The following is a 53,057-nucleotide window of genomic DNA, read 5'->3' as shown; positions in this document are numbered from 1 at the left end:
CAGTATTATGGTCAACAGCGGATCGCCAAAAATGATATTCAGCAAGCCGCGCCCTAACGTGTATGCAGCCATCCCCCATAAGGATGAAGGCCAACCGGCGTTGATCGATGCGCACAAAGCCCTCCTCATTATGCATATTTAGCCGAACCGCTGATCAATCACGCGCCGCACAGCGTCTATGTCCGGAGGCAACTCAATCGGCGGATTGGTATACTGCCCAACTACATCACGCAACGTTCCTTCATGGTATTCGACTTTGAATCGGCTGAATTTCAAACCGTGCGCAGTTGAAATGACAACGACCCGATCACTGCGTTTGATCTCGCCGCGTTGCGCCAGCTTAATCAGCGCAGCCAGCGCCACGCCAGTGTGCGGACAGGCATACGCGCCGGTGCGGTCGGCGCGGGCCGCCGCATCGGCCAGCTCCTGCTCGGTGGCCTGCTCAACAATCCCGTTGAAGCGACGCAATATGCTGATCGCGCGGTTAATGCTCACCGGATCGCCGATCTGAATGGCGCTGGCCGCCGTCGGCTGCGCTTTGATTGGCTGATACTCGCGAAAACCGGTCAGGTATGAGCGGTAAAGCGGATTGGCATTGGCCGCCTGAGCGGTGACAATCCGGGGTAGACGATCGATTAGGCCGAGTTCATGCATCATCAACAAACCCTTGCCTAACGCAAAAGTGTTGCCCAGGTTCCCGCCGGGGATAATGATCCAGTCCGGCACTTCCCAATCAAATTGTTGCACAATCTCGATGCCAACCGTCTTCTGCCCCTCAATGCGCAACGAATTGAGCGAATTGGCCAGGTAAATGCCATTATCAGGATTAGCAGTAATCTCGCGCACGATCCGCATACAGCCATCAAAATCGGTATCGAGCGCCAGCACGAGGGCGCCATGCGCTACCGGTTGCACCAACTGCGCGATGCTCACTTTCCCCTTGGGCAGGAACACAATGGTTGGAATGCCGGCTGCCGCGCCATAGGCTGCGAGCGCCGCCGAAGTATCGCCGGTAGAGGCGCAGGCAATTGCCCGGATCGGTTTGCCCTCACTGATCATCTGTTTGACGACGCTGACCAACACCGTCATCCCAAGGTCTTTAAACGAACCGGTGTGTGAATTGCCGCACATCTTGATCCAGAGGTCATCAAGCCCGATCTCGCGCCCAAACCGCTCGGCCCAGAAGAGGTTTGTGCCACCTTCAAACATGCTGACAACGTTATCATCAGACACGATCGGGCACACCCACTCTTTTTTTCCCCACACACCGCTGCCATACGGCCACGTTGTGCGCATCCAGCGCTCATCGAAGAGGCGTTTCCACTCTTCAGCGCTACGCCGGGCCAGCGCGGCCATATCGTGCTGCACTTCAAGCAATCCACCCGACCGACTGTAGTAAACGACTTCGGTCAATGGGTATCGCTCGTTGGGATCATCTTGCGCGGCAAACCATGCGTGATACATCGTCACTCGCTCCTGCCAACAATGCCCGCTCACCCTGCGCGCGGGAATGAAAGAGGTTTTTAAGCGGTAAAACCATGCCCACCCTTGGACAGCTCGTATTGTACCGCACCCGCGCCACCTTGTCATCGATGCGCAGATTGTGCCGCTTGTCTTCGGTTCCAGATAACACCGCTGCCGGCCCGATCATCTCAAATGTGGTAGTGGCATGCCTGCGCTCTCGCGCGGCGTTGCCCATATCAGTGTACAATGGCAATTGACAGACGCCAACCGTCTGACTACGACAATTCACATTGCGCCGTTCGGCGTGAGGGAGGTTTGCACAATGCGGCATGTCCGCGCACTCTTGCTTGGTCTCTCACTCATTGCGCTGGTCATATCGTGCGCCGGCTACGTTTTGCTGAGTGAATTGCGCGCCACACCCGCCACCGCTGGCGATCCGGTTGAGTTTATCGTTGCTCCCGGCGAGACTGCTGACGCTATTGCTACCCGCCTGGGCGAAGCCGGCCTGATCCGCCAGCCAGCCCTGTTTCGAGCGCTGGTGCGGTGGCGCGGGCTTGATCAACAAATCCAGGCTGGACGCTATGTGCTGAGTCCGACTATGACGATGAGCGACATCTTGATCGTTTTGCAGAGCGGTCGAGTGGTCAACGATGTGCAGGTCACGATTCCCGAAGGTCTTCGCCTTGAAGAGATTGCCACGATCATTGCCGCTGCCGGTCTCGTCAGCGAAGAGGAGTTTCTCGCCGTAGCTCGCGATGGTGAACGTTTCCGCGCCGACTATTTCCTGCTTAGCAGCCTGCCACCCGGCTCCACCCTGGAAGGCTATCTCTTCCCTGATACCTACCGCTTTGCTCCCTCGGCCAACGCCGAAACTATCGTTCGCAAGTTGCTCGATCGCTTTGTCGAGCAGTACAGTACCATCGAACGCTCAGTGCGCGTGCCCGGAGTAACCGTGCATCAGATCGTTACGATGGCTTCGATCATTCAGCGCGAGGCGGCTCTGCTCAGCGAAATGCCGCAGATTAGCGCCGTGTTCTGGAATCGGCTCAAACCCCAATACGCACCCATTTTTGGTGGCGGTCTGCTCGGCGCCGATGCTACGGTGCAGTACGCGCTGGGTTTTGATGCCAGCGAAGGCACCTGGTGGCAACGCGAACTAACCCTCGATGAACTTGCCATTCAAAGCCCTTACAACACGCGAGTGACACCCGGTCTACCACCCGGCCCAATCGCCGCTCCCGGCCTGGCGGCGCTCACTGCGGCGGCCCAGCCCGATGAGTCGGTGCCATATCTCTTCTTTGTTGCCAGTTGCGCGCTCGATGGCTCGCACAAATTTGCAACCACAATCGAGGAATTCCGCGTCTACGAAGCAGAGTGGCTGGCATGCCAATCGAATCAACCATGACACCAGAGATTATCTTGATCGGCGATCCGGTCTCTCATTCTCGCTCGCCGGCGATGCACAATGCTGCCCTGGCAGCGCTCGGCATTGCAGCTCACTACCGCGCCGTGCAGACAACCGCCGCTGAATTGCCAGACCGCATCACCGCGCTACGTCAACCGACATTTCTGGGCGCAAATGTGACTTTGCCTCATAAAGAAGCCGTCATCCCACTCCTCGATGAACTAGAACCGACGGCGGCCCGCATTGGCGCCGTCAATACGATAGTGCGCCAGCCCGATGGTCGGCTGATAGGCGCCAATACCGACGCGCCAGGACTGCTGGCCGACCTTGCTGCCGCTGGCTGGACGGCAACCAGGCAGGAAGTCGTTATTCTCGGCGCATCGGGCGCTGCGCGAGCTGCTGCTTTCGCCCTGGTCGATGCCGGTGTCACCAGTCTCTGGATCGTTAACCGAAACCTGATGCGGGCAGTTGATCTGGTGGCTGCAGTGGCTGCTAACCAGCCAGCGCTGCAAGCGCGGGCACTGGCCCTCTCCGATCCGGTAGTGGCAGAGGTTGTCGCAAACTGCACGCTGCTGATCAATGCGACTGCTCTCGGCTGGCGCGATGGCGAGATACCGCTGCCCGATCCACCGGTCGGCCCGCACTGTCTGGTCTACGATATGGTCTACCGCGAAACCGCTTTGCTCCGTGCTGCTGCTGCTCGCGGCGCGCGCGCGCGCGATGGGCGCGGGATGCTGGTGGAACAGGGGGCGCTGGCTTTTGAACGCTGGACGGGTCGTTCAGCGCCGCGAGCGATAATGTGGCAGGCTGCATTTGGCGAGGAACCAAAACCATGATCGATGTGGTCATAGTCATAGCCGGTCTGGCGCTGGGTAGTCTGCTCAATGTGCTCATCATCCGACTACCCCGCGAAGAGCGCTTGCTAGGCTGGCCGCGCTGCATTCGCACTGGCCAGCCATTGCGATGGTGGCAGATGCTGCCGGTAGTGGGCTGGTTACTGCAACGTGGCCGGGCTGCCAATGGTCAACCCTTGCCCTTGATCTACCCGTTGGTCGAAATTGCCAGCGCACTCTGGCTCTGGCGACTGTTCCATCTTTACGGCCTTAGCCCGCTCTTCGCCTATCTCGCCTTTGTTGGCGCCATCTTGATCGTTACCGGCGTCATCGACTGGCTTCACCGCTGGATCTATACCTTTGTCATTCTGGGTAGCGCCTTGATCGCCTTCGGCTGGGGATCGCTGGTGGGCGCCGGATGGCGCGATCTGCTCCTGGGCGGTCTTGTCGGCGGGGTCGGCTTCTTCTTCCTTTACCTGCTCGCCCTGGTCCTCTTTCCAGGCAAATCGGCTCCCTTTGGGTTGGGCGATGTCTACCTCGCCATCTTCATCGGCGCAGCGCTTGGGTTGCGTCACCTCGGCCCGGCCCTGATCTTCGGCGTCTTCATGGCCGGCTTTGTTGCCGCTGGTATCCTGATTGCCCGCCGGCTGGGTCGCCAAACCCCAGAATATTTGCCTTACGGCGCTTACCTGTGTCTGGGAGTATTGCTCTACGTTGCGCTCGGCGCCTATCAATTGTAAGCCCATCTGTCGCCTGACCTGGTTTTGGATAACGACTCCAGGGGCTTCATACGCCTTACTAGACTGAGCAAGCGCGCTCGCTGTCAGATCGACACGGCGTTAACGTCGATGGCACAACACCCATTCCCGTTCTACACACTGCCTGCTACTAACGCAGTGATACGCTCTATAATGCGCCCGTTTTATCTGGCTCCAGCGCCGGCAACAATTGCTCAGCGGCAACCGCAAGATCGGCCCTCTCGCGCAATACTATCGTCGAGTGCTTGCCATAACCGGTACAATGAAACCAGCCTCCTCACACCGACAAAAGAATGATCGGCTCAATATCCAGCGTCAGTGAGATACGCCTATGATCGGTCTTATCCCTGCTGGCGGAATGGCAACCCGTCTTGGCCCATTACCATGCAGCAAAGAGCTGTTACCTGTGGGCGCTTTTATCGACCCGAACGGCTTGCGGCCAAGGCCCGTTATCACATACCTGCTGGCCCAATGGCAACGCGCCGGTATCGAACGTGCTCTGATCGTCGTGCGGCCAGGGAAATGGGACATCATCAACTATCTGGGCGACGGTCAGGCATTTGGGCCACAGCTTGCCTACCTGACCGTTCACGAACCACACGGCGCTGCGTATACGCTGGCCGCCGCATTGCCGTTCCTGCGCGATCAGACAGTAGCGCTGGGATTGCCCGACGTGATTCTGACACCCGATGAGGTCTTTGCAACCCTAAAGGCGCACCACACCAGCAGCCAGCCCGATCTGACCCTTGGCCTCTTCCCGTGTGAACGACCACACACCGCCGACATGGTAGCCCTGACCACAGACAACCAGGTCACAGCCATCGACATCAAACCATCGCACACTACCCTGCGCTGGACGTGGATGGCTGCGATCTGGTCACCGGCAGTAACTGACATCCTGGCTGAAGTAGTTCAGCGCGACCGCACCGCTCGCCTGCATGATCCAAACCGCGCCGAGTTGCACATCGGCGCGGTCTTTCAAGCGGCAATCAGGCGCGGCTTGCGGGTTGAAGGCGTCACCTTCCCCGCCGGAAGCGCCCTTGACATCGGCACACCAGCGGGGTGGGCAGCAGCCAACGCCATTAAAACACATCCGCAACCATAATTGCCTGATCACGCTCTGGCCCAACCGAAACAATCCCCAACCGGGCGCCCACAAGCTGACAGATCCGGGCAACATACGCCTGCGCCGCTTCTGGCAGATCGGCAAACCGCCGCGCATGGCGCGTTGGCACTGACCAGCCAGGCATCTCTTCGTAGATCGGCTCTACCTGAGCCAGAATAGCCGTCGTCATCGGCGGATATTCCAGCACAGCATCGTTTAGTTTATAGCCAGTACAAATTTTCAGCGTCTCGATCCCATCCAGCACATCGAGCTTGGTAATCGCCAGAGTATCAATCCCGTTTACCTGCGCCGCGTAGCGTGTCATCACTGCATCAAACCACCCCACCCGGCGCAACCGCCCGGTTGTGGTGCCTACCTCGGCCCACGGCGTCCCGATCTGGCGCAACGTATCGGCAATCGGCCCGTCAACCTCTGTTGGAAATGGGCCTTCACCCACGCGAGTCGTATACGCTTTGACCACGCCGATCACCGAATTGAGCCGGGTTGGGCCAATACCACTACCCTGGCAAGCGCCAGCAGCGCCGGGCGGTGATGAAGTCACAAACGGGTAGGTACCGTGGTCAATATCGAGAAGTGCGCCTTGAGCGCCCTCTAGAAGCACCGGCAGATCCTTTTCCAGCGCTCGATGAATGATAGGATGCACATCAGAAATGTGATTGGCCAACCGCCGGCCATACTCTAAATAGGTCATGTAGGTATCGTGCAACGAGAGGGCAGGCGCGCCGTAGAGCCGGGTCAACACGCGATTCTTCTCTTCCAGCACAATCCGCAATCGGTTGAGCAATGTCTCTTCGTGCAGCAGATCTCCCATACGAATGCCGGAACGGCTCATCTTATCAGCGTATGCCGGCCCAATGCCGCGACCGGTGGTGCCGATCCGCGCCTCGCCGCGCGATTGTTCTTGCAACTGATCAAGCTGAATGTGGTAAGGCATGATCACGTGCGCGCGATCGCTGACAAACAATTTGGCCGTCGAAACTCCGCGCGATTCGAGTTCCTCAATCTCTTTGATCAAGGCCTCGGGATTAATCACAACACCGGGGCCAATCACGTTGACGATACCCGGATCAAAAATGCCAGAAGGCACGAGATGTAACTTGAACGTGCCGAGGTAGTTCACAACGGTATGGCCGGCATTATTGCCACCACCGTAGCGAATGACCAGACGGGCGCGGGCCGCCAGTAGATCAACCAGATGGCCTTTGCCTTCATCGCCCCATTGCGCGCCAATTAATGCAACAACCGGCATTGTCTCTCTCCCTGTAGATGGCGCCCATTGCTCGAACTACGGTTGAACGCCTTTGCTTTGCGCAACCGCAGTCTGCATAGTGACGCTTCTGACAACCCGAAAAGCTCTTTCCCTCCAACCGCTGCCCTGCGAGTGTAGCATGCGCCACGACGAATCAAGAGCGGTGACTGAACTCTCTGCTTAGTCACAGGAGACGGTGCCCATGTACTGACGCATTGATACAAGTATCCCGGCAATTCGCCCCGATGGGATGGCTGGCCAGCAAACCGCTTCCCAATGTTCAGACCGATAGCCTGCTGCAATCATTTGCGTCGGCTATCAACCTGATCGCCACACCGCTTTCATGCTCGCAAGACCGCCCGCAGACTGGCCAGTGCCTCATCGACGTGGCGCGGTTCGATAATCAACGGCGGCAAGAGACGCAGCACATCTTCACCCGCAGTAGCAACCAGCAATCCGTGGTGATGGGCCGCTTCACGCGCGGCGCTTGCCGAGCCGGCAATGCGCAGGCCACGCATCAGACCACGTCCGCGCAATTCAAGCACAGTATTGGGCAATTCGGCAGCCAGATCGTGTAACGACTCATCAAGATAATTGCTTACCTGCTGCACATGGGTCAGGAAGGCCGGATCGCTAATCTTGCGAAACACTACTGCGCCCACTGCTGTCGCCAGAGGATTGCCCCCGAAAGTCGTGCCGTGATCGCCAGGCTGGATCGCGTCGGCCACATGTTGACCCATCAAAACGGCACCAATCGGCAATCCACCGGCCAGCGGCTTGGCAACTGTCATGATGTCAGGCTGTACCCCAAGCTGCTCGTGCGCCCAGAGTGTACCGGTGCGGCCAACCCCACATTGAATCTCATCAAAGATTAGCAATGCGTTGTAGCGCTGGCAAAGTTCGTGCGCGCCTTGCGCAAAAGCGGGATCGGCAGCGCGCAAGCCGCCTTCACCCTGCACCGGTTCAAGCACAACTGCGCACACATCGTCACCCATTGCCGCCTCGAGCGAAGCTAGATCGTTGTAGCGGGCAAAGCGCACACCTGGCATGACCGGCATGAATGGTTCACGGTATTTGTCGCGGGCAGTGATCGCGACAGCGCCCATCGTGCGCCCGTGAAAGCTGCCATCAAAGGCAACAAATGTGGTCTTGCCTTCGCCAAAATGAGCGCGGGCGTAGCGACGGGCAAATTTAATCGCCCCCTCGATAGCTTCGGCGCCGCTATTGCAAAAGAACGCTTTCTCGAAAGCGGGGCTGCTCTGCACCAGTAATGCTGCCAGCTCGATTGCCGGACGGGTATGGTAAAGATTCGACACGTGAATCAAGCGAGCTGCCTGCTCATTGATGGCATTCAACACATCTCGATCACCGTAGCCGAGCGCATTGACGGCAATACCGGCGACAAAATCAAGGTAACGCCGCCCCTCGCTGTCGTAGAGATACACCCCTTCACCGCGCTCAATCACAAAATCGGCGCGCACATAACTCTGCAACAGATAATCGTGATCGGCCTGAATCAGGTCTGCGGCGCGCTCGCCGGTCATAGCATATCCTTTCCCTCGCGATTGCCAACCTTACTTACGCGCAATTATACCATCGGCGCGGTCATACCGTAGAGCCGCACTGTGACGCAGTTCCGGGCAGTTGTGTGGTATAACGGAAATGTAGCCAGATTGCTCTTTCATCCGAGTGTCACGCTATGACGAGATAAGCTGCAAACGTGAACATCGCACTGAAATTCTATCAACGTCTCATCCGCTGGTTGTTTCATCGCCTCTACCACGAACTGGCCTGGAGTTACGATTTGATCGCCTGGCTGGTCTCTGCCGGACATTGGCAACGTTGGGTTGAGGCTGCTGTGCCGTCATTGCACGGAAGAGTGCTGGAGCTGGGATGCGGTCCCGGTTATTTGCAACGCGCTCTGGCCGAACGCCCTGATGTGGTCGGGATTGACTCATCGCCGGCAATGCTACGTCGCGCAGCGCGCTTTACCAGGCGACTTGTTCAGGCTGACGCTCGTCAATTGCCATTTGCCGATGCCAGTTTCGATACAGTCTGCGCCACCTTCCCGGCAGAGTATATTCTCGATCCGGCGACTCACGCCGAAATCCGCCGTGTGCTGGCCCCTAACGGCCAACTGGTAATCGTTGATGGCGGGCGGATTGAGGGGGGTTATGGCCGTCTGATTGACGCCGTCTATCGGCTGATCTGGTTGGGACGCAATGCGCGCGATCTTCCTCCAGAGTTCAAGATCGGCGTATTTCACCTGCGCGTCCAGCGCGTTTTTGTCGGTGACAGCAGTGTGTTGGTGATGGTCGGGAGACCGCATGAAACCAGATCTGAGCTTTGAATACGCGCTTCGCGCCCGTGGATACCAGACGCTGGCCGGGATTGACGAAGCCGGACGCGGTTGCTGGGCCGGGCCGGTGGTGGCCGCAGCCGTCGTGTTAGCGCCGATAGTGTACGAACAGCCAGATTTGCTGGCAATGGTCAACGATTCGAAACAGTTGAGCGCCGCCGCTCGCGAGCATGTATACACCATCATACAGACCTGCGCTCAGGGCATCGGTGTAGGTATCGTCCCGGCCTTTTTGATCGACGCTTACGGTATCCTGCCGGCTACTCGCCTGGCAATGACCCTGGCAGTACTATCGCTGCCTTGCGCTGTTGATGCGCTGCTGATCGATGCCGAACGGCTATCCAACCTGAGTCTGCCGCAAGAGTCGCTGGCGCGTGGCGATGCGCGGTCATTGTCGATTGCTGCCGCTTCTATTATTGCCAAAGTTACGCGCGATCGGTTGATGCAAACCGCCGACCTTTGCTATCCACAGTACGGGTTTGCGCTGCATAAAGGGTATGGCACTGCCGCTCATCAGCGCGCGCTCAGGCAACATGGCCCATCGCCAATCCACCGCCAGACTTTTCAACCGGTGCTGGAAGCATTGCATCCCCTGGAGAATCCATGAATCTACGTGAACACCTCATCACTTCAACCCTGCTGGCCGCTGGTTTGTACCTCCGTCGCCCGCAAGCTGCTGCTCTGCTCATTACTGGCGGCGTACTTATCGATCTCGATCATCTCATCCTGTACGCCTGTCGCACCGGCGATTGGAGCATCAGCGGCGCGCTGAGCTACAACCGTTATCGCAACCGGTTGCCCTGGCGCGGTGATAATCGACCGCGCTACGGTTCACTGCGCTCGTGGCTCCACCAGCCGCTCCTGGTCTTGCCACCGCTTTGGACGCTAACCCAACGCTGGCCGCGCCTGCGTCCGTTCGCAATCGGCGTTACCCTTCACCTCTTGCTCGATCACGTCTCGCTACCGTTCATCTGGGCAGCTTACCTGCGCAGCAGAGGTCGTTGCAGTCACTGTGGCAGCCACCAGCACGTCGAAGTCTACCGCCGTCCCCGTCGCGACGATCACCGCCTCGGCTGGATCGCTCTCTGTCGCCGGTGCTCCGATCTCAGAGTGTGGTACACTACTAATGATAGACATACGCAATCAATTGATTACCGCCTGTCTGCTTGAACTGGAAGGAGTGCCTGGGATGGATCCTGATGACGATCTGTTACCCGAAGATCCGATCAATGAACTCAGTCGCCTCGCCAGTGAAGCAATTGATGGCCAGGCCAAAGGCGCTACCTCGGCTGAGCGGCGGCGACGTTGCGAACGAGTGCTAGAACTAGAGGCGCAAGGATTCGTCAACGATGAGCGCGCCTGCTTTCTGGCCGGATTGGTCATGATCTGCGGCGAATCGGTCGCCGATTTTCATCACGCCCACCGCTTTGCCAGGCGAGCAACCCAACTAGGCGATGAACGGGCATGGACATTGCGCGCAATGGCCTGGGACCGACTATTGATCGAATTAGGTCGTCCACAACACTTCGGCACCCAGATCATTCGGATCGGTGGGCGCTGGTCACTCGGCGAGGTCAATCCCAACGTAACCGACTGGGAACGCGCCCTGTTTGGCGTGCCACCACTGTATGTCCAGCTCCAACGAGTAGAAGAACTGCAACGTTCTGAGTAGCTTACCACCCCATACCTGACCTGTTTCGACTCTTGTCACGAGCTGGCGCATGCGCGACTGCGCCGCCGAATCCTCCTGTCTCAACCTCCATCACTGGCTAGCCTGCTTGCAGCGAAATGATACCGGCTCATTATGCTATCGCCGGTCAATGACACACGGAATGGATTAGATGGGTACGGAGCACCGTACCCATCCGCCGCTTATTCGGGCAGCTTGTTTGTTTGCGCGCGCTCCAACAGTTGTTAGCTGTGGAAATGTTATCTGTGCCTGTTAGGTAAGTAGACTATCAAGGCCTGATAATACTTCTGTATACGTACTATGTTGTGTCAGTCGGCAAATTACAATATAAATATATTTTTAATTAATACCAGGAACATAAGTATTAGTTTTTCGCTTAAAACCAGTTATATCAATAAATTATAAACACATGAAACGATCTGTAAACTTGTTTAACAATTCTACTCGTAACGATAGTGTAATCTATGCAACTTGTTCGTTCCTCGCCACGAGGGATACATTTTCATTACGTTATCAGGTTAGTCTCAGAAACGGGGGGTAACAATGAAACGCCTTTCGCCACGTTCGTTGTTCGCTATCGGTTTTAGCGCGGCACTGGCTCTCACGCTGGCCTGGTTTGCGTATGGCGCCGCAGCTTCACGAGCGCGGGTCGAAATCTTTACGCCGCAAGGAGTGGCGCCATGCGCAGCCAGTCGCACCCCAGAGCCGGCTATCTTCCAGACGCAGACGCTGCTGGCACGTTTTGACTTCTATCGAGTACTTGAGCCACCTTTCGGCCCTGAACCCGTCGAAGTAGACATCACCTTTCCCGATGGGCGCGTCTTTACCATCAGTGCCGCTCAATTTCTCGACGGTGTTATCGACATGCCAACCAACGTTCAATTTGCTCGCTTTTCCAACAACGCTGGTCAACTTTCCCTCAACATCACAATCCCGGGCACCTGGCCTTATGGGTGCTACCGCCTGAGCGGGCGCGGTCTCAGCAGTGGTGGCGCCAATACGGCATCAGCCTTCTTTGTCGTCATTCCCGGTGGTCGGCCAGGGCCAACCGGAACCGCCACGCTGCGCGCTACTTTAAATGGGCAGGAAACCAGCGTCATTCAGCAAGGTCAAATTCTGGAAATTGATGGACGCGGCTTCATCGGTGGCGAACAGGTCTCATTCTGGTTGACCGCTCCCGATGGCACGGTCATCGACTTCCCGCCCGGACAGGCCGTTGTGCAGGCCACACCCAGCGGCGCTGTTTCGACTTCGTTCCAGTTTGAAGGCAAGAATCCGGTCGGGCGCTACACGGTAACGGCGCTAGGAAATACCAGTGGGTTCCGGGTCTTCGCTCACTTCGAACTTATCTCGCGGCCCGTGACGCAACGCGGCCCAGCGCGACTGTCGGTAGTGGTGCCGTCCGGAGCGGTGGCGCCGCAACGGTCGATCTTCTATGCGAACGGCGATCTCTTCTTCCCAGGTGAGCGGGTCGATCTGTGGCTAACCCTACCGGATGGCGCGGTGCGCGGCTTTCCCTCCACGTTTGCCGATCCAGTGTCCGGTCAGTTTATGGTAGAACTCTTTCTCGATGAGCGCTTGCCGGTTGGTTTCTACCAGTTGACAGCCCAAGGCGCTGTCAGCCAGCAACTGGTGATCGCCACCTTTACCCTCACGCAAACAGCCGACACTATCGCCAATCCACAACCGGTTCCGCAAGTCGGTTTAGACAACAATCCATCGACACCACCTAATCTGAGCTTCACCGACCCAGATCCGACCAATATCAACGAATACGGTAATCCTGACGAATAAGCGGTATGGGGGTGGGGGTACGGCATGCCGTACCCCCACCATACATTCTGTACACGGCAACGTCGTTGGCCGATAGATTGCCGCTCTCTCTCCGGCGGATAATGATCATCCTCAATCTGCCGGTCTATCTGCCCAACAGGTGCAGATTGCATTTCCAACATCAATAACCGGTAAACTTCGCGCAAACGAACGAGCTGCGCAGAGAAGCGATGTGGGGTACGGTGAGACCGTACCCCTCCAATAGAGCCAGATCGTTGCCTGTTAGACTGCCGCTCTTACTCTGGCGGATGATGAACATCATCAATCTGCCGGTCTCCTTGACCGACGGGTGCAGATTTCATTTCCAGAGTCAATAACTGTTGAACCTCGCGCAAACGAGCAAGCTGCTGTTCGAGCTGCGCAAAAGCCTGAATGTCACCGGCCCGCGCAGCTTCCAAAGCGAGGCTCATCTTTGACTCAATCTCGTCCAGCCACTTAACACTTTGCTTGCGGCGCGTATCGAGATCAGCCGCATAGATTGCGAGCGAAATGTGACAGGCGACCAGTTCCAGGAGATTAAGGTGTGAGCTACCAAAGCGACGACTCTGCGTTGTGGTTACCGTCAACGCTCCCAGCAATCGCTGTCCCCATCGCAACGGCACTGCCATAGCACACCGGGTTGGAGCATCGACCTCATGCACCCGTAACGACAACCAGCGCCGATCTGCGTCAGTTTCATCAATGATCAATGGTTGCCCTTCGCGCAGCACCAGCCCGGCAAACCCATGTTCGCGCACCTCACGCGCGCGATCGGGGGTTGACATATGGCCATTGCTGAGCAAAAGCATCGGCGCTTTATCTTTATCAAGTGGGATTAGCAGGAGAGAAGCCCGCTCGCCGCCAACCATTGCCGGCACCTGAGTGGCCAGTTGCAACCCCAGATGGAGCGGATCGGTCGTCGCGCTAACCACCAGCCGGGCAAACTGCAATAACTGATCGAGCGTATCGGCATGCGCCCGCGCCTGATTCAGGTACTGATCGAGTTGCCCTTGTAGTGATGATTGCTCGAGAACGACGCCAATAATCTGCCCCAATGCAGTCAATAACTCGCGATCATCGCTATCAAACGGCGGCGTTGCTCGCGAAACTTCAATCCGACCAATGACACGCCGCCCGATTGTAATCGGGCCTACCAGCATAGTGGGCGCATGCGATTGCAAACTACCGGTGCCGGCGGGAATAATAATTTCTACCCGATCCGCCAACAGCCATTCACTGCACAGGTCACGCAGCATCGGCAACGGATCGGGCTGGCGAGCGGTTGCAAAGAATGATCCCACCGTCATCAACGCATTGCGCAGACGAGCAGCGCGCCGCTGAACGGTAACGAGTTGGGTAGCGACATCGGATGCAGTCACGGCCACTCCTGAACGAAGACGAGCAAGGTGAATGCGTTTCGATCTCGATCATATCACGATGCCAGTGATTGCAAGATGACAAACCAGGCGTCGTAGATTACAGTTCAGGCATCAAGCGGCTCGGCTGGCCGCCGTTCTTCCATCGTGAGTACACTCCCTCGCTGAAAAACAAGCTGGCCGTGCTCAACATCGACTTCGATCTGGTCGCCAGCCCTGAATGTTCCGCGCAGCAATTCACGCGAGATGGGGGTTTCCAGCAGGCGCTGGATGGCGCGGCGTAGCGGGCGCGCGCCGAAGACTGGATTATAGCCTTCTTTGATCACATATTCCTTGGCCGCCTGCGTCAGCGTCAGCCCGATCTGCTGATCACGCAACCGATTGACCAGTTCAGCCACTTGCAATTCCACGATCCTGGTCAAATCATCCATCGAGAGCGGATGGAAGAGAATAATCTCATCAATCCGATTGAGGAATTCAGGCCGGAACGTCTGCTTAAGCGCCTCATCGACCTTCTTGCGCGCCTCGCGCATGTCAATTGTCCGGGTGCCCTTGCCGGCAACATTGAAACCGATACCGCCACCCTGCAAATGCTCAGTGCCGGCATTGCTGGTCATGATAATGATCGTGTTGCGGAAATCGACGGTGCGGCCTTGCCCATCGGTCAGGCGACCATCATCAAGCACCTGCAACAAGGCGTTGAAGACATCGCGGTGCGCTTTCTCAATTTCGTCGAAGAGCACCACCTGATAGGGGCGCCGGCGAACACTCTCGGTCAACTGGCCACCCTCATCGTAGCCCACATAGCCGGGTGGCGCGCCGATCAAGCGACTAACGGTATGCTGCTCCTGATATTCACTCATATCGACGCGCGTCATCGCCTCTTCGCTATCGAACATAAACTCAGCTAGCGCGCGGGCCAGCTCGGTTTTGCCAACACCGGTTGGGCCAACGAAGAGGAATGAGCCGATTGGGCGGCGAGGATCGCGCAGGCCGGAACGAGCGCGGCGGATAGCATCGCTCAGGGCAACAATGGCTTCATGTTGCCCAATCACCCGCTCGTGCAACCGCTCTTCCATATTAATCAACTTCTCACGCTCCGTTTCGAGCATTCGGCTGACCGGCACACCCGTCCAACTGGCAACGATCTGCGCGACATCTTCGTCATCAACAACCTCGTCAAGGTTATTGCGGGCCAGCCATTCGCTGCGCTCGGCCTCAAACTGGGCTTGCAGAGCCAGATAACGCGCGCGCAGCAACGCGGCGCGCTCGTAGTCGCGGCGAGCGCCGGCCTCTTCCTCTTCGGCCTGCAAACGTTTAAGCTCTTCCTCTTTCGCCTTAAGTTCTGGCGGCATTGAGAAGATGTCGATGCGCAATTTGGCGCTGGCCTCATCGATCAGATCAATCGCCTTGTCGGGCAAAAACCGGTCATTGATGTAGCGGCTCGAAAGTTGCACTGCTGCGCGAAGCGCTTCATCGCTGATCGTCAACTGATGATGCTCTTCGTAACGCTTGCGCAAACCGCGCAGCATCTCGATGGTGGTTTCGGGATCAGGCTCTTCAACAAAGACCGGCGAGAAGCGACGTTCGAGAGCGGCGTCTTTCTCGATGTGTTTGCGATACTCATCGATGGTCGTTGCGCCGATCACCTGAATCTCGCCGCGTGAAAGCGCCGGCTTGAGCATATTCGAGGCATCGATGCTGCCGGTTGCTGCGCCGGCTCCAACCACCGTATGCAACTCATCGATAAACAGAATGATGCGCCCTTTCGCGTTGCGCACCTCGTCCATCACCGCTTTCAACCGCTCTTCGAATTCGCCGCGAAACTTTGAACCTGCCACCATGCCGGCCAGATCGAGCGCCAGCACCTTGCGGTCACGCAGGGTTGGCGGCACATCGCCGCGCGCAATCCGCTGCGCCAGCCCCTCAACAATGGCCGTCTTGCCAACGCCCGTTTCACCTACCAGCACCGGATTATTCTTTGTGCGGCGCGAGAGAATCCGAATAACCCGCGCAATTTCAGCTTCGCGGCCAATCACCGGATCGAGCTTATCTTCTCGCGCCAATTCGGTCAAATCGGTGCTGTATTTCGCCAGGATCTCATAGCGGCTTTCAGCCGACGGATCATCGCTGCGTTGACTGCCTCGAATCTCCATCAACACTTGATAAATCCGCTCCTGATCGATCTGATAACTCTGCAAAATCCGCGCCGACGGGCCGTCGCGCTCACCGGCCAGGCCGATCAACAGGTGATCAAGCCCAACATACTGATCGCCCAACCGGTTCGCTTCATCTTCAGCCCGCTTCACCAGACGCTGGGTGCGCGGTGTAATATACACTTGACCGCTAATGCCATGCGAGCTTAACATTCTGGGGAGCTTCTCCAGCTCGCGCTCGATGCGTCGTTCCACATCAAGTGGATCGACGTTCAGGCGAGTAAGCGCCCGAACCGCCAGACCGTCGCGCTGGCGGAGCATCGCCAGGAAGAGATGCTCAACATCGAGCTGCGAATGCTGATGCTCCTGCATAATTTCTTGCGCAATATGGAAGGCGTTCTGCGCCTTTTCAGTGAATCGCTCCAGTCTCATTGTCGTCCCTCTAGCGTATCCGCCACAAGGCGGGTGAGCAGATCACAACGCTGATCTGCATTGATAGTATAGCACAGTAAGCGAGTAAAAACGGGTCGCTTCCGTTTAATTTATGTTATCGCCTCACCCAAAGGAGTAGTAATGAACCTGCAACAGGCACAGTGGGCACGCGACTTATTGATGAGCCTCTTAATTGCAGTCTGGAGTGGAGTCTGCGCCTGCCTGGCCGGCTTGGCCCTTCCTGCAGGCCACATCGACATCGGCACAACGTATGCCCAGCCCTACCTTAGTGGGTTTCATAGTCTGGAACGCAATCGAGACTTTTCGTACTCGTTTACCAAAGCTGAAGCAATGGTAGAGTTCCCCGGCATTGGATCAAACTGGACAACGGTCACCTTTCGCGCCAGTGGCTATCGACCTGATGACGTATCACCGGCTACATTGACCATCGCGACCGATGGTATGGCGCCGGTGCGCATCGACCTGCGAAATAGCGTTGCCCGATATTATGTTCTCATACCACCCGGAGACGATCATCTTCGCCTACACCTTACCAGTTCAACCTTCAGCACTGTAACCGATCCCCGTCAGCTCGGCATTGCCATCGATTGGATGACGGCACATCAGGTAGAGTATGGCTGGCCATTCTGGCAGGCATTGCACCTGGCGCTGATTGGAGTATTGGGCTACTGGCTAGCACGCCGGGTTGAAGTTGCGCCACTGCCGGCAGCGATCCTGGTCGGATCGATCTCAGTGGTACTGGGTGGTTTGCTGGCAGCCTACCGGATCTGGTGGGCAATCTTTACGCCGGATCTGTGGGGGCTGCTGCTCGGATTACACCTGGCTCTGGGTCCACTCCGCGCGTTCACCCGCTTTGCTTTTGCTCGCGGTGGCGAAACCTTACCCCATTGGCACGAAACCTGGTTATGGCGGATCGTGGTACTGGCGGCGCTGGTCAAGATTGGCGGCGTTATCTACCCGCAAACGATTGTGTACGACGAACGCTGGCACGTGCCGCGCACACAGATGGTGTTAGACGGGCGATTTATCGAACTGATCGTGCCGAGTCGCGTTACGCTGCTGGGCGATACTGTCGGTTTTGAAGGCGGACACTTCCCCTACTCGCCACTCTGGTATCTGATCACAGCGCCATTTGGCCTGGTGGGGATCGATCTGGGGCTGGCCTCGAATGCGCTCAACACTGCGCTCGACGTATCGCGCAGCCTGCTGATAGCCTACATCGCGCTACGACTCTTCGGGCAACCAGGAGTCGCGGTGATGGCCGCTGGCTGTTACCACCTCCTGTTAATGCCGTATTTTCTGATTTCATGGGGCAACTGGCCAACTCAGCTCGGCTTGTGGGGCACGCTGATACTGATTGCCGTGGCGCTGGCGCACCACGATCATCCCGACGAACGGCGGGCGCTCTGGGGAGTAGCCGCCGCCGCCACACTGGCAATGCTGACGTACACAGTAGTCGGCATTATGGCATTTACCATGATGGGCATCTACGCCCTTTGCGAACTTTTTCGTCGCGAAGCGCCGGCAAAGCAACGCGGGTGGCTGATCCTGGCCGGGCTGATCATTGCTGAAGCGGCAGCTTTCCTGATCTACCACATCTGGTATGTGCCGGTGATCGTGAGCGAAACACTGCCGGTCATTGCTTCGGCGCTATCGCAACGCGCCGCCCGAGGCGAATCCTTGCCTCTGCCAACCCCGGCGATTGATGGCGCATTTATGCTCAACCACCTCACCTGGCCGGGTATCATGCTGATCCTGGGCGGGGCAGTGCTGGCCTGGACGACGACACGGCGAGCGCATGCGCTCCTGATCAGTTGGTGGGCGATTTTAATCCTTTATTCAATAGTCAACTGGACGATCGCCGACATGATCCTTAAACATGTCTTTTTCATGCTACCGCTAGCTGCGATCTGCCTGGCGCTGGCACTCGATTGGCTCTGGCGGCAGGGCATTCCCGGTCGCGCTATGAGCAGCCTGGCCGTCACATACCTGCTACTGAGCGTCGCATTGCGATGGTATCATTTCATTATGGAGAAGCGACATATCAGCTAATGTGCCCGGAGAGGTCAATGTAACCCTGACAACGCAACGCGATCTGGCCGCATCCCAACTGATATGATCAGCATAGCATCACGATCTGACCGCGCTGGCAAGAGTTGCCGTCGTGATAACAACCAGTCATGATACAATGGAAAAGAACGATTGAACACCTGCTGATTACCAATCAGTCGGTGGGCATTCCACACTGTGACCAACGTTCCTTGCTTTTAAGGCAACAACGTTGTATGATGCGTAAAAAGCGTTATCAACTACCCGGAGGGCTAGAAAGCAGATTGCCATGGCGCAACGACTGGCACAAGTAGCAAAGATCGGCATTGGCCTGTGGATGGCTGGCGTTACCATTGCAACCTTTCTCATTGTGCCGCAGTATGAAGGGTTAGGAGAAGCGGGCCGGATCGTCATCGTTCATGTGCCAACGGCCTGGGTCAGTGTGATCGCATTTACCATCTCGGCCATCTTCAGCGGTTTGTACCTCTGGCGACGGCGTGAACGCGATGATCACATGGCTGTAGCGGCTGCTGAAGCCGGTCTTCTCTTCACCATTCTGGCCACAGTTACCGGCATGATCTTCTCACAGGTAGCCTGGGGTATCTTCTGGAATTGGGATCCACGCCAGACATCCATTTTCGTGCTCTTGCTGATCTACGCTGCGCTCTTTGCTCTGCGCGCGGCCATTGACGATGTTGACCGTCGCCGCCAATTGAGCGCCGTCTATTCCCTCTTCGCCTTCGTTACTATGCCCTTCCTCTTCTTCGTTGCTCCACGCATTGCCGATAGCACCCTGCATCCAAATTGCGCATTCATTCAGGGCAGCAATTGCGATGGGATTGTGCTCGAAGTCGGTAAGGTCGGTTTGATCGGAGACCAGAAGGTGCAATTGCTTGGCCTAGAGCGTCAGGGAAACCTGATCGTGGCTGAAGTCAAAGTAAGCACACCAGGTTTGCAGCAAGAGGCTATTCTCTACCCCAGTCTTGATCTAGTTGACGGTGGCATGGCAGCCCGGCCTGAATTTCCCGGTTCGCGTTTCCAGTTAGGGTTAGAAGAATACGATGAATCCACCGGCGCTGTGCGCCTGAACATGGAAGCGCCGGGCACGCAGTTGCTGGAAAACCGGCGAACACTCTACGTCTTCTTGGCTGCCAACCTTGGTTTTACTGCACTCTTCTTCTGGATGTGGCAGATCCGTTCACTGGTCTTAAACTTGCAGTGGGCGGTTGCGCAACGCGGGAGGGCCTGAACAATGGATAATGCAGCAATTTTGGTGGCGACTGCCGCAGTGTTGTCAGTCTGGATCGCGATCTTTGTTTATCTGTGGCGCATCGATGCCACAGCGCAGGCATTGCGCCGCGAGCTGGAACGTGAACGCAGGGAATCATTGCCGCCGTCTGCCGAGGTGACCCGGGTACGCGATACGGGTGAACCGGTCGAACGTCACTAGACACGCTGTGACAGATTCCGGCGCCGTTAGACACACTCCAGCTTCGGGAAGCTTCGTTCATTGCATAGATACTATGACAAGATTGAAGGATTAGTGTATGGCTGTTGCAACCACTCCTGTGCGCCGCAGTCTGACCATCAAGCCACTGCATATCGTTGGGCTGGGGATCATTCTGCTGGCTGTGGTATACGGCTTCTTCGGCTTTCAAGATGGTTTCCGCGCCTACACGACCAGCGTCGATGAGGCGATGAGCAGCGCGCGCAGCGTCCAACTGGCCGGTTTTCTCGGTAGCACCGGCGAAATGGACGAGCAAGGCCGCTTCACGTTCATGCTGCAAGATGAAAACGGCAAGATGATCAAGGTCATCTCAGACGATCCGCGTCCGGCCAACTTCGAGCAGGCCATCAGCATCGTAGCCATTGGTCGCTACGATCCCACAGAGCAGGCATTTATGGCCGACGATCTGCTGGTCAAGTGCCCATCGAAGTACCAGGAGATCGATCAGGCTAAACCGTAAGCCCGGTGAGCACATGTCGCTACCCGATTGCTAAAGGCACGGTCGATGCTATCGACCGCTGGAAAGAGTCGCTATGTATCTCTTCGGCACGTTCCTTTTGATGGCCAGCCTTGGCATGACCCTGCTGGCGACGATTAGCTACGGATTGGTGATCCGTGGACAGCGGGCCGCGCTGAGCTATGGCCGGTTTGGCGTCTACGCAGCGCTGGCCGGCGTGCTGATGTCGTGGACACTACTCATTACCGTCTTCCTGGCCCGCCGTTTCGATCTCGATTATGTCTATAACTATAGTTCGCGTGACCTCGAATTCTTCTTCACCATCGCCGCAAGCTGGGCCGGACAACCAGGCAGCTTCATGATCTGGCTGCTATGGGGCGCTATTGCCAGCGCATTGCTGGTGCGTCGCACCAAGCATTTTGAGCCGTATGTGCTGATGGTGGTGATGACTGTGCAGGCTGCTATCATCGGCTTTGTGCTGGCGCTCAATCCGTTCCAGCCCCTCATCGATCCTACGACTGGCGTAGCGCTCACCCCCGGTGATGGCCGCGGCCTCAATCCACTCCTGCACAACTTCTGGATGATTATCCATCCACCAGTACTCTTCGTCGGTTATGCCCTTGCAACGATCCCCTTCGCCTTTGCATTGGCAGCTTTGTGGCGGCGCGACTACGATACCTGGGTCAAGCGCGCGCTACCGTGGACACTGGCGGCATGGTCGTTTCTCGGCCTGGCGCTGCTCCTTGGCGGCTACTGGGCTTATGAGACCCTGGGCTGGGGTGGTTACTGGGGATGGGATCCGGTCGAAAACTCGTCACTGGTGCCCTGGCTCATCCTCACTGCCCTGATCCATGGTATGCTGGTGCAGCGCACTCATGGCGGTTTGCGAAAAACCAATCTGGTATTGGGGGTGACAACCTATATTACTGTCTTCTACGCTACCTTCATGACCCGCAGTGGAGTCTACGCCAATTTCTCAGTGCATTCATTCGTAGCCGAAGGCATCTTTGAAGGGCTGGTCGGATTTCTGGTTGTCCTGCTTGCAATCGGCGTCATCTCGCTGATCAGCCGCTGGAACGACATTCCCGCTCGCCCACTGAGCGATAAATTCTTCTCACGCGATAGCTTCTTCGTGCTGGCAATTATCACGATTGTGATGGTGGCACTGGTGGTTGGCCTCGGCACTTCAATGCCGGTCATCTCGGCCATTCCCGGCGTTGGTCACACCCTGCAAGAATGGATGGGGCGCTACTTTGAGCTTGATGATGGCACATTGATGAATCCGCAAGCGCAGCCGTTTGAGGATGGGCGCTTCTCGCTTGCTCCCTCCTTCTATCAGCGCACTGTGCCACCGTTGGGCGTAGTTGCAATTGTGCTGCTCATTGTCGGCCCGTTACTTGGCTGGCGTGATGCCAACTTCAGCCATCTGTTGCGAGCTTTGCGCTGGCCGGCAGCGCTGGCAGTGGTTGCCGCTATCGTTGCGATGCTGATCAATGTGCGCGATGTGCTGGCGCTGGCTTATGTAGCAGGTGGCGCATTTGCCTTTGGCACAAATCTGCTCATGCTGGTACGCACACTACGCGGTGGTTGGCTCCGCATTGGCGGCTATCTGGCCCACCTCGGCTTTACCGTCATGGCAATCGGGATGGTGGCATCGTCGGCGTATGCCACGCCTGACACGCGCCTGACCCTGGCCCCCGGCGAGTCGGCCCGCCTGTTCGGCTACGAGTTTATTTTCAATGGCTACCAGCTTGATGATCAGCAGCGCGGTGTGCTCGATTTGACGGTCAGCGATGGATCAAGCACCTTCTCGGCCAAACCGTACCTCTATTTCAATCAGCGCATGGGCGCAACCATGCAGACTCCTTCCATCCATAGTTATTTCTGGCACGATCTCTACATCTCTCCGGCTGGCTACGATCCTGAACGCAATCCGGCTCGTCCAGTGCTCGGAGCTGACCAGAGCGCCCAGATGGGGCCATATACCCTCACCTTCCGCGGCTTCAATATCGACCGTGAAGCGATGATGCGCGGTGAAGCAAAGGTCGGCGCGCGGGTTGAAGTCATCTACGAAGGCCAGACTATCGAGGTAGAGCCGCGAGTAGAAGTGGTGATCAACCCGACCACCAATGAGAGCGAGCTGCAATTCATCCCGGTTACGCTCCCTGGTGGCCACGAACTGCGCTTGCTTGAACTCGATCCGACCAACCGCATGGTGTTACTGGAAGGGAGCGGGTCAGGTCTCGACGATCTGCCAGTCGTGCCGGCTAAAGCCGTCATTGCGGTGAGTGTCAAACCGCTGGTGATACTGGTCTGGGTAGGAGTTGTCTTGATGGTGATTGGCGGCGCCATTGCGCTGGTGCGGCGTTACCTCGAAGGAAGTCTGGCGCTGGCCGGCGCCCGTGTGCGCTTGCCCAAAGCATTGCCAGAACTGGCCGCGCAACTGGGCTGGCGTGGCATCGGGCGCTAGTCGCTGATCGCGGCTAAATGCTCCAGAGTGGCGCACTCGCCGATCATGCGCCCCGCGTAATCCGTAGGGGCGCATGATCATGCATTGCATAAGAAATATCGAACTGTGAGACTGATACCGGCAAAGTAATGAACGACTATTACGAAATCCTTCAGGTTCACCCCAAAGCTGACGCTGAGGCGATCAGGGCTGCGTATGAGCGCCTGCGCGAACGCTATGCTCCCGAACGGCTAGAAGGCGCAGCCGAAGAATTGATTGAATTGGCCCGACGGCGACGTGATGAAATCGAACGGGCCTACAGTGTGTTGAGCGATCCGCAGCGACGCGCCGAGTACGATCGTCGTTTGCAAGACATGCTGCGCCCCACACCGCCGGCAGTGCATAGCGAATCCGATCCCGCTCTTGCCGAGGCCGCCACCGATGATGATCTGATCGATTTTCGACCACTACCGCCAGCGCGCCGGCAGGAACGACCACCGGGTTTCAATCCACAACCGTATCTCAATCCGCGCTCAGCTTCGGCTCCGGTTCAACGTGGTCGAGCGGTACCACCATCACAACCAGTCTGGCTGCTGCCATCGTTAATTGTTGCCGCGGCCACATTTAGCATCGTCCTCGGCACGTTGATCAGCACGATGGTCGTGGCGCCAGCGCCAGCCGCGCCGATCAACCCGACGGCGCCGATAGCGCAACCCACGCCAACGCTGCGCGACATTCTGAGCGAGTTTGACGGCCAGGTCATTGCGGCCCAGCAAGTTACCGCTCAAGTACCTGATAATCCAGCAGCCTGGATCAATCTCGGCAACGCCCTGTTTGATAGCGTGGTCTATGTGCGCGAACAACTCGCCAGCGGCGACGCCGAAACTCAGCGTATCTATCAGGAACGACTGCCACGCTGGCTTGAAGCCGTTGACGCCTACCGCAAGGCGCTCGAATTGCAACCAGACAACGATGTCGTGCGAGCCGACATTGCCGCCAGTCTCTGCTATTACGGTCTCGATACAGGCAACCCGCAACGCGCCCAGGAAGGACTGGCGGAAGCTGAAAAGGCTTTACAGGCAGCGCCGCAAAATGCGCGGGTGCTCCTTTCGCACGGTATCTGCCTGGTCGCTATCGAACCACCCCAAACCGAGCGAGCGATTGAGCAATGGCAACTGGTATTGTCAATTCCGGGTGTGAATCCGGGATTGCAACTACAGGCGCAAATATTGATCAACGAATACGGTCAATGATGGTATAAACAAATCGTTAAGGATATGCTAGAATGACGGAAATGACCGGTCACAATTACTACAATCTGCTTGGGGTCAGTGTTGATGCTGATCAGGCAACCATTGCGGCTGCCTACGAACAACAGCGCCAGCGCTACGCGCCTGAACGTCTCGTCGATCTCGATCACGAGCTGCAAGCAGTTGCGCGCGAACGACTGGCTGAACTGGAGCGAGCGTTTCGTATCCTTAGCGATCCAGAACGGCGCCGACAGTATGACATCAGTCAAGGATTGATCACGCCACCGTCCCGGCCTGCGCGACGTGGCTTGAGCCGTAACGAAGCGCTTGGCGCATTGACGTTTGCGTTGCTTGCCGTCGGGTTGGTTGTGGCCGTCTGGGTGTTTACCAATCGCAACACCCTGAGCGGACAGGCCATGGGTGAAATCAACCGCCCGGCTCCCAACTTCAGCGCACAAGAGCTGCGTGGCGGCACTATCGAACTTGCTCAGTATCGCGGCAAAGTGGTGCTGATCAATTTTTGGGGCACCTGGTGTGAACCGTGTAAACGTGAACTGCCGGCGTTACAACAAGCTTACGAGCAATTTTCCGATCAGGGTCTCATGATCATCGGCGTCAATCTCACCGATGATGAACAGATGCAAGGGCAAACAATTGAAGATGTGGCTGCTTTTCTGGCCCAATATGGGGTGACCTACCCAATCGCACTCGATCTCGACGGCAAAATCACCGAGGCCTACCGGGTCTTTCCGCTCCCAACCAGCTTTTTTATCACCACAGACGGCCAGATTCGCTACGTCCACATCGGTGAGCTGACATTGACCGATATTGCGGCCCGCTTTGCCGAACTACGTCCTGCCAGTGGCGCGCAACCGTAAAGACATCATCACTGCGGGGAAGAGATCAATGGAGCAGCAAGCGCAAACGATTCTGGTTGTCGATGATGACACCGGTTTGCAAGAACTGGTACGGGTTCGTCTCGAGCAAGAAGGTTATCGCGTACTTCAAACGTTGAGCGGCGTAGAGGCGCTTACGCTGATACGTAAGCAACGTCCTGACCTTGTCATCCTCGATATTATGTTGCCCGACCTCGATGGCTTAACCGTCTGCCAGCGCGCGCGCGAATTTTCCTCGATACCCATCCTGATGCTGACGGCCAAATCCTTGCCAGGCGATGTCATCACCGGTCTCGACCAGGGCGCCGATGACTACCTGGTCAAGCCCTTTAACTACGATGAATTGCTCGCGCGCATTCGCGCCCTTCTGCGGCGCGTTCCGGCGGTCAATCGTCTGCTGACTGCCGGCAACGGGCTGATCAGTATCGATCCGCGCCAACGCGAGGTGCGAGTGCGCGGAGAACTCATCGATCTAACCCCTACCGAGTATCAGTTACTGCTCGTACTGGCCGAACAGGCTGGCGCGGTGGTTGACCACGAACAGCTTCTGCGCACGGTTTGGGGAAGCCAGCAGGCCCGTGACAACGATTATCTCAAAGTCTATATCTGGCATTTACGGCGCAAAATCGAGCTTGATCCGCGCAATCCGCAACTCTTGCTGACCGAATGGGGGATTGGCTATCGACTACTGCCCTGATTGACAGCTTACAACAAACGTGCTATACTTTCATTCGCAAAAGAGCGGGAGTAACTCAGTTGGTAGAGTGTGTGCTTCCCAAGCACAATGTCGCGGGTTCGAGTCCCGTCTCCCGCTCCAACGAAATCCCCTGACCAAATGGTCAGGGGATTAATATTTTGCGCATCGTTACCGGGAAGTTTGCACTCAACCGCCCTGGCTTCAATCTAACCCCAGATACGCTTTCTGAACCATTGCATTATCGCGCAGATTGGCTGCAGTGTCTTCCAACACGATCTCGCCGCTCTGCAACACATAACCACGATGGGCGATGGAAAGCGCCTGCAATGCGTTCTGCTCCACCAGCAAGACGGTGGTACCCTGTTGATTGATCGTTTGAATGATCTCGAAGATCTGCTCAACCAGGACCGGCGCCAGCCCCATTGACGGTTCGTCGAGCAACAACACCTGTGGACGGGTCATCAAGGCCCGTCCAATGGCCAGCATCTGTTGTTCACCACCTGACAGAGTACCACCCTTCTGACTGACCCGTTCGCGCAAGCGCGGGAAGAGGGTTAACACCCGGTCGAGATCAGCCTGATACTCTGGCGAGCGCGTGTCATAGAGAAAAGCGCCCATCTCTAGATTTTCCAACACAGTCAGGCGGGGAAAGATTCGACGACCTTCCGGCGCCTGAGCAATGCCTAGCCTGACAATCTCGTGAGGTGGTAGGGTATCGATCCGCTGGCCTTTGAACAAAACCTGGCCCTGACGCGGTTTGAGCAAACCGGAAATTGTGCGCAGGGTTGTACTCTTACCGGCGCCGTTCGATCCGATCAAGGTGACAATCTCACCCTGATTAACCGACATTGAAATACCCTTAAGGGCATGAATTTTGCCGTAATACGTATGGACATTCTGCAATTCGAGCAGCGCCATGGAAATCCTCTAACTTTCTGCCACCTGTCACGCCAGCGTTCAGCAAGCGAGGTTACGCCGACGCGATAGCATTCACAAACGGCACGCTTGCCAGAACAGCAGCAACAAGGCGCTGACTGGCGCGCCGAACTATGGTGTCATGCCGCATAGTCAGCAGCGCCCTTGCCCAAATAGGCTTCGATCACCCGTGGATTGGTGCGGATCGCCTGCACATCGCCTTCGGCAATCTTGCTACCGTAGTCAAGCACCGAGATCCGCTCGGAGATCGACATTACCAGCCGCATATCATGCTCGATCAGGATAACCGTAATTCCGCGATCATCGCGCAACCGCCGGATCAGTTGGGTTGCCTCAGCAGTTTCGTGCGGATTCATACCGGCAGTCGGCTCGTCAAGCAGAATGAGCTTGGGTTCACCAGCCAGCGCGCGCGCAATCTCCAGCCGACGCTGATCGCCGTAGGGCAGATTCTTGGCCAATTCATCGCGCTTATCAGCAATACCGACGAAATTGAGTAACTCCATCGCCTTATTGCGCGCCTTCGCCTCTTCACGCAGCATATTGCGGCCTCGGGAAATGATACCCCAGATCGATGCCTGTAAATGGACGTGCATCCCGACCAGGACATTTTCCAGTACCGTCATATTGCCGAAGAGGCGAATATTCTGGAAAGTGCGCCGCATGCCAAGAGCTGCAATCTGATCAGATCGCCAGCCGGTAATATCCTGCCCGGCAAAAATAACCCGACCTTTCTCTGGCTTATAGATACCGGTCAGCACATTGAAGAAAGTTGTTTTTCCGGCGCCATTTGGGCCGATCACACTTACAATACTGCCCGGCTCGACGGTGAAAGTGACATCATTCACCGCCACCAGACCACCGAACACCTTGGTAATGTTTGTAGCTTCTAAAAGCGCCATGATCATCTCCCCGTCTCGGCGCCGGTTGGTTTCGTCAACTTATCGGCTTCCAGCTCTTCGTCGGTAATTTCGACCTCATGCTGCTCTTCGCGCCGTCGTTCATCGGGCCACAACCCTTCAGGACGGAAAATCATCATAATGACAAGCAAGAGACCGAAGAAGAGGCGCTGGTACTGAGTCGGATCAAACTGACGCGGAATCGGCGCGCCAGCAGCCTGCGCTTCGCGCAGCACTGACGCCAATCGCGGCAAGATTTGCAGATCGAGCATTGTGACGATGATAGCGCCCAGCATCGCACCGGGAATTGATCCCATCCCGCCCAGGATCACCATTGCCAGAATATTGATCGAGCGCAGCAGGTCGAACGTTGGTGGATTGATAAAGAGCTGTTTTGAAGCAAAGACGACTCCCATCACACCGGCAAATGACGCGCCGATAGCGAAGGCGAGCAATTTCATCCGCACCCGGGGAATGCCTTGCGCCACTGCGGCCACTTCATCTTCACGAATGGCTTCCCAGGCGCGACCGATCCGCGAGTTCTTGAGGCGCGCTACGACAATCACTGTCAGCAGCACAATGATCAGCACCAGATAATAGAAAAAGAGCTGGTAGAGGCGGTTATCATCGGCAACAACCCCCAGGTTGCGCACCAGATCGACCAGGACGAGCGGCGGACGCTCGATGTCGCGGATCCCTTGCGAGCCATTCGTGATATTGATCGGTCGGTCAAGATTATTTGCCACGACCCGGATCACTTCACCGAAACCAAGGGTCACGATAGCGAGATAGTCACCACGCAGCCGCAGTACAGGCAAACCGAGCAACACACCGGTAATTAAACCAAGGATCAAACCGATGATGAGGAAGGGATAAAACATCACCGGATCGACCGGCCCCCAGGCCGGGTTAATATTCGAGATTTGAGTTGTGCTGAAGATACCCCAGGCATATGCGCCGACAGCGAAAAAGGCAACGTAACCCAGGTCGAGCAGACCGGCAAAACCGACCACCACATTCAAACCCAGTGCCAGCGCGGTAAAGATACCAGCCTGGGTTGCAACATCAATATAAAACGGGTTTAGCGTGCCGAAATAGGGCAACACGATACCCAAAGCAATCACTCCGAGCACTACCTTAAACCAGGTTGCCACCCGCGCCCGATAAGCTACCAGCATTGACAGCATGAAGAGGACAAAGACAATATCTGTGCTCAATTCGGTGCGCGGATTGGTTAACAGGAGAAAGGAACAGATCAGCACATAGAAGGCGAGAAAGGCATACGCCGTTGGCCCGCTGCTGAGCGGAGCAGTCACCCGTTGCCAGAGGCTTTGCGACGAAGCACCGGTAGTCATAAGCTACACCTTTTGTGTGGTCGCCTCACCGAGCAGACCGGAGGGCCGGAAGATCAATAGCAAGATCAGAATGCTGAAAGCGGCAATATCGGCATACGCCGCGCCTGAGAAGTTGCCACCGGTGAAAATCGACAGATAAGCGGCAACGAATGCTTCGAGGAAGCCCAGCACCACGCCGCCAACCATTGCGCCGGTAATGTTACCAATCCCACCCAGCACGGCGGCAGTAAACGCTTTTAGGCCGGGGATGAGACCCATATATGGATTAACAGTACCAATGCGCAGACCGAACAACGCTCCAGCGGCGCCGCCAAGCGCACCGCCAATCAGGAAGGTCAGCGCAATGATCCGGTTGACATCGATCCCCATCAAGCTGGCAGTCGGCATATCTTGCGCCGTCGCTCGAATCGCCTTGCCCAGTTTAGTCACATTGACGATATAGTTTAGAACAATCAACATTAACGTAGCTGTAATAATAAAGATCAGGTCACGCGGGCCTAAAATAACCGGCACACTTCGCTCGCCAACCTGCATCGAAAATAATTGAATCGGCTGGCCAAAATCAGGAGTCTGGTAACGGGCATTGAAACCAAGTGGACTGTTGGTCATCACGAGCCGGGCGAAATCTTGCAGGATCAGCGACATACCGATCGCTGAAATCAATGGAACCAGGCGGGGTGCGCCACGGAGCGGACGATACGCAATCCGCTCAACAGTAACGGCCAGCATCCCGCAGAACGCCATAGCAACCAATACCACCAGCAACACAAAGACCAGCGGCGGAATACTATCCATTGCGCCGGCGCTCACCAGCAAGAAACTGACCGTTGCGCCAACAACGCCACCGATCATGAAAACTTCACCATGGGCGAAATTGATAAACTCCAGAACGCCATAGACCATCGTATAACCAAGCGCGATGGTGGCGAAGAGGAAACCGCGCACCAGCCCATCGATAATGACCTGTGGCAGGATGATCACCACACGCTGCATAATATCAGGCTGGCCGGGTGAAAAGACGAGGGCGAGCAAAATCACGATCAGGCTCAGGCTGGCGGCGCTACCAACAATAAATGCCAGCAACTGCCCGACCGGACCGAAGACAACCCCCAGCAATTCGCCGAGCGACCGGCGAGCGGCAGCCGGGGCAACCGTTGCATCAACAGCCATGCAAGCTCCCGAACGAATAGGGCAAGTGTGCGAGAGTGAATAACGCTCGCACACTGCCGTGCAGAACAACCGAACGTTTATTTATTGCGGCGGCGCAATCTCCAGGCGGCTAATCAGCTCATTCTGGTTCCAATCAGCCGCATTCACCTTCAACACGAAGTAGGTTGCCACAGTCGGGTCACCCTCCGCATTGAAGTCAAACGTACCGGTGATGCCAGGAAACGGTGGCAGGTTGCGAATTGCTTCTACCACCTGAGCGCGGGTCGGCTTGCCGCCGGCAGCAATAGCTGCCGACAGGATGCCTGCGGCGCAGATATTGGCCGCATCGTAGGCCTGCGCTGAGAAGGCGGGCGCAACATCGCCGAAGGCAGCCTGGTAGTCCTGAGCATATTTTGCTGCCTTGGGGAACTGGCTCACCGGCGCAGCCACGGTGGTATAGTGCATCCCATCGACTGCATCGCCAGCCAGATCGACCAGTTCCGCCGACTCGAGGCCGTCGGGACCCATAAACTGCGCGGTAATACCACGGTCGCGGGCCTGGCGGAAGAACGGCCCGGCCTGGTCGTAGATGCCGCCAAAGAAGACCAGATCCGGATTGGCTGCCAGGATCGGGGTCAGGATGGCCGAGAAATCACTCCGTTCCTCCGTGCCCTCAAAGCCCAGCACCTGCAACCCGTTCGCCAGCGCATTCTGGCGGAAGAACTCGGCCACACCCTGACCGTAGGCTGTCGTGTCGTGAATGATGTAGACCGACTTCACCCCCAGCTCTTCGCGGGCAAACTTCTCGGCCACCGCACCCTGCACGTCGTCGCGACCGACCACGCGGAAGGCCACTTCATAGCCACCCTCGGTGATGTTCGGGTTGGTGTTGGCTGGCGAAACCATCGCCAGGCGGGCATTCTTGTAATCAGGTAGCGCCGCCAGCGCCACACCCGAATTGAGGTGACCGACTACGCAGAGAATGTCCTGATCGGAGACGATATTCTTGGCGTTGGCCGAACCAACCTCTGGCCGGGCCTGGTCGTCAAACGGCACCAGCTCGAACTTGATGCCCAGTGCGCCCAGTTGAGCATTGAGCTGCTCGACTGCCAGCTCCGCCGCATTCTTCATACCGGTACCCAGCGCGGCCTGACCACCTGACAGCGGACCCTGCGTCGCGATCTTGATTGTGCCGAGCCGGCCAGCAACCGCACCGAGTTGGGCGGCCAGCGCCGCCAGATCGAATTGCGTCGCACCGCCAGCCGGAGCTTCGCCAGGAGGCGCAATTTCGAGGCGGGTCACCAGCCGGTTCTCATTCCAGTTGGCCGCATTGACCTGCAACACGAAATAGGTTGCCGGATTGGGGTCACCCTTGGGGCTGAAGGTGTAAGTGCCGGTGATGCCCTTATACGAAGTCAGCGCCTTGATTGCCGCCAACACCTGCTCGCGGGTCGGCTTGCCGCCGGCAGCCTTCGCGGCGTTAGCAATTGCGGTCAAGCAGATGCCGGTGGCATCGTAGGCCTGGGCCGAGAATGCCGGGGCCGCGTCACCGAAGGCAGCCTGATAGTCTTGCGCATACTTCGCGGCATCGGGGAATTGGCTCACCGGCGCAGCCACGGTGGTGTAGTACATCCCATCAACCGCATCGCCGGCCAGGGTCACCAATTCTTCTGATTCGAGACCGTCAGGACCCATAAACTGCGCGGTAATACCGCGGTCGCGGGCCTGGCGGAAGAGGGGCCCGGCCTGGTCGTAGATGCCGCCAAAGAAGACCAGATCCGGATTGGCTGCCAGGATCGGGGTCAGGATGGCCGAGAAATCACTCCGTTCCTCCGTGCCCTCAAAGCCCAGCACCTGCAACCCGTTCGCCAGCGCATTCTGGCGGAAGAACTCGGCCACACCCTGACCGTAGGCTGTCGTGTCGTGAATGATGTAGACCGACTTCACCCCCAGCTCTTCGCGGGCAAACTTCTCGGCCACCGCACCCTGCACGTCGTCGCGACCGACCACGCGGAAGGCCACTTCATAGCCACCCTCGGTGATGTTCGGGTTGGTGTTGGCTGGCGAAACCATCGCCAGGCGGGCATTCTTGTAATCAGGTAGCGCCGCCAGCGCCACACCCGAATTGAGGTGACCGACTACGCAGAGAATGTCCTGATCGGAGACGATATTCTTGGCGTTGGCCGAACCAACCTCTGGCCGGGCCTGGTCGTCAAACGGCTCGAGGACAACCGTAAACCCAAGCTCAGCCAGCGGACCGGAGAGCTGCTTGACTGCCAGCTCCGCCGCATTCTTGATACCGGTACCCAGCGCGGCCTGACCACCCGACAACGGGCTTTGAGTCGCAATCTTAATCACCTGACCGGGAGTTGCTGCCGGAGCTGTCGGCTGCGGCGCTGCTGTGGGGGCAGGAGCCGTCGTCGCCTGCGCAGCCGGCTGCGGCGTCGCTGTCGGCTGGGCCTGGCCGCCGCCACAAGCGGCGAGCATCGAGGCCAGCATACCGACCAGCAACAACAGACTGATCGAACGCTTCATAACCGATTTCTCCTTGAAACTTTAAACCGGTAATCTGCTGTCACCAACAGGCTGTTGCTCGTAACACAACCATGCAGGCTCGCCTGGCATCAGCCCTGCGCATCATTGCGTTACGAACAATTAGCCATACGTGGATGACAGTAGGCGAATATACGCGATCCGCGCCAGTTTGTCAAGCATTATCGCCTTGAATACAATAAGCAAGATGTGTATGATTCTTGCGACACTGGTGAGTCGCGACAGAGGCGCATGGTTATGATGCACGACAATTCGCCGGCTATCCCGTTTTGGATCATCGGTCTACTTGGGGCGATCTTTTTGATCGGGATTAGCATCTGGATGCAGCAATTCCGCACAGTTGAACTGCGTGATCAGTTTGCCCGCCAGCCTGCGCCGGCAATCGCGTTGCCAGCATTGCCGCAACTGGAATTACAGAACCTGGGGCCGGAAGCGCAGGCGGTAGCGCGCGCGCTCTGGCAGCAGATTACTACCGGTAATCCCGGTCAACCGATCGAACCGATTGCCAGCAACCAGCGACTGCGGATCGCGATTAATGCGCTTGAACCGACCGGCGACGGAATTCGAATTAAAGGAACGGTCACCAACCTTACAAACGCCGACTTGATTGTGCCGATCAGCGCGTTTGAATTGCGTGACAGCGCGGGCGAGAGCTATCGAGCGCCGGGTTCGACAATGGCAAGCCTGCCACCGGGAGGCTCGACGCCGCTCGAGTTGAGCGTACCTTTGCCGCCGGGGCGAGGGTTATTGCTGATCACCAATTTACCGCCGGATCCGCCGCTCGAACAACGGTTGCTGATCGATGTGCAGGGAACGTCGTCATGAACGCAGAGTTACGCCAACGCCTGGTCGCGGTACACGAGCAGATTGCCGCCGCTGCCGAAGCTGCCGGACGCAACCCGAACGAGATTCAATTGATCGCAGTCAGCAAGACCCATCCGGCTGAAGTGATTGCGGCAGCAGTTGCTGCCGGCGTGACCGATCTGGGTGAGAATCGGGTTCAAGAGGCCCACCAAAAGATTAGCGCATTGCAGTCGCTACACCCAAAACCGCGCTGGCATTTGATCGGTCATTTGCAGCGCAACAAGGCCAAACTGGCGGTTGAATTGTTCGATCTCATCCATTCAGTCGATAGTGTACGGCTGGCTGAAACCCTTGATCGCCACGCGCGCGAGCGGGATCGACGTTTGCCAGTTTTATTACAGGTTAACGTCAGTGGCGAAGAGAGTAAAGAAGGCTTCTGGGTGCCGGGTGGAATAGCAAATAGCGTGGCTTATAGTTCATTCCTGCGCGAGATCGAAGCCATTCTCGCCTTGCCGACGCTAGAGGTACGCGGTTTGATGACAATTGCCCCAATCGTCGCGCGCGCTGATGAAGCGCGTCCCTATTTCGCTGCCCTGCGGCAGTTGCGTGATGATCTGGCCCGTCGCTACCCACAGATCAACTGGCGCGAGCTTTCGATGGGGATGAGTGACGATCTCTCCGCAGCCATTGCTGAAGGCGCTACAATGGTGCGGATCGGGCGAGCAATTTTCGGCGAGCGGCAAATTGGGTGAAAACGGTTACTCCAAACTCCGATCGGCAAGTGGTGCAAGTACATTTATGTATGTGTGACCAGGGCAGCAGGATGTGGCACTGACAGAACAGGTGGAAATTGTACGAACATGAATCAGCTTTCAGACGATTTTACCATCCTCGCCATCGAGACCTCGTGTGACGAGACAGCGGCTGCAGTAGTACGCGGCGGGCGGACAGTGATCAGCAATGTGGTGGCATCACAGATGGCGACGCACGAGCGATATGGCGGTGTCGTCCCTGAAATTGCTTCCCGTCAGCATATTCTTAGTCTGGCGCCAGTGGTACGCGCTGCGTTGGCGGCGCTGCCACGAGGCTGGGCCGATGTGCATGCGGTTGCAGCCACTCATGGCCCCGGTTTGAGTGGCGCATTACTGACCGGCCTGAACGCGGCAAAAGCGATGGCCTGGCAACGCGGATTACCATTTGTGGCAGTGAACCATCTCGAAGCACACCTGTATGCCGGCTGGTTGGGTGATGAGCCACCGCCGCCATTTCCCCTGGTGGCGCTGCTGGTCAGCGGTGGACATACTCTGCTGACCCTGATTCGCGACCATGGACGCTACGAACTGCTGGGACAAACGCGCGATGATGCGGCGGGTGAAGCTTTCGACAAGGTAGCGCGGATTCTGGGGTTGGGGTACCCAGGAGGACCGGCGATTCAGGCCGCAGCGGCGCAGGCGACGCCGGGAGGCGTATTGCCGCGGGCCTGGCTCCGCGATAGCTACGACTTTTCGTTTAGCGGACTGAAGACGGCTGTCTTGCACCGCGTGCAAGATCGGCTGGCGCAAGCGGCCCGACTAAGCGGACGCAAAGGCGCCAACGAGCCACCACAGCTTGATGCGCCGTTTGTCGCGCAAATGGCCTATGCATTTCAGGAATCGGTCGTTGATGTGCTGGTGAGCAAAACGGTTGATGCCGCGCGCAAATACGAAGCACAGGCTATCTTACTGGCCGGCGGAGTTGCAGCGAACCGGCGCTTGCGCGAAGAGCTGATCCGACGCGCCAGCGTTCCGGTGCGAATACCGGCATTTGATCTCTGCACCGATAACGCTGCAATGGTGGCAGCAGCGGCTTTCTACCGGTTTGAGGCCGGAGTGCAACACAACTGGGACGTTGATGTAACGGCCAATCTGCCGCTTGGCGCAGGGTAGAGCTAATCAAGCAATTGCAACCAGCCCTACCTGATTTGCCATAGCCAGGATGATTATACCGACCTTATCAATTCAACGGCACTGCCAGTATCTGGTTGGCGATACGGGCAATTGCCTCGCCATAATTATGACCGGGACTGGCCCAACCGGCGCCTTGCGCGCCGAGTGGATTGTGAGCGCGCCCCAACTGTTTGATCGTTTGGGCACTCCCGCGAAAGGCGCGCGGGAATGGCCGATAGCTGAGCGCTTTGGCAATCAGCTCGCGTTGCGGTGGCGTTTCGTCCCCTTCGCGCAGCGCATAGGCCAGCAAGCGACCAATCTGAGCTGGAATGGCATCGTCAGCCCAGGTTGCGAAACTTACTCCTGCTTCCCACCGCTGACGCTGGACATTATATGCCCATCCGGTCAGATTGGCCGGCTGGTGAGGCTGCCACTGACCGGTCACGCCGATTCCGGCGGGATTGCGCTGAGGTCGCTGGCTCCAGAAACTGGTTAGATTGCCGGTTTCGTGAATCATTTGCGCCACGGCAAGCACCGGATCAACTCCCACCGGCAGACAAATACGGACATACGCCGGAATGATAACATCGGCTATATCCTTTTCAGTATATTCACCGTGTGGACGCGAGAGCATGTAGCGACTCATCTGATCCATCGCGGCGGTTTGCGGTCCCAGAATTGGGCTATCGGCGGTATACATCACTGCCATACTCCTTCACGTCCGCATGATTGTCGGCGCATAATCAACCCGTGGATGATAGATAGACTGCAAGGTATTCACAAACACCTGCTTGATCTGCCCCAATTCGCGCATCGTCAGCGGCGCGTCGCTCAATTCACCCTCGCGCACCCGGGCATCGAGAATCGACTGCACCAATTCATCAAGAGTGACAGCGCCATTGACGGATCGTTCCATCATATCGTTATTGCGTTTCGCGATTAACTTGCCGTGTTGGGCCTTGGAGCGCACGGTTGCCTCAACCGAGTCGGCCAGCATCAGAATTGCCTGTTCACGGGTTTGCGGACGTGGGCCGGGGTAGCGAAAATCGCGTTCATCAACGTGATCGTAACGCTGGAGAGCCTGCTGGTAAAAGTGTCGCACCAGGCCGGTTCCGTGATGGGTAGCGATGAAATCGATGATCTGTTCGGGCAGACCGGCAGCGCGCGCCATTTTGACACCCTCGCGCACGTGGTCGATGATGATCTGCGCGCTAACGTAGGGATCGAGATCATCGTGGACATTTTCGCGTCCCATCTGGTTATCGGTAAAAAACGCGGGCCGAATCGTCTTGCCGATGTCATGGTAGTAAGCTGCCACACGCAACAAGAGCGCATCGGCGCCGATTGCTTCAGCCGCCGCTTCAGCCAGATTACCAACAGCCACACTATGGTAGTAAGTCCCTGGCGCTTCACGGATCAGCTTCCGCAACAACGGGCGTGACGGATGTGCCAGCTCCATCAACTGCAACACCGTTACCTGTCCGGCCATCCGCCCCACAACATTGAACAGACCGAGCGAAAGGATGCCAGTCAGGCCACCGCTGATCAGCGCATTAAGGATCGTGGTAACCATCCAGCCACCAAAACCAGAGAGGGTAAAGATGGCTTGCTGGCTCAGCCAGAAGGTAGTCTCGAGTGCGACAATGGTCACCGTCACTCCCAGACCGGCGATGACGAACGAACGCAACCGTTCAGCGGAACGCACCAGCAAAATCGCGCTCACACAACTGGCAAAGAGGGTCACGGTCAGCGTAAGGTCATTGCCCTCCATAACGCCAAGCGCGAGCGCCGCCAGCAGGCTCACCGCAAACCCGATCTGTCCGGAAAAGACAGTTGTCACCACCACCGCCAGCACTGCTAGCGGGAAGAAGATTGGACGGGCATCAATCACCAGCAACATAATCCGCGCTATTATCAGCGTGATGATGACGCAACCTACCAATACCATCAGCGATCGCGTCTGCTGCGAGAGAGCGGGTTGAAAGACACTAAGGTAGCCGAAGAGACCGGCGCTGAGTAAAGCGGCCAACAGCCCATAACCGGTTAATTCCGACCAACCGAGCGGGCGAGGCATGGCGCCGGTAGCCTGCAATTTTTCGATGTGAGCCGGGGTCACGATCTCGCCGGCGCGAATAATCATTTCACCGGCCAGCACCTTCACCTCAACCGGTTCAATCTTCGACGCCGCTTCAGCCCGACGCTCCTCAGTAGCCTGCACATCGAGCGTGCGGTTTACACGCAAAAATGCAACGATGATTGTATGGGCCAGCTCACGCTGGGGCGCATCAAGCGAGGTGGTTGCCAGCCAAAAGCTCAACCAGCGTTCGCGCAATTGTTCCAGCGCGCGCTCATCGATAGCGTAATCGTAGCGCTCAACTGAGCGATCGTACAGGCTCAAGATAGTAGTGCGCAACGACGACCAGGACTCATCGTCAAGGGAGAGAATAAGGCGAGCTTGTTCGGTGGAAAAGCGGATATCGGCACTCGGCAAGTCGCGCAACGCGGCCAATCGGCCAGCGTCATCGAGAAGTGGATCATTGCGCGCGCGCCCGATCATATCGAGTAAGTTGAAGAGATTACGACGCTGCTCGATGGGAATCTTGGGGTCGTTGAAATAGACGAGATTCTCGGAACTGTTTGCCGCCTGCTTACGCCGTTCAGCAGTCAGAACTTCACTGGTATAGATGACTTCAGCGGGCGCAGCGATGCTCAATGGGCTGGGCTGGCCGACCTGCAAACCACTGGCGCCGGGGAGACGAAAAGCCAACACCGACCAGAGCCCAGCCCACAACAACAGCGCCATCAATAGAGACCGCAACTGCATCCGGGCAAGGTTCAGCTTTCGCGGTTTGACAAACCAGCGAGCGAAACGATGGCGCGAAAGGGCTTTCATAGCAATCTTTGGACGCGAGAAGATCATGACGCGCTCAACAACTCGCGCGCAACCTGGCTCAGGAGGCGATTTTCCGCCTTGCCCTTGAAGCGTTCCAGCAAGACCGGCATAACCTTGCCCATTGCCGCCGGGCCGCTGACACCCAGCTCAGCAATGACTGCCGCCACCAGCGGGCGCAATTCTTCTGGGCCGAGCATCTTGGGCAAATACTCGCTCAACACGGCGATTTCAGCCTCTTCAGCAGCCGCCAGATCGGCCCGACCGGCTTTATGGTAGATGTCGGCGGCATCGCGACGCCGCTTAATCTCACGGGCAATGACAGCCTCTTGCTCAGATTCGCTGAGCGGCGCATGGCTGTCAATCGCAATCGCAGCTTTAGCCGCTTCAATTGCAGCCGGATCGCCGGCATGTTCAGCCTCAATCGCAGCCACAGCGGCATCAAACCGTTGCTTGGCTGCTTCAAGCTGCGCAGCTTGCAGAGCGGCGCGCGCAGCGCGGATCGCATTCACGCGCACTTTATCGCCAGCGCGCATCGCTTCTTTCAGATCGCTGGTCAATCGTTCTTGAATACTCATCATCGTCTCCTGCATAACCATAACCGGCCTGAGAACTCCAAAACGCCGGCTCATTGAACGCGCGCCTGTTACGCGACCACAGCTTTGATGCCAGCTATCATTACAATATCACCCGGCGCGGATAGACGCGCGCTTTCTCGGCGCTGATAATCGCTCGAATCTGACCAACCGCCTCATCGAGGCGATCGGCATGATTGATAACCACATAATCGAAATTAGGCAATTGCGCCAACTCATCAGCTACCATCGCCAGACGACGCTCAACCTCGTCTGGCGACTCGGTGCGGCGCAACAACAGGCGATGGCGCAATTCATCTAGCGATGCCGGGGCGAGAAAGATAAACACTGCTTCGGGAGCGAGACGTTTGATCGTGGCTGCGCCATCCACATTAATCCGCAAAATCACATCACGCCCGCTCGCCATGGCCTGCCGAATCTCAAATTTGGGAATACCTTTATACTGACCGTACACCTCGGCCCACTCGATCAGCTCATCATTGTCGATCATTTCGCGAAAGCGCTCGGTGGTCACAAAATGGTAATCCACTCCGTCGATCTCACCCGGTCGCCGCGGTCGGCTATTAGCTGTCACGACGAAGTGAAAGGGAAAACCCAATTCGCGCATCCGCATCAACACCGAGTCTTTACCGACTCCGGATGGCCCTGAGATGACGACAAGTAGTGGTTGTGGCGGTCGCCCTTGCAATATCGGATTGAGAAGCTGTTCCATGCCTGCGCCCATCTTGTGGTATGCTGCTAGCAGTATTTTTTTACAGCTTGCGGTTCAAAGATGTACTTTGACGCTCTGACGCTTACTGCCGTTGTGGAAGAATTGCGCGCAACGGTGCTCTCAGGTCGGATCCAACGTGTCGTCCTGGTTGGCCCACTCGCCATTGGGTTAGAGGTTTACGCCCATAGCCAGCGCCACTATCTGTTTGCTTCAGCCGACCCTCAGGCAGCGCGGATTCATCTGGTTAATCAGCGCCTGACGCGCGGTGTTGATGGCGAACCGCCCTTTTTACTCTTGTTGCGTAAGTATGTATTGGGCGGTCGTATCGTGAATATTGAACAACCACCCTACGAGCGGGTCGTTTTGTTCAGTATAACGAAAGCAGCGGAGTCGCGCAAACGGTCAGTCAACACCGACGAAATAACAATCGACGATCTGGATGATGATGAGACGGATCAGGTCGAGGAATGGTTGCACTGCGACCTGATTATCGAGCCACAGGATCGGCGCAGCAATATCATCCTGGTTGACGACAACAATCTCATTCTTGACGCGATCAAGCGGGTGACGCCGCGGATGAGCAGCCGCGTCATTCTACCGCGACGCGCCTATGAGCTGCCGCCGGCGCCACCCAAACGCGACCCGCTACGCGCCACAGCCGCCGACATTGAAGCGGCGCTAGGGCATGGCGATCCGGTCAAGGCGCTGGTCGCAGCTTATCGGGGCATCTCGCCACAGACCGCGCGCGAGGTATTGATGCGCGCCTGTGGCGCCGTGCCAAAGAGCGGCCAGGGCTTGCCGGCCTACACGATTGCCGCCCGTTTGCGCGAGATTGTGGCCGAACCGCCTGCGCCACATCTGGCAAGCGACGAGAACGGCCCTATCGCCTATGCTCCCTACCGACCGCTTCACCTGCCTGGCGCAGCGCCTGTCACGAGCATGAGCGCAGCGTTAGATGCCTTTTACGCCACTCGTCAGCCACCATCAGGACGCGATCAGCGACGGGCCGATCTGGCAGCGCAATTGCAAAACAGTCGCGAACATCTCGCGCGCCAACGCGAGCAGATTGCCGCCGAGCTGGCGCGGGTCAACGAACTCGACCGCTTGCGCTGGGAAGGGGAGATGATCTTTGCTTTCCTGCACCAGATTCCACGCGGCGCTACCGAACTGATCGTGGAAGGTGAACGGATCGCGCTCGATCCGGGCCGCTCGCCAATCGAGCAAGCCCAAGAGCGCTTTAAGGCGTATGAAAAAGCCAAAAGTGCCCGTTCCATCCTGCCGGAACGATTGGCCGAAACGGAGACCCGGCTGGCCGGGATTGATCAACTCCTGGCACTACTGGCTGTCGCTGATGATACCACTCAGATCGATCTGATTGCCGCCGAAGCGGAAGAGGCGGGCTACCTGCGCCCATCAACCGGTCGGCGACGCCTGCAACGCGCCCGCCCATTGCAGATACGCTCAAGCGAGGGCCTGCCAATATACGTTGGTCGCACTGCGCGCCAAAATGAAGAGGTCACGTTTCGCCTGGCCCGACCCACCGATCTCTGGCTGCATGCGCGCAACATTCACGGCGCACATGTCATTATTCGAGCCGATAATCCGCCTGAACGCACGATCGCAGAAGCAGCGGCGCTGGCTGCCTATTACAGTCAGGCCCGTCATGATGCAGCAGTCGAAGTAGACATCTGTCGCCGCCGCGCCGTGCGCAAGATACCCGGTGGGCCGGTTGGACTGGTCAGCTATCACCCTGAGCGCACAGTACGAGCGCGGCCACAACTTTGCGGTGAAGTGGTACAAAAGTGGTAGACGCCATCGGGCTGGTTATAGTAATCTGAATACAAACAACCATGGTAAAGGTTCCTCTCTGTCAAAGGTCAGGAAGGAGACGTTTGTGCCGTACATTATTGCTGAGCCGTGTATTGGAACCAAAGACGCCTCATGCGTAGCGGTTTGCCCGGTCGATTGCATCTACGAGGGCGAGGATCAATACTACATCAACCCAGACGAGTGCATCGACTGTGGCGCGTGCGAGCCGGAGTGTCCGGTCGAGGCAATCTTCGCCGACGACTCGGTGCCGGAGCAGTGGCGCAGCTACATCGAGAAGAATCGCAAGTTCTTTGGAGCGTAATCAAACAATGCGCGGGCAAGAGATTCATCTTGCCCGCCATTCTTATCGCAACCGAAAAACCCGCAGCAGCCAGGAGCACTGCATGTCGCGATCAAAACCAACCTCAACCGGCGCCAGTTTGCTCGATGCGCTGCGCATCCCGTTACCGGGTCTAAGAGCCAAACAACCACCTATGATACCCGACAACCGACCGGACTGGCAGCGCCAGCTTCAAGCCGTGATCGAAGTGCAACTGGCACGTTTCCCGTTTCTAATCCAGCTCCGGGCAACGTGGCGATTGCTGCGCGAAGAACGGCATGACTGGCCGTGGTTGTTGCCATTATTGGCCGTTATCTTCGCGCGTACCTATCGGCGTGAACGGCAACGACTACGGCAACAGTGATCACTCCTCGTCGCTGATCCATTCGGGATCGGCGACCAGATCAAAGCGCGGAATAATCGCAGTGAAGAAGGTATTTTCCAGCGTCCGGAAGTAGTATTCGCCCTCCATCCAGCCCCGGGATGATTTGAGCACACAAAAGCTCTGATACTCATGCACGTCACCGTGGTGTAAGATCGGCTGCAATCCCACCACTCCGTCCCCGACTACCTCGAGTTCCTCGCCGATTGAGTCGTAAATCGTCCAGCGTCGGCTCATCAACTGAGCGGTACGGCGCCCGATATTCTCGATCCGAACCTCATACGCGAACACAAAGCGTTGCAGCGGTGGAAATGAGTGGCCCGGCAGATACTGCGGGCGCACACTGATTCGCATTCCCTCACTGAGACGGTAATAGAAGGGGCGTCGCATAGGATGATCCCGGTGCATAAATGACCGCAGCGCGCGATTACGCTATGAAAGTGTACCACAATCGGCGCGGTACGCGACGACAATGCCCATCAAATCAGGAGATAGTCGCGGCAGGGATAACGATCCCACAGCTCCATTCCTGCCAGCATTGACTGCGCGCTCGATTTGTCGGCGTTGTATAGGCAGGCAAGGGCAATGAACTGCACTGCCCTTGCCGAAACGATGATGGAAGTCGGAGCGGCATGGATTGCCGGGGTGTCAATTTGCCGGCCTCCAATACTGCGCCTACTTCAAATAGGTACGGAACCAGCTAATCTGCTCTTGCGCTGCGTAGAGCTGGTTTTCCGGCAGCCCTAACCCATGCCCTTCGAAGATGAAACGTACCATCCGGGCCGGCACACCCCGATTGACCAGTTGCAGATGGAAGTTTTCGTTCTGGACGATAGGCAGGAAGTCTTCGGTGCCGTGGAAGGTAAGCACTGCCGCCTTGACCTTGTCAGCAGCATAACTTGGCGAGTCATTCACGTACTCATTGAACGCCTTGTAGGGTGGCAACCCTTCGAGATAGGGCGGGAGGATAACCACGCCGAGCGTCCACTCGCTGATCACGTCGATAAATGCGCACTGCGGGTTGGCTGCCGCGTAGAGATCGGGATAACGCGCGATGCTTTGCAACACGAAATAGCCGCCATACGAACAACCGGTAATCCCCACCTTGCCGGCGCTTGTCCAGCCACGAGCAATCGCCTGCCGCACAATCTCGGCCTGCTCGTCAATATCGATCTGACCGAAATTAGCATTATCAACCAGTGAATTATATACTGCCGGCGTATAGCCATGACGACCGGCAACCGGCGTAATCAGGAGCGCAAAGCCGAACGAGGGCAAGAGCGCATATGGATTTTCGACATTGGCAGCCCACTGATTCAGCATCGGCACATTTGGTCCACCCTCTTGCCAGACGATCAGCGGCACATTTTTGGGCGGGAAGGGAGCATCAGCCGATTGGATCAGCGTCCCAACGCGCACCTGACCGTTGCGGAGCGTGAATCTTACCGGATCCTGGCGCAGATTGGCCTCGATACGCAATTCCTCATTTTGCCACGTCAACCGATAAAGCGCGCTGCCATCCCAACGCAGGCGGTAGATGTCAGGTGGATCGGTGTAAGAGGTATAGGTAAAGACGATCTGGCGCGCGCTGCTACTGGTAGCAACAACGTTAAAATATGAACCAGCGCGGTCGGCCAGATTGCGCAATTCACCCGACACGCGATTGTAGTAGTAGGGATGGCGATCATTGCCGGTAAAACCGCGCAGAATCATTTCATCAGGGCTAACAAAATCGGCAATGCTCGCGAAGAGAACATCACCACCCGACAGCATCGGATGCTCGAAAGTGCCGGTCTGGCGAAACTGACCATCACTATCGCGGTCGTAGAAGCGAAAACTGGTGCGGCTGGCAAAGCGCGGATTGTAGACGGGATGCGCCCGGCCTTTGAGATAGGCCGGATGGTGAGCTTTGATCAGGAGCGACTGTCCACCAGGCGCCCAATCGTGCGCTTCGAGAATTGGCGCGCCAGCGGCGGTATCGGGGCGAATAACCTGGGTTTGCCCGCTGGCAACATCGATCACGTAGGTATTGTTATTCTGGATGAACGGATTCTGGCGCGGTGGCAAATTGCCACTGGCATCGCGATAGATCTCTTCTGAGAAGAGCGCCCCGAAATAGGCGGCGCGCCCCTCAGCATCGGGCACGCCATAGAATGAGATTGCCAGTTGGGACGAATCGGCAGTCCAGGTATCGTTGAGCAAGGCAGAAGCGTAAGGAATACTGGTGATATAACGCTCTGCACCTGTAGTTACATCGTAGAGAAAGAGGTCATACGGCGCGCGTGTTGCCTCAACTGTAGCGCCATCGGTCTGCTCTTGAAAGAGGAAGCGGGCCAGCAGATCGGCATGGCTTTGCCGGAAGCGATCAACCCGCGCTTGAACCCGCGCCGGCAGCTCGATCCGATTGGCGCGAGCCGCGATCGGCGCCGGCAACCCAAAGGTATAACGTTTGGTGAATGGCGTCACGCTGCCCACTGCCACTTCATCCTCAGCTTCCGGCGGCTCACGCACAATCAGCCAGGTGGTCAGACTGGGCGAGATCGAGACGATGCCGATATTTTCGTCAGGAATGCCAACCGGAAACCCGCTTATCTCGCCAGTAAAACGGTCAATCAACAGCGCAACCAGCGCATCTTGCAGGCCGGTGGCGAAAAAGTTGATCGCCAGCACGCCAAGGGTGCGGTCATCTTGCCAGCTAAAGCTCCCCACTCCGAGGAAGGGAAGAGGGACAACGACATCGAACACGGACGCATCGACCGGCACGGTATCACCGGTTTCGATAGAGAGGAAAGCGAAACCTTCCCTGGAGCTGATGAATACCGCTGCATCGTCCGGGCTCATTTCGCTGATTGCAAGCGGTGAAGAAGCGCCATTTTGCAATCGGTCGATCCGCTCAATCTCTTCGTCACTGAGGAGATTGGGAGGCAAATCCGCTTCATCACCAAACTGATCCACATTGACGATATTATTCCGAACGGGCGCCGCTGCTGTCGGTGCCACCAAACCCACGATCGCGACCAGCACACCGATCCACCATAACTGGCGGGAGAGTCGCATAAAAATCCTCCTTGCTTTAGACGAAAGGCTGTTGAAGCCCGCGTTGATTTATGATAGCAGATAGAAATGCAGAATGGTATACTACAACTCAGCATATTACTTCATTTGCCATTGTTCTGGTATGCATCTGGATGTGATCACTGGCATTGTCAGATCAGACATTGCAACCGGTGATCAGATTGCACTTCTATGACCTGTAGTGAAGCGCGCGCCTTGATTGCCGCAGGCATTCGGCCAGGTTCCCGATCGACAACAGAACTGCGGTTGCGCGATCATTTAGCCCAGTGCCCGCGGTGCCGCGCGCTGGCAGAAGCGTCAGATCGGGCACTGTTAGCTGCTCTGCTGGCGAAGCCGCTGCCGGCCCGATCACCGCAACGGCGGTATGGATCATATGTCCTGCTCATGCTACTGGCGCTGTTCACCGGCTGGTTGGGCTTTCAGACGGGGCGGGTGGTGCTGGCAGCGATGACTATTAAGCAGAATGTCGCCGCAATGCAGTTGCCTTCACCATCGCTCGCTACGCCGCCAACGATTGCGACAATCCTGCCTTCGCCGCCAACCACAGAGCCACCAACTCAGCAGCCATCGCCTTCACCGGCTTTACCCCCTGCTGATTCCACCGTCATCAGCGCCGCAAGTCCGGCACTGCCTTCACCTACCCCGGCAACGCTCGCAGTGTCTGTTGCGGCATCGTCCACTCCGATCCGATTGCCGGCTATTGATGGCCGAGCGCCGGTACCAACCCTGATACCGACGGTTGGCGCGCGTCTGCCAGACGATAACGATGTCATTCACATGTTGTTGCTGGGCAGTGATCGGCGACCTGGCGAGAGTTGGGCCACTCGCGCTGACGCGATCATGCTGATACGGATCGAACCAGGAAGGCAGCGAGTAGCGTTGCTCTCGCTGCCACGCGATCTCATTGTTGAAATTCCCGGCTACGGGTATGGGCGGATCAATAGCGCAACAGTCTACGGTGAAATGAACCCGGCCATCGGCGGCGCGGAGCTAGCGCGGCGAACGGTCAGCACGCTATTGGGGCTGCGGATCGATCATATCGTGTGGGTCGATTTTACCGGTTTTACCGCTGCGGTTGACGCTATCGGTGGGATCGAGATTGAACTCGAACAGGCAATTTACGACCCGGCCTACCCAACAATGGATTACGGTTACACTACGGTCTACTTTCCGGCAGGCAAACAGTGGCTCAACGGCGAACAGGCCTTGATTTTGAGCCGCACGCGCCACGCCGATAGCGCGTATGCGCGCGAAGCGCGCCAGCAGATGATCATCCTGGCGATTGCCCGTCGTATCCGCGAACATGATCCGGTGCGGCAGATCGAGCTGGCCGCGCACGTGACCACTGCGCTCCGCCCCCACATTCGCACAGACCTGAGCGCCGATGATCTGCTCGGGCTGGCGTGGTCATTGCGCGATGTGAACCTGAGCTCCATCGAGCGATTTGCCCTGGGGCCTGACGGGGTTTACGAAGGATTAAACGAAGCCGACCCCTATGCCTTGACACCACGCCCCGGCGCGGTAGCAGCGCTGGTGCAGGCGTTTATCAATGGACGGTAGTGCCACATCGCTACGATACATCATCGCAACTGACGACAATCACCAGACTTCCGGTCTGAACCGAATCGAGCATTCTCTAAGAGGAGATCAATCAATATGCGTGCCGCCACCGGCCAGGGCCTGTGAAATACTGGCCGGAACGCGGGCGTCGGCCAGAATAACCCGCTGCACGCCACCAGCCAGGGCCTCCTGAGCGCCAAGCAATTTCTTCTTCATGCGCCCGGCGGCGTAATCGAGATACGATTCAAGGTCGGCGCGGGGGATGTGGCTGATCAGTGACGCCTCATCAGGAAAGTTGCGCAGCAAGCCGGGCACGTTTGACAGCAACACCAACGTCTGAGCGCCCAGCGCGGCAGCAATCGCCGCGGCGGCGCGGTCGCCATCGACATTAACCGCTTCACCGACAGTAGAACAGGCCAGCGGCGCCACAACTGGCAGATAGCCGGCATCGAGCAACGCGCGCAACAGCGACACATTGACCCGATCGATGGTGCCAGTCCAGTCATCACGCAAGATCATTTGGCGACCTTGTTCGATCACTCTGATGGTTGATTTTCGCTTTCCTTCCAGCAATCGCCCATCGATACCGCTCAAGCCAAGCGCCATGACACCGCGCATTTGCAACCGTTCGACCAGTTGTTTGTTGATCAGACCGGCGGTTGCCATCATAAAGATTTCGAGCGAGCGGCGGTCGGTATAGCGGCTGGTGTGGCCTCCCGGCGAGGTAACGAAACGAGGCGGATGGCCAAGCGCCTCGGCCAGACGGTTAGTCTGATCCGATCCGCCATGCACAAGCACCATTCGCTCGCCGGCCTGCCAGCGCCCGGCAATATCGTCACAGAGCGCGTCGTAGTCGTTGCCGGCGCTGCCGCCTACCTTTACCACTAGCATAGCTGTGCTCCTTTGACTGATTTCTCACCAATTTCTCTAACAACGATTGCAATTTTGCTGATATGATCCGAATAGCCTGTTTAACATTGCGCCATCGCGCTTTGCTGCGAGCATGTTTGCAAAGGAATGTCATTAGAAGCAATGAGACAGTCACTCGCCATTATTTTACTCCACTTATTCATAGTGTCCGCCTGCGCGTCGGCCCCCGACCTGCAACCGGCTGAAGCTTTGCTACCGACGGCCACCACAGCGCCATCCACGCCTCCGGAACCGTTACCCTCGCCAACGTACCAACCATCACCGACAGCATCACCGGCCCGCGTCGCTCAAGCTGCGCTACCGGTGAGCGATGTCGTTGCCGAACCGGCTCTTCCATCACCAACTCCGACACCAATGACGGTTCCCGGCATCATTCCGACACCGACACCGCGCTTGCCAGGCACACCGCCGCGGGTAGGCTTGCAGATCGGACATCTGCGCTCAAATGAGTTGCCCGATGAACAGGCGCATCTCCGCACATCAACAGGGGCGCGTTGGAACGGGATTACCGAGGCGCAGGTCAATGAGGCGATAGCAGTGCGAGTTCGCGACATTTTGACAGCGGCTGGAGTGGAAGTTGATCTGCTACCGGCAACCGTTCCCCCTTCGTATGATGCCGATGCGTTCGTGGCGATTCACGCTGACGGTTCGGTAGAAGGGGCGCGGGGGTGGAAGATTGCCACGCCGTGGCGGACTTCGGCGGCGAGTCGGATGTTGCTGGAGGCAGTGGCATCAACTTACGGCGTCATCACGGGTCTGCCAGAGGATCGCAATGGAATCACGATTAATATGCGCGGGTATTACGTCTTCAACTATCGGCGTCACACCCACGCTATCGCGCGCACCACACCGGCAATCATTGTCGAAACCGGCTTTTTAACCAATGCGGCTGACCGTGAGATTATTGTGGCGCGGCCCGATCTGGCAGCGCGAGGAATTGCCGAGGGGATTTTAAAATATCTGAACCAGCGCGATCCCAATGATGGCGCAGCGTTGTTGCCCCCCGAATGGCCGATCCTTTACACCCGGGTCGAAACTGTAGTGCGGGCCGGACCATCAGACACAGCGCGCGCATTGGCCAATGCGCCAGCCGATAGTCGGGTCTTTGTGTTCAATCAGCAGGATGATTGGTATGAAGCCATGGTGCGGGTTGGCGACAAACGATTTATCGGTTGGGTACGGGCTGACCAGACAAGACCGGCCACCCCGGAAGAAACCCCATCAGCGCAACCTGCTGAACCGCCGGCCACCAATCCGTAAGGCGAACCGTTCAGCGTTGCAGTAACGGCAAATCAATTCGATAGAGTGGTTGCGCGGTAACCGGTGTGAGTGGATCGCCGAGCAAAAGGAACGCGCGCAGCGTCTCTGGCGCTGCGCCACTGAGGGCAAGGGAACGGTAGCCGGCATGGGTCAGCTCGCCAAGCAACGGTCGCCGCGAACCGGCTGCCCACAAGGCTTCGACAAAGCCGAGAAGCAGTTGGCGATGACCGTAAGCGACGCCAAAACCGCTTGAACTCCAGGTAGCAATCGCGCCGCCGGCTGGATTGAGCAGCAGCGCTTCGTCAATGGTTGTGCCGCGGAAAGAGGGGGTCTGAAATGCGCCAGTCAGACACGTCATACTGAGCACAACCGGCAGCGCCGGGGCATTTCGCAGATCGGTAGCATCATCAACGTTGAGCAGGAATGGTTCGCTCACGTTGGCGTCGGTAAAGGCCCATTGGAACTGAAGACCGTGACCGGCGTAGACCAGCAAACCGGCGCCCTGCTGAAACGTGGCGATAACCTGTTGACGCGCGCTCACTGCATTGGCGATGCGACCAGGAGGCCCTGCCGGATCGTAGTAGACGCGGGTAGTGTCGGTGTTGGCCGGCTGGCGGGCAATGGCTTGATCGAGCAGAGCGGCAAAATCGCCACTTGCATCGGGATTATCGGCAAGATACATCGCGTGGCGTTGCCAGATTGCGCCATTATTGCGCTCGTAAGCCAGCAGCTTCGCCACCAGATCGCGCAATTCGGATGGCGACTTCACCGGTAATCGACCCAGCCACAGGTCGGGCAGAAAGAGCGTTTCGGCGAGCGGATCATCGCCATCGAGTTGAACAAAACAGTTCTCGCAGGCGGTTTCACCCAACCAGGGATCCACCACTGCCAGATAAGGGGGAATGAAGGTTGGCCAACCACGACCCAGATAATCACGTGGATCTGAACTGCCATCACCGACCAGAATGACTGCTGCCGGAGCCGGTGACCACGTTGCGATGGCATAGCGCAGAAACGAGCGGATCGCGCCTGGATCGGGTTCGCCACCACTCCATCCGGCGTAAATGTCTTCAACTGCGATTGCTACTGCCGGCCAACCCTGGCTCTGGCGATGCGCAAGCAGTGGTGTCAGTTCGCCAAGAAATGCGCGCGGCGCGATGTAGACGGCGCGCGCATTGCGCGGAGTCGCCAGATCAACCGGCTGATAGCGCGTAACCACTGGCGTATGCAGAGTATCGGTACCGGTTACAAGGTATCGACGCGGCGTGGCAACATCGTCGGTGAAAGCAGTGCCGCTGAACACGAGCCGAACTGGCTGGTTGGGATTACTCACATCGTACACTGTGACATCGGCAGGCGCGCCAGTCAGTGGATAAGAGTACCGTCCAGCTTGACCGATGAAGATCGCGCCGCGATTGGAAAAGGCGGGAATGGCGGGAGCGTTAAACATCACTCGATCAAGATACACGCGGTCAACAACCGTCACCGGATCGAGAGTCACCGTTAACACCGGAGCAGGCATCGGTAGAGTCAGTGTCGGACGATACATACCGGCGCCACTCCACTCGATCAGCGCACTCCAGCCACTATCAGCCTGGATCCGGAGCCGATGAGCGCCACTATGTTTCTCCAGGGTCGCCAGTTCCAGGGTAACTGTCATCGAACCGCTAGCAGCGAATGGCAGCGTGGAAGACAACGCAATCGTGGTCGTTACCGGAGCGCCCGCTGCCGCATCGAGCTGACGGCTGAAGAAGTGATCACCATCAAAACCGGACAGCGTCGATTCGTAGATGCCAGGCGGGATGAGCGACCCGGCTCCCTCAACCCGGATATTTCCCGTCACGTCGCCAGCTTGGGGTTGGGCCGAGCGGGTAGACATCACGGCAGCGCTGCCGGTTGGCTCGACCGTTAACCAGTAGCGGTCAATTGCCGACCAGCGATCACCGGGTGATGGAGCGTAGAAGCGAATCGCTGTTACGGTCGAGCCGGCAATGATCGGTTCAATCAGCACAACCTGATCATGGCGTTGCAGACGTAGCCGAGCAGGATCGATATCATTCAGATCCAGCCCAACAGCGCGCAGCATATCGGCACTGATATGCTGAATTCCCTCAGCGGACACATCGATTATCCACGCCTCACGCGCAGCCAATGGATGCGGCGCAGGGACACTGCTCAGGCCAGGAGAATCAGTCAGTGGCAGCGGTTCCAGTGAAGCATTGGCAATGCGGGCAACCAGACGCAATGTCAGTCGTGGTTCACCATCCTTCAGGAACCATGGCGACAATTCATACAAGGCTATACGAGCGCCACGTTGCCACCCCTCACTTACAAGTCGCAACGGCGCCGGCGGCGGGTCTGGAGTAAATTCGGGCAATGGCGGGCGAAGTTCACCTGCCAGATTCATTGCCGGCAATTCTGACAGCGCGGGTGATGTGGCTAACGCCTGATCATCGAGCGCGCGGATTTCGGGCCTGGCCGTTGCCCCTGGGGCAAGGTACAAGGCAAACCGTTGCGCCGCAAACGAACCATGCCACTGCCAGCGCACTTCCACCCCGTCAGAGAGGGGTATCAGCGTGAGAGCAGACTCTGGCTGCGCTAGCGACGCTGGCGCAGCCGTGATGAGCAGAGCGGCACATGCAGTTATGATAAGCAGGAGTCGCCGCATACAACAATGTCACTCAGCGATGCGAGCGGCGGTACAGTAAACCGCCCAATCCAATCGCAATGATGGCCAGCCCGATAAGAACGAACAAAGGTCGCGCTGAATCGCCTGCGGTTTGAGGCATAATAGAAGGTCGCGCTGAATCGCCTGCGGTTTCAGGTGAAACAGTTGGCAGCACGGCTCGCAATTCCGACCTGCCAGTGTTGTTATCGGTAGTAATTTCGGTGTTACTCGACCGCACGGTAGCCGTATTTGCGCCATTAGGCTCAGCCGTGACAACCGCAGCTACCTGCACGACAATCATCTCACCGGGAGCGAGCGCCGCAGCCCTTGCCGTCACCTGGTTACCGGTAATTTCTACCTCACCGGCTGTAGTGGTTGCGCCGGCAACGGTGAGAAATGCGGGCAGATCATCGATGAGCACCACATCGCTGGCAGGCGCATAGCCGGTGTTGCTGATCACCAGGGTGTAAACGACTCGGTCACCGACTTGCGCTACCGCCGGATCAACCGATTTTGCCAGAACCAGATCCGGCAATGTTGGTTGGAGGATTGAACTGCTTGTGTTGTTATCGGTAGTGATTTCGGTGTCGGTGCTACGCGCTATTGCCACATTTGTATTGTTGGGCGGTAGCGGAAGAGCCACTACTTCAGCCTGAATGGTGACAGTCACCGTCTCGCCGACATTAAGCAACGGCAGGCTTACGCTTACCGCTGAGCCGTTGATCTGCACAACACCGCTGGAGGCTTGAGTATCGATCAGTTGCAGGAAGGACGGCAACTGATCGGCAATCGTTACATTTAAGGCCGGCGCACCGCCTGCATTGGTAAGCGTGAGGGTATACACCACCTGATCGCCGACTTGAGCAACCTCAGGCGCCACCGATTTGGTCAACACCAGATCGGGAATGATACCCGGCGCATTCGGTGGAAGCTGGGGGGTCGGCGTTGCCGTGGCGATTGGTGTGCTCGTTGGTACCACTGGTGTCACCGTGCCCGTCGGCCCCACTGGTGTCACCGTGCCCGTCGGCCCTACCGCCGTCGCCGTACCCGTCGGCCCCACTGCCGTCGCTGTGTTTGTCGGCCCTACCGCCGTCGCCGTGCCCGTCGGCCCTACCGCCGTCGCCGTGCCCGTCGGCCCTACCGCCGTCGCCGTACCCGTCGGCCCTACCGCCGTCGCTGTGTTTGTCGGCCCTACCGCCGTCGCCGTGCCCGTCGGCCCTACCGCCGTCGC

44 protein-coding genes and 1 tRNA gene are annotated in these 53,057 nt (G+C 57.4%); 26 read left to right on the top strand and 19 right to left on the bottom strand.

What is annotated here, in order from left to right; all coding sequences use genetic code 11:
* Positions 1–138: 138 nt before the first annotated feature.
* Complete coding sequence (thrC, locus tag Q0650_RS15185; RefSeq protein ID WP_298820445.1) at positions 139–1,464, bottom strand: threonine synthase; 1,326 nt, start codon at positions 1,462–1,464, stop codon at positions 139–141.
* A gap of 322 nt (positions 1,465–1,786) precedes the next feature.
* Between thrC and mltG the strand changes: the two genes are divergently transcribed.
* The 4 genes from mltG to Q0650_RS15165 all read left to right on the top strand — a co-directional run bounded on the left by mltG (position 1,787) and on the right by Q0650_RS15165 (position 5,565).
* A complete protein-coding gene (gene mltG / locus Q0650_RS15180) occupies positions 1,787–2,869 on the top strand; it encodes an endolytic transglycosylase MltG (RefSeq protein ID WP_298820443.1) in 1,083 nt (360 codons plus the stop codon).
* Entirely contained in the window at positions 2,848–3,705 is an 858-nt protein-coding gene (gene aroE / locus Q0650_RS15175; RefSeq protein ID WP_298820441.1) for a shikimate dehydrogenase, read from the top strand. The genes mltG and aroE overlap by 22 nt, the downstream gene beginning before the upstream one ends.
* A complete protein-coding gene (locus Q0650_RS15170) occupies positions 3,702–4,442 on the top strand; it encodes an A24 family peptidase (RefSeq protein ID WP_298820439.1) in 741 nt (246 codons plus the stop codon). Before aroE ends, Q0650_RS15170 begins: the two co-directional genes overlap by 4 nt.
* A 349-nt stretch (positions 4,443–4,791) precedes the next feature.
* Positions 4,792–5,565 carry a sugar phosphate nucleotidyltransferase gene (locus tag Q0650_RS15165; protein ID WP_298820437.1) on the top strand — a complete coding sequence of 258 codons (774 nt, stop codon included), beginning with the start codon at positions 4,792–4,794 and terminating at the stop codon, positions 5,563–5,565.
* On the opposite strand, the gene Q0650_RS15160 is transcribed toward Q0650_RS15165, so the two are convergent.
* Both Q0650_RS15160 and Q0650_RS15155 read right to left on the bottom strand, forming a co-directional pair.
* Positions 5,543–6,835, bottom strand: coding sequence for an adenylosuccinate synthase (locus tag Q0650_RS15160; protein ID WP_298820435.1), 1,293 nt, complete (start codon positions 6,833–6,835; stop codon positions 5,543–5,545). The genes Q0650_RS15165 and Q0650_RS15160 overlap by 23 nt on opposite strands.
* 341 nt (positions 6,836–7,176) lie before the next feature.
* Positions 7,177–8,379, bottom strand: coding sequence for an aspartate aminotransferase family protein (locus Q0650_RS15155; RefSeq protein ID WP_298820433.1), 1,203 nt, complete (start codon positions 8,377–8,379; stop codon positions 7,177–7,179).
* A 176-nt stretch (positions 8,380–8,555) separates the two neighbouring features.
* Here Q0650_RS15155 and Q0650_RS15150 point away from each other — a divergent pair, with 176 nt between their 5' ends.
* From Q0650_RS15150 to Q0650_RS15130, 5 genes are all read left to right on the top strand, one after another.
* The gene (locus Q0650_RS15150; RefSeq protein ID WP_298820431.1) at positions 8,556–9,185 is read left to right on the top strand and encodes a class I SAM-dependent methyltransferase; all 630 of its coding nucleotides are present in this window, start codon (positions 8,556–8,558) and stop codon (positions 9,183–9,185) included.
* Positions 9,163–9,801: a ribonuclease HII gene (locus tag Q0650_RS15145; protein ID WP_298820429.1), complete on the top strand. Its 639-nt coding sequence runs from the start codon at positions 9,163–9,165 to the stop codon at positions 9,799–9,801. Before Q0650_RS15150 ends, Q0650_RS15145 begins: the two co-directional genes overlap by 23 nt.
* Complete coding sequence (locus Q0650_RS15140) at positions 9,798–10,364, top strand: hypothetical protein (RefSeq protein WP_298820427.1); 567 nt, start codon at positions 9,798–9,800, stop codon at positions 10,362–10,364. Before Q0650_RS15145 ends, Q0650_RS15140 begins: the two co-directional genes overlap by 4 nt.
* Complete coding sequence (locus Q0650_RS15135) at positions 10,321–10,866, top strand: hypothetical protein (protein WP_298820425.1); 546 nt, start codon at positions 10,321–10,323, stop codon at positions 10,864–10,866. Before Q0650_RS15140 ends, Q0650_RS15135 begins: the two co-directional genes overlap by 44 nt.
* A gap of 561 nt (positions 10,867–11,427) precedes the next feature.
* Positions 11,428–12,678: a hypothetical protein gene (locus tag Q0650_RS15130; RefSeq protein ID WP_298820423.1), complete on the top strand. Its 1,251-nt coding sequence runs from the start codon at positions 11,428–11,430 to the stop codon at positions 12,676–12,678.
* A 275-nt stretch (positions 12,679–12,953) separates the two neighbouring features.
* Here the strand turns inward: Q0650_RS15130 and Q0650_RS15125 are convergent, their stop codons facing one another.
* Both Q0650_RS15125 and Q0650_RS15120 read right to left on the bottom strand, forming a co-directional pair.
* On the bottom strand, positions 12,954–14,075 hold the full coding sequence (locus Q0650_RS15125; protein ID WP_298820422.1) for a GAF domain-containing protein: 1,122 nt from the start codon (positions 14,073–14,075) through the stop codon (positions 12,954–12,956).
* A 104-nt stretch (positions 14,076–14,179) separates the two neighbouring features.
* Positions 14,180–16,660 (bottom strand): ATP-dependent Clp protease ATP-binding subunit, encoded by a 2,481-nt coding sequence (locus tag Q0650_RS15120; RefSeq protein ID WP_298820421.1) that lies wholly within the window; start codon positions 16,658–16,660, stop codon positions 14,180–14,182.
* 141 nt (positions 16,661–16,801) lie between these two features.
* Here Q0650_RS15120 and Q0650_RS15115 point away from each other — a divergent pair, with 141 nt between their 5' ends.
* From Q0650_RS15115 to Q0650_RS15075, 9 genes are all read left to right on the top strand, one after another.
* On the top strand, positions 16,802–18,733 hold the full coding sequence (locus Q0650_RS15115; protein ID WP_298820419.1) for a hypothetical protein: 1,932 nt from the start codon (positions 16,802–16,804) through the stop codon (positions 18,731–18,733).
* 286 nt (positions 18,734–19,019) lie between these two features.
* Complete coding sequence (locus tag Q0650_RS15110; protein ID WP_298820417.1) at positions 19,020–19,979, top strand: cytochrome c biogenesis protein; 960 nt, start codon at positions 19,020–19,022, stop codon at positions 19,977–19,979.
* Between the two features lie 3 nt (positions 19,980–19,982).
* Positions 19,983–20,180, top strand: a complete 198-nt coding sequence (locus Q0650_RS15105; RefSeq protein ID WP_298820415.1) for a CcmD family protein — start codon at positions 19,983–19,985, stop codon at positions 20,178–20,180.
* Between the two features lie 97 nt (positions 20,181–20,277).
* A complete protein-coding gene (locus Q0650_RS15100) occupies positions 20,278–20,697 on the top strand; it encodes a cytochrome c maturation protein CcmE (RefSeq protein WP_298820412.1) in 420 nt (139 codons plus the stop codon).
* Positions 20,698–20,770: 73 nt separating this feature from the next.
* Entirely contained in the window at positions 20,771–23,164 is a 2,394-nt protein-coding gene (locus tag Q0650_RS15095; protein WP_298820410.1) for a heme lyase CcmF/NrfE family subunit, read from the top strand.
* A 128-nt stretch (positions 23,165–23,292) separates the two neighbouring features.
* Complete coding sequence (locus Q0650_RS15090) at positions 23,293–24,396, top strand: DnaJ domain-containing protein (RefSeq protein ID WP_298820408.1); 1,104 nt, start codon at positions 23,293–23,295, stop codon at positions 24,394–24,396.
* A 32-nt stretch (positions 24,397–24,428) separates the two neighbouring features.
* Entirely contained in the window at positions 24,429–25,271 is an 843-nt protein-coding gene (locus Q0650_RS15085; RefSeq protein WP_298820406.1) for a J domain-containing protein, read from the top strand.
* 28 nt (positions 25,272–25,299) lie between these two features.
* A complete protein-coding gene (locus tag Q0650_RS15080) occupies positions 25,300–25,986 on the top strand; it encodes a response regulator transcription factor (protein ID WP_298820404.1) in 687 nt (228 codons plus the stop codon).
* Between the two features lie 44 nt (positions 25,987–26,030).
* Positions 26,031–26,106 (top strand) — tRNA-Gly (locus Q0650_RS15075).
* Between the two features lie 81 nt (positions 26,107–26,187).
* Here the strand turns inward: Q0650_RS15075 and Q0650_RS15070 are convergent.
* The 5 genes from Q0650_RS15070 to Q0650_RS15050 all read right to left on the bottom strand — a co-directional run bounded on the left by Q0650_RS15070 (position 26,188) and on the right by Q0650_RS15050 (position 32,857).
* The gene (locus tag Q0650_RS15070; protein WP_298820402.1) at positions 26,188–26,904 is read right to left on the bottom strand and encodes an ABC transporter ATP-binding protein; all 717 of its coding nucleotides are present in this window, start codon (positions 26,902–26,904) and stop codon (positions 26,188–26,190) included.
* 137 nt (positions 26,905–27,041) lie between these two features.
* Positions 27,042–27,821 (bottom strand): ABC transporter ATP-binding protein, encoded by a 780-nt coding sequence (locus tag Q0650_RS15065; RefSeq protein ID WP_298820400.1) that lies wholly within the window; start codon positions 27,819–27,821, stop codon positions 27,042–27,044.
* Positions 27,822–27,823: 2 nt separating this feature from the next.
* On the bottom strand, positions 27,824–29,173 hold the full coding sequence (locus Q0650_RS15060) for a branched-chain amino acid ABC transporter permease (protein ID WP_298820398.1): 1,350 nt from the start codon (positions 29,171–29,173) through the stop codon (positions 27,824–27,826).
* A gap of 3 nt (positions 29,174–29,176) precedes the next feature.
* Entirely contained in the window at positions 29,177–30,343 is a 1,167-nt protein-coding gene (locus tag Q0650_RS15055) for a branched-chain amino acid ABC transporter permease (RefSeq protein ID WP_298820396.1), read from the bottom strand.
* A gap of 81 nt (positions 30,344–30,424) precedes the next feature.
* Positions 30,425–32,857 (bottom strand): branched-chain amino acid ABC transporter substrate-binding protein, encoded by a 2,433-nt coding sequence (locus Q0650_RS15050; protein WP_298820394.1) that lies wholly within the window; start codon positions 32,855–32,857, stop codon positions 30,425–30,427.
* Between the two features lie 255 nt (positions 32,858–33,112).
* On the opposite strand from Q0650_RS15050, the gene Q0650_RS15045 reads away from it, so the two are divergent.
* The 3 genes from Q0650_RS15045 to tsaD all read left to right on the top strand — a co-directional run bounded on the left by Q0650_RS15045 (position 33,113) and on the right by tsaD (position 35,604).
* Positions 33,113–33,700 carry a hypothetical protein gene (locus Q0650_RS15045; RefSeq protein WP_298820392.1) on the top strand — a complete coding sequence of 196 codons (588 nt, stop codon included), beginning with the start codon at positions 33,113–33,115 and terminating at the stop codon, positions 33,698–33,700.
* A complete protein-coding gene (locus tag Q0650_RS15040) occupies positions 33,697–34,431 on the top strand; it encodes a YggS family pyridoxal phosphate-dependent enzyme (RefSeq protein WP_298820390.1) in 735 nt (244 codons plus the stop codon). Before Q0650_RS15045 ends, Q0650_RS15040 begins: the two co-directional genes overlap by 4 nt.
* Before the next feature lie 108 nt (positions 34,432–34,539).
* Entirely contained in the window at positions 34,540–35,604 is a 1,065-nt protein-coding gene (tsaD, locus tag Q0650_RS15035; RefSeq protein WP_298820388.1) for a tRNA (adenosine(37)-N6)-threonylcarbamoyltransferase complex transferase subunit TsaD, read from the top strand.
* A 67-nt stretch (positions 35,605–35,671) separates the two neighbouring features.
* Here the strand turns inward: tsaD and Q0650_RS15030 are convergent, their stop codons facing one another.
* The 4 genes from Q0650_RS15030 to Q0650_RS15015 all read right to left on the bottom strand — a co-directional run bounded on the left by Q0650_RS15030 (position 35,672) and on the right by Q0650_RS15015 (position 39,802).
* Positions 35,672–36,313, bottom strand: a complete 642-nt coding sequence (locus tag Q0650_RS15030; protein WP_298820386.1) for a glucosaminidase domain-containing protein — start codon at positions 36,311–36,313, stop codon at positions 35,672–35,674.
* Positions 36,314–36,319: 6 nt separating this feature from the next.
* Positions 36,320–38,497, bottom strand: coding sequence for an HD family phosphohydrolase (locus Q0650_RS15025; RefSeq protein WP_298820384.1), 2,178 nt, complete (start codon positions 38,495–38,497; stop codon positions 36,320–36,322).
* Positions 38,498–38,520: 23 nt separating this feature from the next.
* A complete protein-coding gene (locus Q0650_RS15020) occupies positions 38,521–39,075 on the bottom strand; it encodes a GatB/YqeY domain-containing protein (RefSeq protein WP_298820382.1) in 555 nt (184 codons plus the stop codon).
* A gap of 97 nt (positions 39,076–39,172) precedes the next feature.
* Positions 39,173–39,802 (bottom strand): guanylate kinase, encoded by a 630-nt coding sequence (locus Q0650_RS15015; RefSeq protein ID WP_298820380.1) that lies wholly within the window; start codon positions 39,800–39,802, stop codon positions 39,173–39,175.
* Positions 39,803–39,862: 60 nt separating this feature from the next.
* Here Q0650_RS15015 and Q0650_RS15010 point away from each other — a divergent pair, with 60 nt between their 5' ends.
* From Q0650_RS15010 to Q0650_RS15000, 3 genes are all read left to right on the top strand, one after another.
* On the top strand, positions 39,863–41,611 hold the full coding sequence (locus Q0650_RS15010) for an NFACT family protein (RefSeq protein ID WP_298820378.1): 1,749 nt from the start codon (positions 39,863–39,865) through the stop codon (positions 41,609–41,611).
* Positions 41,612–41,696: 85 nt separating this feature from the next.
* A complete protein-coding gene (locus Q0650_RS15005; RefSeq protein WP_298820376.1) occupies positions 41,697–41,933 on the top strand; it encodes a ferredoxin in 237 nt (78 codons plus the stop codon).
* Between the two features lie 82 nt (positions 41,934–42,015).
* A complete protein-coding gene (locus tag Q0650_RS15000) occupies positions 42,016–42,315 on the top strand; it encodes a hypothetical protein (protein ID WP_298820372.1) in 300 nt (99 codons plus the stop codon).
* Here Q0650_RS15000 and apaG read toward each other — a convergent pair whose 3' ends face one another.
* Together apaG and Q0650_RS14990 are read right to left on the bottom strand one after the other, a co-directional pair.
* A complete protein-coding gene (gene apaG, locus Q0650_RS14995; RefSeq protein ID WP_298820371.1) occupies positions 42,316–42,723 on the bottom strand; it encodes a Co2+/Mg2+ efflux protein ApaG in 408 nt (135 codons plus the stop codon). It abuts the gene before it with no gap.
* Positions 42,724–43,008: 285 nt separating this feature from the next.
* Positions 43,009–45,390: a S9 family peptidase gene (locus tag Q0650_RS14990; RefSeq protein WP_298820369.1), complete on the bottom strand. Its 2,382-nt coding sequence runs from the start codon at positions 45,388–45,390 to the stop codon at positions 43,009–43,011.
* A 189-nt stretch (positions 45,391–45,579) separates the two neighbouring features.
* Here Q0650_RS14990 and Q0650_RS14985 point away from each other — a divergent pair, with 189 nt between their 5' ends.
* The gene (locus tag Q0650_RS14985) at positions 45,580–46,968 is read left to right on the top strand and encodes an LCP family protein (RefSeq protein ID WP_298820367.1); all 1,389 of its coding nucleotides are present in this window, start codon (positions 45,580–45,582) and stop codon (positions 46,966–46,968) included.
* Between the two features lie 87 nt (positions 46,969–47,055).
* On the opposite strand, the gene Q0650_RS14980 is transcribed toward Q0650_RS14985, so the two are convergent.
* A complete protein-coding gene (locus tag Q0650_RS14980) occupies positions 47,056–47,859 on the bottom strand; it encodes a [LysW]-aminoadipate kinase (RefSeq protein ID WP_298820365.1) in 804 nt (267 codons plus the stop codon).
* A 141-nt stretch (positions 47,860–48,000) separates the two neighbouring features.
* Between Q0650_RS14980 and Q0650_RS14975 the strand changes: the two genes are divergently transcribed.
* Entirely contained in the window at positions 48,001–49,158 is a 1,158-nt protein-coding gene (locus Q0650_RS14975) for an N-acetylmuramoyl-L-alanine amidase (RefSeq protein WP_298820363.1), read from the top strand.
* Between the two features lie 10 nt (positions 49,159–49,168).
* On the opposite strand, the gene Q0650_RS14970 is transcribed toward Q0650_RS14975, so the two are convergent.
* Both Q0650_RS14970 and Q0650_RS14965 read right to left on the bottom strand, forming a co-directional pair.
* Positions 49,169–51,826: a C25 family cysteine peptidase gene (locus Q0650_RS14970; RefSeq protein ID WP_298820361.1), complete on the bottom strand. Its 2,658-nt coding sequence runs from the start codon at positions 51,824–51,826 to the stop codon at positions 49,169–49,171.
* A 13-nt stretch (positions 51,827–51,839) separates the two neighbouring features.
* The coding region (locus tag Q0650_RS14965; RefSeq protein ID WP_298820359.1) for a DUF11 domain-containing protein at positions 51,840–53,057 on the bottom strand (1,218 nt) is incomplete at its 5' end.

The sequence above is a fragment of the uncultured Chloroflexus sp. genome (genome assembly GCF_937129525.1).
GTDB lineage: Bacteria > Chloroflexota > Chloroflexia > Chloroflexales > Chloroflexaceae > Chloroflexus.
This window is presented reverse-complemented; position numbering and strand designations above follow the sequence as displayed.

Excerpts from the sequence above, each read along its gene's own strand:
- thrC (WP_298820445.1), bottom strand. The coding sequence starts at position 1,464 with ATGTATCACGCATGGTTTGCCGCGCAAGATGATCCCAACGAGCGATAC.
- mltG (WP_298820443.1), top strand. The coding sequence starts at position 1,787 with ATGCGGCATGTCCGCGCACTCTTGCTTGGTCTCTCACTCATTGCGCTG.
- aroE (WP_298820441.1), top strand. The coding sequence starts at position 2,848 with ATGCCAATCGAATCAACCATGACACCAGAGATTATCTTGATCGGCGAT.
- Q0650_RS15170 (WP_298820439.1), top strand. The coding sequence starts at position 3,702 with ATGATCGATGTGGTCATAGTCATAGCCGGTCTGGCGCTGGGTAGTCTG.
- Q0650_RS15165 (WP_298820437.1), top strand. The coding sequence starts at position 4,792 with ATGATCGGTCTTATCCCTGCTGGCGGAATGGCAACCCGTCTTGGCCCA.
- Q0650_RS15160 (WP_298820435.1), bottom strand. The coding sequence starts at position 6,835 with ATGCCGGTTGTTGCATTAATTGGCGCGCAATGGGGCGATGAAGGCAAA.
- Q0650_RS15155 (WP_298820433.1), bottom strand. The coding sequence starts at position 8,379 with ATGACCGGCGAGCGCGCCGCAGACCTGATTCAGGCCGATCACGATTAT.
- Q0650_RS15145 (WP_298820429.1), top strand. The coding sequence starts at position 9,163 with ATGAAACCAGATCTGAGCTTTGAATACGCGCTTCGCGCCCGTGGATAC.
- Q0650_RS15140 (WP_298820427.1), top strand. The coding sequence starts at position 9,798 with ATGAATCTACGTGAACACCTCATCACTTCAACCCTGCTGGCCGCTGGT.
- Q0650_RS15135 (WP_298820425.1), top strand. The coding sequence starts at position 10,321 with ATGATAGACATACGCAATCAATTGATTACCGCCTGTCTGCTTGAACTG.
- Q0650_RS15130 (WP_298820423.1), top strand. The coding sequence starts at position 11,428 with ATGAAACGCCTTTCGCCACGTTCGTTGTTCGCTATCGGTTTTAGCGCG.
- Q0650_RS15120 (WP_298820421.1), bottom strand. The coding sequence starts at position 16,660 with ATGAGACTGGAGCGATTCACTGAAAAGGCGCAGAACGCCTTCCATATT.
- Q0650_RS15115 (WP_298820419.1), top strand. The coding sequence starts at position 16,802 with ATGAACCTGCAACAGGCACAGTGGGCACGCGACTTATTGATGAGCCTC.
- Q0650_RS15110 (WP_298820417.1), top strand. The coding sequence starts at position 19,020 with ATGGCGCAACGACTGGCACAAGTAGCAAAGATCGGCATTGGCCTGTGG.
- Q0650_RS15105 (WP_298820415.1), top strand. The coding sequence starts at position 19,983 with ATGGATAATGCAGCAATTTTGGTGGCGACTGCCGCAGTGTTGTCAGTC.
- Q0650_RS15100 (WP_298820412.1), top strand. The coding sequence starts at position 20,278 with ATGGCTGTTGCAACCACTCCTGTGCGCCGCAGTCTGACCATCAAGCCA.
- Q0650_RS15095 (WP_298820410.1), top strand. The coding sequence starts at position 20,771 with ATGTATCTCTTCGGCACGTTCCTTTTGATGGCCAGCCTTGGCATGACC.
- Q0650_RS15090 (WP_298820408.1), top strand. The coding sequence starts at position 23,293 with ATGAACGACTATTACGAAATCCTTCAGGTTCACCCCAAAGCTGACGCT.
- Q0650_RS15085 (WP_298820406.1), top strand. The coding sequence starts at position 24,429 with ATGACGGAAATGACCGGTCACAATTACTACAATCTGCTTGGGGTCAGT.
- Q0650_RS15080 (WP_298820404.1), top strand. The coding sequence starts at position 25,300 with ATGGAGCAGCAAGCGCAAACGATTCTGGTTGTCGATGATGACACCGGT.
- Q0650_RS15070 (WP_298820402.1), bottom strand. The coding sequence starts at position 26,904 with ATGGCGCTGCTCGAATTGCAGAATGTCCATACGTATTACGGCAAAATT.
- Q0650_RS15065 (WP_298820400.1), bottom strand. The coding sequence starts at position 27,821 with ATGGCGCTTTTAGAAGCTACAAACATTACCAAGGTGTTCGGTGGTCTG.
- Q0650_RS15060 (WP_298820398.1), bottom strand. The coding sequence starts at position 29,173 with ATGACTACCGGTGCTTCGTCGCAAAGCCTCTGGCAACGGGTGACTGCT.
- Q0650_RS15055 (WP_298820396.1), bottom strand. The coding sequence starts at position 30,343 with ATGGCTGTTGATGCAACGGTTGCCCCGGCTGCCGCTCGCCGGTCGCTC.
- Q0650_RS15050 (WP_298820394.1), bottom strand. The coding sequence starts at position 32,857 with ATGAAGCGTTCGATCAGTCTGTTGTTGCTGGTCGGTATGCTGGCCTCG.
- Q0650_RS15045 (WP_298820392.1), top strand. The coding sequence starts at position 33,113 with ATGATGCACGACAATTCGCCGGCTATCCCGTTTTGGATCATCGGTCTA.
- Q0650_RS15040 (WP_298820390.1), top strand. The coding sequence starts at position 33,697 with ATGAACGCAGAGTTACGCCAACGCCTGGTCGCGGTACACGAGCAGATT.
- tsaD (WP_298820388.1), top strand. The coding sequence starts at position 34,540 with ATGAATCAGCTTTCAGACGATTTTACCATCCTCGCCATCGAGACCTCG.
- Q0650_RS15030 (WP_298820386.1), bottom strand. The coding sequence starts at position 36,313 with ATGGCAGTGATGTATACCGCCGATAGCCCAATTCTGGGACCGCAAACC.
- Q0650_RS15025 (WP_298820384.1), bottom strand. The coding sequence starts at position 38,497 with ATGAAAGCCCTTTCGCGCCATCGTTTCGCTCGCTGGTTTGTCAAACCG.
- Q0650_RS15020 (WP_298820382.1), bottom strand. The coding sequence starts at position 39,075 with ATGATGAGTATTCAAGAACGATTGACCAGCGATCTGAAAGAAGCGATG.
- Q0650_RS15015 (WP_298820380.1), bottom strand. The coding sequence starts at position 39,802 with ATGGAACAGCTTCTCAATCCGATATTGCAAGGGCGACCGCCACAACCA.
- Q0650_RS15010 (WP_298820378.1), top strand. The coding sequence starts at position 39,863 with ATGTACTTTGACGCTCTGACGCTTACTGCCGTTGTGGAAGAATTGCGC.
- Q0650_RS15000 (WP_298820372.1), top strand. The coding sequence starts at position 42,016 with ATGTCGCGATCAAAACCAACCTCAACCGGCGCCAGTTTGCTCGATGCG.
- apaG (WP_298820371.1), bottom strand. The coding sequence starts at position 42,723 with ATGCGACGCCCCTTCTATTACCGTCTCAGTGAGGGAATGCGAATCAGT.
- Q0650_RS14990 (WP_298820369.1), bottom strand. The coding sequence starts at position 45,390 with ATGCGACTCTCCCGCCAGTTATGGTGGATCGGTGTGCTGGTCGCGATC.
- Q0650_RS14985 (WP_298820367.1), top strand. The coding sequence starts at position 45,580 with ATGACCTGTAGTGAAGCGCGCGCCTTGATTGCCGCAGGCATTCGGCCA.
- Q0650_RS14980 (WP_298820365.1), bottom strand. The coding sequence starts at position 47,859 with ATGCTAGTGGTAAAGGTAGGCGGCAGCGCCGGCAACGACTACGACGCG.
- Q0650_RS14975 (WP_298820363.1), top strand. The coding sequence starts at position 48,001 with ATGAGACAGTCACTCGCCATTATTTTACTCCACTTATTCATAGTGTCC.
- Q0650_RS14970 (WP_298820361.1), bottom strand. The coding sequence starts at position 51,826 with ATGCGGCGACTCCTGCTTATCATAACTGCATGTGCCGCTCTGCTCATC.